This is a genomic window from Streptomyces sp. HSS9-12, from assembly GCF_054963655.1.
This window is the reverse complement of sequence record NZ_JBUEGC010000014.1, coordinates 1-57671: the sequence shown is the minus strand read 5'-3', so window position 1 is coordinate 57671 and position 57671 is coordinate 1. Positions and strand designations below refer to the sequence as shown.

Below are 57671 nucleotides of genomic sequence, written 5' to 3'. Positions count from 1 at the left end.
CGACGTCCTGTCGGCCTGGACCGGATGCGGAACGCCGCCGAGGAGGAATGCGATGGTGGTGGTCAGTGGCCGCGCGGGGCGTACATGATCACAGCCATGCCGGCCAGACAGACCAGCGCACCGACGACGTCCCACCGGTCCGGCCGGTAGCCGTCGGCGACCATGCCCCAGGCGATGGAACCGGCCACGAAGATGCCGCCGTACGCGGCGAGGATCCGGCCGAAGTTCTCGTCACTCTGGAAGGTCGCGACCACACCGTACAGTCCCAGGGCGATGACACCGGCGCCGATCGAAAGCCAGCCCTTGTGCTCGCGGACGCCCTGCCAGACCAGCCAAGCCCCACCGATCTCGAACAGGGCGGCGACGACGAACAGGGCGACCGAGCGGGCGATGGTCATGGTCGTGACGCTACCGGCAGGCCGGGCCGGTGATCTCCACGGGGCCGGCTGCCGCCTGGCACCCGCATCCGCCGTCCCGGGCGTCCGGGGAGCGCGAGCAGGACCGGCGGCGCCGCAGGTACCACCAGGTGCCGGTACCTCAGCGTTCGGTCTGGGCGTCGATCTGCAGCGACTGGAGACGCTCGGCGTCGGCGTACTGGGCTTCGGCGAGTACGGCGGGCGGCCGCGGAGCGCGAGCAGGACCGGCGGCGCCGCAGGTGCCACCAGGTGCCGGCGGCGAGTACGGCCAGGGCCACGGCGAGTGCGGGCAGCCAGCTCACGACGGCGGATACTCCGGTGCCGACGACGCCCGCGGCGATCAGGACCGGCAGCAGGCAGCACGCCAGGCAGGCCAGCCCGGCCAACCCCGCCAAAGCCTTCGGGGCCCGCGGGGAACGGGCGTCAGCAGCAGGGTCCGGCATGGCGGTTCTCCTCGGCGAGATCAGTGAAGGCGGATGGGGCAGCAGGCGCTGCCGGCGCAGACGGTCAGGTCATCACAGCCCGCCTCGACGGCCGCGACCAGCGCGGTGCGGATGGTGGTCAGGTCCGCGATCTTCGCCTCCACCTCGGCGAGCTTCGCGGCCGCGCGCTGTTGCAGACCGGCCACGCGCCGGCCGTGGCGGTGGCGGCCGGCCTCCAGCAGCTCGGCGACCTCCTCCAGCGTGAAGCCCAACCGCTGAGCAGCTTTGATCACCCGCAGGACGGTGGCCCGGGGCGAGATCCTGGTCGGCGGTCGGGGCACCCGGCCGGCCGCCGAGCGGGCATGGCGACGGCGGGCGTGCGCGTCGACGTTCAGGGAGCGACTTGACTACGAGAGTCAATGGCCGACCCGACAAAGGCCGAACGGATCGACCAGTTCGCCGGGTGGCTCGAAGCTGCCCTCACCGCAAGTGGATACGACGTGTCATCCCCCCGGCTACGGAAACGCATGCGGTTCGCCATCGACGTCGGCGTGGCGCTCGAGACTGGGAGAGGGCTACCGACTGTTCCACAGGACGCAACGGGGGTGGGGTGGCGTCGACATGGTCAGGGTTCCGGCGATGCGCCGGAACATGTGTGGAGTGGGGCGCAGGCAGGGCCTGTGGACCAAGGTTCGGCAGGACGTGGCGGGTGACCGGCAGGTCGGCGGTCTCCGGCAGCAGTTCCGGACTCCCAGTGCCACCTCCCGTGGGCTTGGCGAGTTCCCTATACTTAGGCTTGCCTAAGTTCCGCCTCGCCGTCGAATGGATGCGATGTCAGCCGCCCCAATACGCAGTCCCAGACGCGCTCTGATCGTTCGCCGCACCGGCTGGACGGTTGCGGCCGTCATCGTTCTCTTTCTCGCCGTACTGCTGAGCCTGGGCGTCGGCAGCCGTCCGATACCTCCGGCGGATGTCATCGACGTTCTGCTGTACGGCGGGTCCAGTGACAATGCGCAGGTCATACGTTCTTTGCGGGTGCCTCGCACTCTCATTGGCCTCATGGTCGGCGCGGCTCTGGCGCTCGCCGGCACCGTGATGCAGGGCCTGACTCGCAATCCGATCGCCGAACCAAGCGTTCTTGGGATCAGTCAAGGCGCGGCAGTGGGTGTGGTGTTGGCCATCGCTGTCGCAGAGGTGCATAGCTTGACCGGATATGTCTGGTTCGCCTTCGCGGGCGCAGCGGGCGCGGCGGTGGCCGTCTACGCCATCGCATCGAACGGCCGGGGCGGGGGCACCCCCATCAAGCTGGCACTGGCCGGTGCCGCCGTCAACGCGTTGCTCATCTCCGTGATACAGGGGATTTTGACCACCGATGCCGCGACCCACGACGAGTTCCGCTTCTGGCAGGTCGGTTCGATCGCCGGCCGCGACACAGAGGTGGTAGGCCAGATCTGGCCGTTCCTGCTCGTCGGGGCGGCTCTGGTGGTGTCGGTCGCGCGCGGGCTGGACGCACTGGCCCTCGGCGAAGACGTCGCCAAGGGCCTGGGGCAGAAGGTCGCCGCCATACGCATCGTGGGCGGGATCGGTGCGACGGTGCTCACCGGCGTCGGCGTCGCCGCCGCCGGGCCGATCGCCTTCATCGGCTTGGCCGTCCCACACATCGCACGGGTCGTCGTGGGAACCGACCACCGGTGGCTGATGCCGATGGCGGTACTGCTCGGGCCGGTGATGTTGCTGGTGTCCGATGTCATCGGGCGTATCTCCTTTCCGCCGTCCGAGGTCCCCGCAGGGGTGATGACCGCGCTGATCGGCGTCCCCTTCCTCGTCACCCTTGTCCGCAGGAAGGCCGTTGCCGTATGACCACCGTCGTCGCCAAGCCCACCCGGTCCGTGCGACCTACGGGGTACGCGCTGGTCAGGCGCCGAGGCGGTTCGCTGCTGGTGCACCGGCGCGCTGCCTTCGTCGCAGCCGCTTTCGGCGTACTACTGGGCGCGGCTGCTCTGGCATATCTGTGCGTCGGTGAAACCTTCTTCACGCCGGCCGAGGTCCTCGGTGTGCTCTCCGGGCAGCCGTCACCGGCCGGGTTCGTCGTCGGGGAACTGCGGCTCCCGCGGCTGACTCTCGGTGTGATGGTCGGCGCCGCCTTCGGTGTCGCGGGCGCGCTGATCCAGACCATCGCCCGCAATCCGCTCGCCAGCCCCGACATCATCGGTGTTTCCTACGGTGCGAGCGCGCTGACCATCGGTGCGATGACCTTCGGGGTGGGCTCGTATGTCGTCCTGCCGTACTTCTCGGTGGCAGGAGGGCTGCTTGCTGCGGTGCTCGTGTACGTCGTCGCCTGGCGCGGCGGACTCCATGCTGCCCGGTTCGTGCTCATCGGGATCGGTTTCGCGGTGGCGCTGCGCTCCATCACCCAGCTGTTCATCACCAAGGGCGACTATCTGGTGGCCCAGCAGGCGCAGGTGTGGCTGACCGGCTCGCTGAACGGGCGCGGCTGGGAGGAGGCCGTGCCGCTGGGGTGGGTGCTGCTCGCCACGCTGCCCTGTGTGGTGTGGGCAGCGTGGGCCCAGCGCAACGTCTCCCTCGACGACGACACGGCGACCGCGCTGGGCGTGCGGCTGAAGCCGGTCCGCTTCGGTCTCGGTCTGCTCGGCGTCTTCCTCGCCTCGGTCGCGACGGGCGCGGCGGGGCCGGTGGACTTCGTGGCGCTGCTCGCCCCGCAGATCGCGCGGCGCACGACGCGGACGGCGCAGATTCCGCTGCTGTGCTCGGCGTTGCTCGGCGCGTTCATCGTGGTGGCCGCCGACTTGCTGGCGCGCACCCTTTTCGCGCCCGTCGAGCTTGCGGTGGGTGTGCTGACCGCCGCCGTCGGTGCGCCCTATCTCATCTGGCTGATCATCCAAAGCCGTACGGGAGGACGAGCGTGAACGGCCCTGAGACAACGACTTCCAGCAGGCTCACCGCCTGCGATCTGACCCTCGCCTACGAGGACCGCATCGTGGTCGACGGCCTCGATCTGGACGTCCCGGACCGCAAGGTCACCGTCATCGTCGGCCCGAACGCCTGTGGCAAGTCCACGCTGCTGCGCGCCCTCGGACGGCTGCTCAGGCCGCGGCAGGGGGGCGTCCTTCTCGACGGCCGGGAGCTGAGCCGTACACCTACGCGGAAGATCGCGCAGGAGATCGGTCTGCTGCCGCAGACACCGGTCGCACCGGAAGCCATCACGGTGGCCGACCTCGTCGCACGCGGCCGGCAGCCCCACCAGCACTGGTGGCAGCAGTGGTCGGAAGAGGACGAGCAGGCCGTCATGGAAGCCATGTCCCGTACGGACGTCACGGCGTTGGCCGACCGGCCTGTTGACGAGCTGTCAGGCGGCCAGCGGCAGCGGGTGTGGATCGCCATGGCACTGGCCCAGCAAACAGGACTGCTCCTCCTCGATGAGCCGACCACGTATTTGGACATCGCGCACCAAGTGGAGGTACTGGACCTGATACGGCAGCTCAACCAGGAGCGCGGACGCACGGTCGTGGCAGTGCTCCACGACCTCAACCAGGCGGCGCGGTATGCCGACCACCTGGTGGCGATGAAGGCCGGCCGGCTCGTTGCGCAGGGGCCACCGGGCGAAATCGTCACGGCAGAGCTGGTCCGCGAGGTCTTCGGGCTCGACTCGGTCGTCGTGCCAGACCCGGTGACGGGCAGCCCGCTCGTCGTCCCCGGCAGCCCGTGGCAGGCCCACGACGGAGCCGAAGCGGTCGCGCAGGAGCGGAGCACGGCTGAGCGCACCCAGGGCCCGCACGGCAGCCGAGTTGTGACCTGACGGAGACTCAACCCACCCCAAGGGCGCCGCCGTAAACCTCGCGTGCCCCGACGCATGCCTCACCGGCAGACCCCGCACCCACACCGTACCTTCGCAGCGCTGCGCCGCGTCGGCTGAAAATCCAGCGGGGCGGATCAACCAACAGCGTCCAGTCCAGGCGGGCCGTCGGTGTAGGTGCCCGGGCGAACCACCCGGCGGCCGGGGCCGCTACAGCCGCTCGAAGCCGCGGACGCGTTCCCAGTCGGTGACGGCCGACTCGAAGGCGGCCAGCTCGGTACGGGCGGCCTGCGCATAGTGGCCGACGACCGCGTCGCCGAAGACCTTGGCCGCGATCTCGCTGGTCTCCCAGCGGTGCAGGGCTTCGGTGAGCGTAGTGGGCAGCCGGGACACCGACGGATCGGCCAGGGCGTTGGCCGTGTGCGGGGCCGGCAGCGGAAGGCGGTTGTGTATGCCGTACATCCCGGCGCCCACCGCGGCGGCGACGGCGAGGTACGGATTGGCGTCCCCGCCGGGCATCCGGTGCTCGATGCGCAAGGAGTGTCCCGAGCCTACGACGCGGACCGGGCAGGTCCGGTTGTCTCGGCCCCAGGCGATACCGGTGGGCGCGAACCCGCCGGGCCGAAGGCGCTTGTAGGAGTTGATGTTCGGCGCCATCAGCAGGGCGAAGTCAGCGAGGCAGGCGAGTTGGCCCGCCACGAAATGGCGCATCAGCTCGGACATGCCGCCTTCCGCCACCGGATCGGCCAATACCGCAGCGCCGTCCGCGCCGCGCAGCGACAGGTGAATGTGGCAGGAGTTGCCTTCGCCCTCGTCGAACTTGGGCATGAAGGTGAGCGCGACGCCTTCCTCAGCGGCGATCTGCTTGGCCCCGTTCTTGAAGAAGACGTGTTTGTCGCAGGTGGCCATCGCCTCGTCGTAGCGGAAGACGATCTCGTACTGGCCTGGGTGGCACTCGGCCCGCGCGGTCTCCATGGGGAGCCCCGCACGCACCATTTCCCGCCTGATCCGGCGCACCACCGGCTCGATCTCGGCCAGGCCTTGGAGGGAGTAGTCCACGTTGTAGGTGGTGGCGGTCTGCAGGCCGTGGTACCGGCGGTCCCACGCCTCACGGTACGACTCGCGGAAGACCAGGAACTCCAGCTCGGTGCCGGCGAAGGCGGCGAGTCCGCGTTCGGCGAGGCGGTCGAGTTGGGTGCGCAGCACCTGGCGCGGGGCGACGTCGACCGGTTCGCCGCCGGGCCAGACGGCGTCGGCGAGGACCAGCGCGGTGCCCGGGTCCCAGGGGAGGGTGCGCAGCGTGGCCGGGTCCGGGCGCAGGACGAAGTCTCCGAAACCGACGTCCCAGGCGTCGATGGCGTAGCCCGGGCCGGTACCCATCTCGGAGTCGGAGGCGAGGAGGTAGACGCAGGCCCCGAAGCCGTGCTCGGCGACCTCGCCCAGGAAGTACGGCACCGACAGGCGGCTGCCCTGGAGCCGCCCCTGAAGGTCCGGGACGCTGACGATCACTTCCTCGACGCATCCGGCGCCGGCGTCGGCGCGTAGTCGTTCGTACGGCGAAAGGTGCGGCGGCGTGCTCACATCTGTTCCCGGGAGGCGGCGGTGGCCAGGGGGTTGCTGACGCGTCCGTGGATGACGTCGAAGCCTTCGTCCTTCTCGGCGCGGTCGTGGAAGCCACCGCCGAGCAGCTGCTCGCGGTTGAGCGCCACCCGGTCGAACTCCGGCTCCAGCAGACCGAAGTCGTCGAACCGTTCGGCCAGCCCCGGAAACCGGGCGTGATAGCGCTCGGTCTCGGTGCGGGCCATGGCCCAGAACTCTCCCTCGGGTACGCCGAGGTGCTGCTCGGCCAGGGGGGCGAAGAAGCGGAAGTGGCCGGCGAAGACCGCGCTGAGCAGGGAGTGGGCCAGCTCGCGGGCGGGCCAGCGCAGCAGGAGCGCGTCGGCGCGCTCCGACAGTTCTGCGTACTCGGGGTGGTTGCCGGGCAACAGGTTGATGTCCTCGGCGAAGTCCTTCACCGCGATGCCGATGGGGACGTCGGCGGCGTCATAGAGGACCACGGTGTTCTCGCCGTGGGGGCAGTAGGCCACGCCGTACCGGTAGAGGTAGTGCAGCAGGCCGGGCAGCAGTGCGGCGAAGAAGCGGACCAGCCAGGCACGCGGGGCGAGCCCTGATCGCTCGACCAGCTCGCTGACCAGGGCGCGTCCGTCTGAGCCGACCTTGAGCAGCGCGGCCATCGTCCGTGCTCGCTCGCCGTCGTGGAGCAGCGCGGCGACCGGCTCGCGCCAGACGGCGCCGAGGAGTTCGTGGTAACGGTACGGAGCATCCGCAACAGAGTCGTACAGCGGGTGGTGCACGGCCACGCCCGCCACCTCCCCCAGCGGGTGGAAGCGCAGCTCCTCACGCAGGTACGGGTCCGCGTCGCGGATGGCGTGCAGCCAGGCGCTCACATCGGGCGCGGCCTCGGTCGGCTTCGTGGACAGGCCCCGCCACACCAGAGTGTTGCGGATGAGCAGTGGCACCTTCACATTCCGGCGGTGCGGGTGGTCGAGGTTGGCGAGGGTGCGGATGGACTGCAGGGGGCGGTAGCGGTCCGGGCCCTGGCCGAGCCGCACGATCCGGCCGTCGGCGAGATGGGGCGCGAAGAGGGTGGCGACGGCCTCGTCCCAGTGGAAGGGGTGCACGGGCAGCCAGTGGAAGTCGCCGGTGTCGTGGCCGGTCTCGGTGCACGCTTCCCGGAGTGCGGCAGCGAACTGCTTGCGGGTGTCCTCGTCCAGCTCCTCGGCAAGGAGTATGTCGGCGTCCAGGCCGGGTAGGCCGGAGTAGGACGCGAGGCTGGAGTGGACGGCGGCCCAGACAAGGTGCACTGAGCCGGCCGCTTCGGGGGCGTAGGCGGCGGCGTCGGAGGCGGAAAAGCCCAGCCGGCCCTTGTTGAGCAGCATGCAGGGGTGGCCGTCCTGGTGGGCCTCGAGGTCGAGGTGGTCCAGGTCGGCGAGGTCGGCGGCGGGCAGGGCGCGGGCGATGACCTCGGCCTCGGCCCGCCGGGTGGCGGTGAGTTCGCGCAGGACCTCGGCGGTGGTGGGACCGTCCCACCCGAGCACGGGGCGGGCGTCGAGCAGCAACTGCTCAGGTCCCAGTTCACCGTCGGCGCGGGCGGGGTGACGCTGCAGCGTGCCGGGCACCAGCCGCCAGGTGCCGAAGGTGCCGCGGTCGGCCCGGAACGTCCAGCGGACCCCGTCGGCGAGGTCCAGCCGGTAGGCGTCCGGGGCACTGGCTTCAGGGTCGGGCTCGGGGACGAGCAGCTCCTCGTAGGCGAATTCCTCGACGGCCTTGACGAGCAGCCGTCGGCCCGCCTGCTCCCAGGCGTCACGGGTGGTGCGGTTCACCGGTGGTTCTCCTCGGAGTACACGTACGCGTGGGAGCCGTGGGAGGCGGAGGCCGTCAGGGCCGGCGCCGGCGCCTGGGGTGCGCCGAAGGTGGTGAAGGCCTGCCGCTGTGGAACGGGCAGCACGGTGCGTCCCGCGGCCGCATTGAGGATTGTCGCGGCGCGCCAGGCGCCGAGCGTGAGATCCGGGGCTCCCACGCCGTGTGTGTGCATCTCGGCGTTCTGGACGTAGAGGGCGCCGGAGACCCTGGGATCGAGCGCGACTCGGTACTCGCCGTCGATCTGGTACCGGCCCTTGGCGTCCCAGTCGACCAGGTCGCCCACGGCGTCGAGGAAGGCGGGGCGGGAGGCGGCGTAGCCCGTGGCGGCGACGACGGCAGAGGTGCGGATCTCGAAGAGCGCGTCCTGCTGGCTGTGCCGGCAGGTCAGCAGCAGGCCATCGCCGTCTGCCGTGGCCGCGACGACCTCCACGGCCGGGTGCAGTGCGGCACGCGGCTCGCCGCCGCCGATGGTGCGCTCGTACAGCTCGTCGTGGATCTCCCCGAGTGTCTCCTCGCTGACTCCCTTGTAGAGCTGCCATTGCTCGTGGACCAGCCGCTCGCGCGCCGCCTCCGGCAGGGCCCGGAAGTAGCGGATGTAGTCCGGAGTGAAGTGCTCCAGGCCGATCTTGGAGTACTCCATCGGCGCGAAGGCCGGGGTACGGGCCAGCCAGCGGACGTACGGGCCGCCCTGGCCGTCGCCGTCCTGGTGGCGCAGCAGGTCGAGGACGACCTCGGCGCCGGACTGGCCCGCGCCGAGCACCGTGACGTCGTCGGCTGCCGCGAGCCGCTCCCGGTGGGTGCGGTAGTCGGCGCTGTGCAGCACGCGGCCCGTGTGGGCACCGGTCATCAGGGGGCGCAGCGGCTCGGGGACGACCGGACCGGTGCCCACACCGAGGACGACCTGGCGGGCCGGCACGCGGGTCTGCGCACCGGCGGCCGAGCGGTACACCACAGCGAAGGCCCCCGCTGTCTCGTCCCACTCCAGGGAGGTGACCTCGGCGTCGAAGCGGCAGGAGGGCAGCTTCTCGGCGACCCAGCGGCAGTAGTGGTCGTACTCGCGGCGGGGGATGTGGAACCGCTCGGAGAAGAAGAAGGGAAACATCCGCTCGTGGTGGCGGAGGTAGTTCAGGTACGACCACGGGCTGGTTGGGTCCGCCATGGTGACCAGGTCGGCGAGGAAGGGCACCTGGAGGGTGGTGCCCTCCAGCAGCAGGCCCGGATGCCAGGAGAACGCCGGCTTGGCGTCCAGGAAGAGGGTGCGCAGCTCGGGCACACTGTCGGACAGCGCGGCCAGCGACAGGTTGAACGGGCCGATTCCGACGCCGACCAGGTCGTAGTGGTTGTGCTCGCTCACCGGTGTGCCTCCGCGAGAGGGTTGGGTACGTCGATGTAGACGGACTGGGTGTGGACGTCGCCGACGAGTTCGTCGAGACCGTCCACGCACGTCAGGTAGTTGCCCTTGCAGCGCAGCACGGGCGCGTCGAGCAGCAGCTCGAGCAGGCCCTTCGCGCCCGGCTCCGTGGAGCGCAGACGCTCCAGAGCCGGCCGCAGCACCCGGAGCAGGTCGCCCTCGTCGGCGAGTCCGAGGACGCCGAATGCACCGACGAGACCGAGCAGGTTGTTGATACCGAGGTAGTAGGCGACCCGCTCGTCGACGAAGGCGTCGTCGAAGACCAGCTCGACGCCTTCGGTCGCGCCCGGCAGCAGCCGTTCCACCTCGGCCACGCGGGATGCGGCCAGGTAGTAACCCTGGCTGTCGCGGTACCAGCCCGCGCAGGGCAGCCCGTTGTCGTCGAGGGCGACGAGGGTGTTCTGATGGTGCGGCTCCAGGGCGATGCCGTAGCGGGCCTGAAGCCGGATCAGTGGTACGGCCAGCACATTCAGATATCGCGCCAGCCAGCGCGCCGATGCCCGCGCTGTCGATGTCCCGAGCGCTCGGGCGGCGCGCTCGACGGCCGCGCAGAGAAGGGCTCGGTTTCGGGGCGGTGTGCCGTCTCCGGGCCCGGTGCGCTCGGCCAGCAGGCCGGCCACGCACAGGCCCTGGGGGCCGTCGGTGCGGAAGGGGTTGTCGCGGATCGAGGTCTCCAGGCCCGTCTCCGAAATCCCGTCAGCACCGGCTGACACCCAGGCGAAGTCGCGCAGGATGGCGAACTCCGGGTGCTCGGCGCGGAGCCAGTCCGCGGGCCCGGCGGCCAGCAGCCGTGCGGCCCGTAGGCCGAGGTGCATCTCGCTGCGCAGGTTGTTGCGGCGTGAGTTGGTGATCCGCATGCCGAGGGATAGCTTCAGCATCACCTCGGCGTCCGGTCGGTGAACCGTCCGTACGGAGGAGGTTGGGTACCAGGCCGGTCCGGCCGGCCCGAGGGGCCGCAGCAGCCCGGCGTCGATGAGCGCGGCGACCTCGGGGCGGGAGGGCACCGCGCGGGCCTGCCATGGGTGGGCCGGCACGGGAATCATTCCGTCGGTCAGCTCCAGCCCCGCGGCCAGCGGACGCAGCAGCTCGGCGGGCGTACGGCCGTCGGCGCTCTCGCCCACCACAACGTCGGGGCGCGCGGCGAACCAGTGCAGCGGGAAGGAGCCGCGCAGCTCCGGCGAGTACGCCTCCAGCTCCGCGCCGGAGGCCTCCTCGCGGCTTTTGGGCGCGGGGTGGAACGGGTGGCCCAGCAGCAGTGCCTGCTCGCTGTCGAGGAACGGTGTCGGCCCCTGCGCATCCTCGCCTTCGGTACGGCGCCGGGCGAGGTGAACGGCTGTGCGGTGGGCGGAGTTCAGTACCCGGGCTGCGGCATCGCCACCGTGGTGCGGGGCGATCCCGCAGCCCAGCGTGGTCTCCCGGATCAGCGCGGCGGCGACCAGCGAGGCATCGGCCGGAAGGCCACCATCCGCGGACAGGTACGGCCTGCCGAAGCGGTGCCAGCCCGTGATCGACCTGTACCGCACGGGTACCCGCAAGGTCAGCCGGCTCTCCGTCAGATGCAGCACCAGCACCTCACCGGTCACGGGGACCTGGGTGCCGGTCTCGCGTACGTACGCGCGCAGCAGGGTTTCCATCGCCGCCGCGTCGCCCGCGCGCAGCGCATCGGCGTCGTCGAGCGGATCCGGGCCGGGGCCGGTCACAGCGCGTCCTGCTCGGCCTGGCCCGCCGCGGCGACCGCGTGCAGCAGTCGCTCGACGCCGGCAGGCGTGGCGTGCGGGTTCAGCAGGGTGAGCTTGAGCCGGACCCGCCCCGGGCCGTCGCCCGGAAGTTCGGTGCGGCCCACTACCGCCCGGCCCTCGCGCAGCAGCCGACGGCGCAGCCCGGCGTTGATCCGGTCGACGTGCGCCGGGTCGGTGCCGTCGGGCAGGTAGCGGAACAGGAAGGCCGTCAGCACGGGGTCGGCGTGCAGTTCCAGCCGCGGGTGGGCCCGTACCGCCTCCGCGCCGCAGAGCGCCAGCTCGTGGCAGGCGTCGACCAGGCGGCCCAGGCCCTCGCGGCCCAGGGTCCGCAGGGTGACGGCGATCTTGAAGGCGTCGGCGCGGCGCGTGGTGCGCAGCGACAGGCCGAGCAGGCTGGGGTATCCGGCCTCCTCGTCGTCCTGCGGGTTGAGGTACACCGCGCGCCGGGCCAGCGAGGCGTAGGTCTCCGCCTGCCGGACCAGGAAGACGCCGGCGGCCACCGGCTGCCAGCCCAGCTTGTGCCAGTCCAGTGAGACCGAATCGGCCAGAGCGATGCCGCCCACCAACGGGGCGAGTTCCTCCGACAGCAGTGCACCGCCACCGTAGGCCGCGTCCACGTGCAGCCAGGCGCCGTACTCTGCGGCCAACGCGGCACAGGTGCGCAACGGGTCGACCGCACCGGTGTCCGTGGTGCCGGCAGTGGCCACCACGGCCACCGGCAGCTCACCGCGCGCGACGCTGCCGCGCAGGGCCGCCGCCAGGGCTTCCGGTTTCATCCGCAGCTGACGGTCGACGGCCACGGGGACGACCGCGTCCTCCCCAAGGCCCAGGAGGGCCGCCGACCGCTGCACCGAGAAGTGGGAGGCGGCGGAGGTGAAGATCCGCGGACGCGGCCCGCCGCCCGCCACTCCGCTCAGCTCTACGTGACGGCCCGTCGCCTGGCCCAGCACCCGGTCGCGGGCCAGCATCAGCCCCATGAGGTTGGACTCGGTGCCGCCCGAGGTGAGCACACCGGCCGCCTCGGCGGCGTCATAGCCGACGAGCTGCGCCATCTCCCGGAGCAGCAGGGTCTCCAGGGCGGTGGCGGCGGGCGCCTGGTCCCAGGAGTCCTGCGAGGGGTTGAGTGCCGACACAGCCAGGTCGGCGGCGACGGCGACGGCCAGCGGCGGGCAGTGCAGGTGCGCGGCACACGACGGGTCGGCCGGGTCGGCGCTGCCGTGGGCGAGCAGTTCGGTCAGGCGGTGCAGCGCGCCGTCACCGTCCGCCTCGGCGAACACGCGCGCGACCTCCGTAGCCAGTTCCTCCGGCGTTCCGGCGGCGAGCGGCCCGCCGCGCCGCGCTACGCCGGCGGTGAGGGCGTCCAGCACGGTGTGGAGCAGCGGCTCCAGTGCCGCGGCTCCGCCCACCCCGCCGGACAGTGCGGCCCTTCGGCTGCCGCCCCCTGGGGAAGCGGTACCGGACAGCAGGCCGGCCACGGCCTCGCCGAGAGGGAGGGCGGCCCCGCCGGCGGTGATGCTCTGGGCGGTGGCGTACCCGCCCCGGGCCGCAGTGGGACCGGCCAGGGCGGTGCCGTATGGGCTTCCGAGCGCAGTGGACCCGTCGGCGGCCGGAAGGCGGGCCTGCGTTCCGCCGGGCATTACCGCACTCCCGCGAAGGTCCGAGCGGTCCGGGCCGAGGATTCCCGGGCGCGCTGCCGTTGGAGGATTGCATCCGCCGAGCCGGCGGTGCGATCGGTGTCGGCGAGGTCGGTGGAGTGCACAGTCACGGTGAAGGCCTTCGGAGAGGGTGTTCGTGGGTGGGGGGGCGAGCGACGGACGGGGGCCCGTACGGCTCACAGCAGCAGGCGGCCGGCGACGGGGTGGCCGAGGAAGCGGTGCATGGCGAACTCCCAGCCGTAGGAACCCGCGTACGGGAACACGATGAGGTCCCCGGCGCGCACCCGGTCGATCAGGACGTCGCGCAGCAGCGTGTCCTCCGGCGTGCACAGCTCGCCGACGACGGTGACGCGGGTGTTCTCGGCGGCGGGGCGCGGGCAGCCTTCGGGCCAGTCATCGACGGGGAGAACGGCTATGTTGTGCACGATGTCCCAGGACGTGGGCAGTTGGAAGTGGTTGATGCCGCCGCGCAGCACCGCGAACCGCTCGCCGTATGACTCCTTCACATCCGTCACCTCGGCGGCGTACCAACCGCAGTCGGCGACCAGGAACCGGCCCGGCTCCAGGACGACCTTCACGCCCGCCGGCGGCTCGACCTGCCCGGCCAGCTCACCGAATCGGGCGATGTCGAAGGGCTTCTCACCCTCGAAGGCGACACCGATGCCGCCGCCGATGTCGACGTGCCGCAGATCGATCCCGTTCTCCGGAGCGGTCCGTGTGCTCCACTCCAGGCACCAGCGCAGATATGCGGCATGGGCTTCGGCGTCGAGATTGTTCGACGCGGCGTGGATGTGGAAGCCGATCACATCCACGCCGGGCAGCCGCTTCGCCTCGCGCAGGACGCCCGGGATGTCGGGCTCCGGCACCCCGAACTGGGAGGGTGCGCCGCCCATGTGCAACGAGCCGCTGACCGGAATCCGTACCGGGTTGACGCGCAGGGCCACCTGGGCCTGTACGCCCTCCGCGACGGCGATCCGGCTGATCCGGTGGAGCTCGAGCAGGCTCTCGGCGTTGATCGCCTCAACTCCGGCCCGGACCAGGGCCGTCAGGACGGGGACCGACTTCGCCGGACCAGCCGCGACGACGGGTGCCAGCCCGTCAGCGGCCACCGGCCTGGCCTTCAAGGCGAGTTCCAGTTCCGAGCAGGAAGCCACTTCGAATCCATCGACGTGCGCAGCGAGTGCGTCCACGATTCCCGGGAAGGAGTTCGCCTTCACGGCGTAGTAGACGGCCGCCCACTCCGGAAGCGCACCGCGCAGCTCCTGCGCACGCCCGGCCGCGACTGCCCGGTCGTACAAGTAGACGGAAACGGGAACATGGGCCTGCGTCAGATCCAGCAGTCGGCGCCGCACCAATTCAGGGAGCACATCCACCGGATATGCGGACCGTGGCGCCGCGGACGGCGGTAACACTACGGACACGGCACTGCCTCAACTCGTGAATCGATCGGAAGCGGGGGATCCACCGCCTACGGGCCTGCCCGGACCCGACGACTCCTCATGTTCCGAAGAGACACAGCTGCCCCAGACGTGTGGGATGCCTGGCGAACCCTCGTCCGCCAGCTTGTTAGGTGAGCCTAACCTAATGCTCCCGGGGCTGCGTGCCAAGCAGTGCACTCGCCGAAACCTGCACGAGCAGCCAGACGCGCCCGACGGCGGCGCTCGGCGGCAAGGACGCCCATGAGAATCATGGAGTGTGCCATCTGTCACGCTCCGTGGCGATGTTCAGAGCAGGCGGAGCGGTCGGTAGGCTGGTGGTCGGCGACCGCCTGGCGGTCGCGCGGCGGTGGGGCCCGCCGTACCCGAACCGCGGCATCGGCGCCGCCAACGGTCCCTACTTGCGATCAAGCGCCCGCCATTCCGGGCGTGCCTGGCGAGTAGGAGAGGTGTATCCGTGAAGGTCCCGCAGACTCCGGCGGTCGGTGAGCCGACCGATCCCGACGTCGACCTGCATGTCCCCGCTCAGCGGTCCCGGTCGTGGCGTGCACAGGTGCCGGTGGTGGCCGTGGTCGCCCTGGGCGGGGCGATAGGCGCCTCGGCCCGTTACGGCGCCTCCCTGCTGTGGCCGACGGGCGCCGGAGCCTTCCCGTCGACGACGCTCGCGGTCAATGGGTTCGGCTGCGCTGTGATCGGTGTCTTCATGGTCGTGATCAGCGAACCGAGGGCGGCGCACCGCCTGGCGCGCCCGTTCTTCGGCACCGGCGTGCTGGGCGGCTTTACGACCTTCTCAACCTACGCGGTCGACATCCAGCAGTTGGTCGAAGACGGCCGGGCGGGCGCGGGGCTGGCGTACCTGGGACTGACGCTGCTGGTGGCGCTGGCGGCGGTGTGGAGCGCGGCGTGGGTGACACGTCGGCTGGTGGCGTGGAGGCATCGATGACGAGACTGACCGGTAGCGCGCTGCGCGTGACGATCTTCATCGGCGAGAACGACGTGTGGCACCACAGGCCGCTGTACACCGAGATCGTGCACCGGGCACATAAGGCGGGCCTGGCCGGGGCGTCAGTGTTCAGGGGGATTGAGGGATTCGGCGCCTCGTCGCTGATCCACACGCAGCGGCTGCTGTCGCTGAGCGAGGACCTGCCCGTCGCGGTGGTCATCGTCGACGACGAGAAGCGCATCCGCGCGTTCCTGCCGCAGCTGGACGAACTCGTGGCCGAGGGCCTGGTGATCCTCGACGACTGCGAGGTCATCCGCTACGTCGGCCGTACCGAGGGGAAGCGGAAGTGAACTGGCTGCTGGTGATCGCTGGTGCCGCGGTCGGCGCACCGCTGCGCTACCTGACTGACCTGGCCGTGCAGAAGCGCCACGACACCGTCTTCCCCTGGGGAACCTTCGCGGTGAACGTGGCCGGCTGCCTGGTCCTGGGCGTGCTGACCGGCGCGGTCACCTACGGGGCAGCGCCGCACTCGGTGCAACTGCTTCTCGGCACCGGGCTGTGCGGCGCTTTGACCACCTACTCGACGTTCTCCTACGAGACGATGCGGCTGGCCGAGTCCGGCGCGAAGTTCTTCGCTGCCGCCAACGTCATCGCCAGCGTGGTCGCCGGTCTGGGCGCGGTCTTCGTCGGCATCGCGGTGGCGGAGGCGGTGTGGGCCTGAGCGAGATTGACAGCCACGATCGCGCTGGTGGTCGTGGCCGCGTTCGGCGCTGCCGCGCTCTCACACAGCATCGCTCGCAGCGGCGGCACATCACGCGGGCTGAACCTGCCTGACGTACCGCCCTGCCCGGGAACGTGTCTCAGGGACGGCCGAGGGCGCGGTACTCCCAGCCGACGGCGCGCCAGGCCGCCGGGTCGAGGGCATGGCGCCCGTCGACGATGCGGCGGTGGGCGACGACCGCGCCCATGGCTTCGGGGTCGATCTGGCGGAACTCGGTCCACTCGGTGAGGAGCACGACGACCTCGGCGCCGGCGGCGGCCGAGATGGCGTCGGTGCCGTAGGAGAGCTCCGGGTGGCTGCGGCGGGCGTTCTCCGTGGCGGCCGGGTCAACGACGGTGACGTGGGCACCCAGACGGTGCAGAGTGCTCGCGACGTCCAGGGCGGGCGCGTCGCGGATGTCGTCGGAGTTGGGCTTGAAGGCGGCGCCGAGCGCGGCTACCCGGACCCCGTTGAGGTCGCCGCCGGCCAGCTCACGGACGAGGTCGACGGTACGGGCGCGGCGCCGCTTGTTGATCTCGTCCACCTCGCGGAGGAAGGCGACGGCCTGGCCGACACCGAGTTCCCCGGCCCGGTGGGCGAACGCCCGGATGTCCTTGGGCAGGCAGCCGCCGCCGAAGCCGAGGCCCGGCTTGAGGAAGCGGCCGCCGATCCGGTCGTCGTACGCCAGCGCCTCGGCGAGTCCGGTGACATCGCCGCCGGTGGCCTCGCACACCTCGGCCATGGCGTTGATGTACGAAATCTTCGTAGCCAAAAAGGAGTTGGCGGCCACCTTGACCAGTTCGGCCGTCGTCAGATCGGTGACGACGACGGGGGTGCCCCGGACGATGACGGGGGCGAAAGCGGCGCGCAGCTGCTCCTCGGCCCAGGCGGAGGCGGTGCCGAAGACCAGCCGGTCGGGGCGCAGGGTGTCGTCCACGGCGTAGCCCTCGCGCAGGAACTCGGGGTTCCAGGCAAGCTCGACCTGGTCGCCGGCCGGGGCAAGGCGCTGGACGAGCTCGGTGAGCCGGGCGGCGGTGCCGACCGGCACGGTGGACTTGCCGACCACCAGGGCGCGCCGCCGCAGGTGCTGGGCGAGCTGGGTAACGGCGCTGTCCACGTAGCGCAGGTCGGCGGCGTCCGAGCCCTGCTGCTGAGGCGTGCCGACGCAGATGAAGTGGACATCTCCGAACTCCGCGGCCTCCGCGAAGCTGGTGGTGAACTGCAGCCGCCCGGAGTCCAGGGCCTTGGCCAGCAGCTCCTGCAGTCCGGGCTCGAAGAAGGGGACTTCTCCGCTGCTGAGCCGCTCGGCCTTGACCGGGTCCACGTCCACGCCCAGGACGTCGTAGCCCAGGACGGCCATGCAGATGGCATGGGTGGCGCCGAGGTAGCCGGTGCCTATGACAGTGAGGCGGGGGACGGGGGTCGGTTCCTCGCTGCCGCCGGGTCTCGCGCCGACGGTGTCCTCCGGGATGGCGATGGCTGCCATGTTCATCTCCAGGGATGGTCTCGAGCTTTTGTGTGCTCTGTGATGTTCGTGCGGGCGTTTTCGGGTACTCCGCGCGGCGGCCTGCGTAGCGGATGGAGGGGTCCCCGCGGGCCCGGCGGTCAGGAGCCGCAGTGGATGTTGGCGAGCCCCTTGGCCGCGCCGCTCACCTTGTTGTCGCAGGTCACCGTGTTTCCGTTGACGGGGGTGAAGTTGAAGCCGTAGCCCGGGCCGTCCACGTGCGCGGTGTTGCCCTTGAAGGTGTTGTTCCTGCCCCAGCCGTCGACGAGTTCATGGGTCTGGAAGCCGTCCTCCAGGGCGTGGCTCCCGGTGTTGTACGAGATCAGCCAGCCGTTGCCCTTCACATCGACCCAGGAGTCGTTGTGCGACCCGGACAGCTTCGCGCCGTCGAAGGTGTTGCGGGTGACCACGCCGCCGGTGGTGCCCTCCTTGATGTCGACGGCCTCGGCCGTGGTGGCGCTGATGTGGTTGCCGCGCACCACGTTGTGATCGCTCTCGTCCGGCTTGCAGTTGGTGACGGTGCACCAGTTGGACTTGGCCGTACCGATGTAGACGCCCTCGCCGAACGTGTCGCGGCGCAGTCCGGTCTCGCGCACGGTGTTGTCCCGTACCACGTTCTGCGAGCTGAAGTTGCGCAGGTGGATGCCCTCGTCGCCGATGTGCTCGACGGTGAGGCCCTGGATGACCGCGTGCTGGACCTTGTCCGCCATCACGCCCTTCTGGCCGTTGCGCACGGTGAAGCCGACCAGCCGCCAGTAGCTGGCGCCGTCGAGGTGGAGGGCGTACTTCCCCTTGATGTCGCCGCCGTCGATGACCGCGCCGGGGCCTCCGCACAGGTAGACGGGCTTGGCGGCGCTACCCGGCGTCCTGGCGGTGAACTTCCCTTCGTACACGCCGTCGGCCATGCGGATGCTGTCTCCGGGCACGGCGTTGTCGAGGGCCTCCTCCAGCGAGTTGGCGTCGCTGACGGTGGCCGTGGGCGTCGGGCAGCTGACGGCTGCGGCGGAGGCGGGGGCCGAGCCGCCGGTGTCCGGGGAGTCCGGGGTGTCGGTGCGGGCCGGCCCCGTGGCGGGCGCCGATGCGGTGCCCGTCGGGCTCACCGTGGCGCCGTGGGCGGCGCTGGGCGTCGCCGTCCCGGATCCGGCCGTCATACGGGAGGGGTCCGGGCCACCGCCTGCGTTGAGGGCGACGATGAGTGCCACCACGGCGACGGCGAGCGCCGCCGCGGCCAGCCATGCCGCACGGTTTCCGGCGTTCATTCACTCATCACCGCGATCTGTTCCTGGCCCGTGAGCCGGAGCTCGCGTACGGACGACTTGGGCAGCGGTGCCTTGTCCAGGTACGGGTGGCGGCCGAGCTGCGCCAGCCGGATGCGGCGCCCGCGCTGACCGAGGGCCGCGGAGAACAGGATGAGCAGCAGGATCCCCGCCCAGAGCAGGGTCATCGGGCTGGCGTAGTGCTTGAACTTCACCCAGAACGAACTGGTGTCGTACCAGGCGAAGGTCTGGTTCTGCTTGACGGTCACGTCGCCGTGGGCGCGGGAGTTGTCGATCGCGCTCGGGCCGACGCCGGCGATGACGTTGTACGAGACCGTGGACCCGCCGATACCACCCACTAAGGAGACACCGTGGTTGCCGGCCTTCTGGACGGTGTTGCCGCGCACTTCGGCGACGGAGTCCCGGACGTAGACCGCGGTCTCGGTGTGCTCGACGATGTTGCCGGTGACCGTGGCGCCCGTCACCCCGTCGCGCACCGAGATCCCCTGGCGGGACTGGTCGATCAGGTGGTTGCCGGTGATGGCCACCTTCTCGGTGTCCCGGCGGGCCACGATGCCCATGTCGCCGCCGATCACCCGGTTGTCCTGCACGCCGACATCCGCGCCGCCGATGACCTCGATGCCGTAGTGCCCGTTGTCACGGGCAGTGCTGCTGGACACGGAGTTGGAGCCGTAGCTGCTCACGGACTCGCCGGAGGCGGAGGGGCCGTGGGCGAGCGGCCGGCCGCTGATCGTGAAGCCGTTGCCGTCGTTGCCCACCGCGCGGGAACCGGTGACGCGGACCTGCTGGGTGGCGCGGGCCAGCACGAAGCCGTCTCCCCCGTTGTCCCGGGACGTGGTGTCCTCGACGACCGCGTTGGTGACGAAGCGGTGCAGCACCATGCCGTCCTGCTGGCTCCTTTCGATCCTGGTGGAGTTGATGGTGACGCCGGTGGCGCTGGAGACGAACATCCCGTAGACGTTGCCGGAGATGGTGGAGTGCTTGATCTCCGCGGAGACGTAGGACAGCTGGGGCGTGGTGAAGCGGCTGTCGGGGGTGGTCAGGTTGCCCGAGGAGCCGGCCAGGACACCGCTGCTGCTGAGGTGGTCCAGGTCGTCCTTGGTGGGGGTGTCCGGGCCACTGACGCTGCCGGTGTTGGGCCGGTCCGTACCGGTCAGGCTCAGCCCTCCGGTGCGGCCGCTCCAGAACCCCAGGTCGGCGATCTTGGTGTAGCTCATGGTGAACTGTCCGCCGATGGCGCGCACATACGCCCGCCCGTCCCGGACGTCGGTGTCCGGCCTGTTCTTGCGGATGTCCCAGCTGCTGACGTGCACCGGTGCCTGCGCCGTACCTTCCAGGATGATCCGGCCGCCGAAGGAGACGATGGAGACGAAGCCCTGGCTGCTGCTGGCCATGTGCAGGGTCAGCCCGCCGGGGTTGGACAGCCTGAGCTTGGCACCGGAGTTCAGATAGATGTTCTCGGTCAGCAGATACGAGCCGTCCGATCTGCGTACGAACGTCTGCGGCGCCAGCTCCAGCAGATCGGAGATGGTGTAGGGCTTGCTGCGCTCGGTGAGTACGAGCGTGTAGCCGCTGCCGGTGTCCAGGCGGTACGGCCGCTGCCACTGGGGGCCCTTGAGCGGGGCGATCGCCGCCACCGCACGGACCTGGTCGAGCCGGTGGTCCTCGGCGGCCACCAGCGAGGCCTGGGTCTCCGACTCCTCGGGGGTGAACCGCGACGTCGGCTGGCGTTCGGCGGCGAAGGCGGGGGCCGGCTGGGCGAGCAGCAGCGCGGTGGCCACGGGCAGTACGGCGGCGGCACGGAGCACCGGGCCGAGGCGCCGGGGGCGCACGGGGCCGGTGGGGTCGTTCTGCTGGATCAAGTGGATCTGGTGGTTCATGACTGCAGTGCCCCCATGCCGGACGTAGCGGTGGTCGGCGTCGTACCGCCGAGCGACGCGGAGTCCTGTCCCTCGCCGCCGATGGTGCTGCTGCTGCGGGTGAGCCAGCCCTGCTTGTTCATCGTGACGAAGGCGTACAGCTTGATCGGAAGGGAGATCATGACGACCACGACGGCGAGCAGCGGCAGCAGGAGCAGCTCCTGCGGGTGCCTGCGCAGGTGCGAGTAACCACGCAAGCCGCGTCCGACGAGGAGCCATAACAGCGCCAGCGTCACGCCTCGGCCGGTCAGTTCGAGACGGCTGAACAGGAGGTATCCCAGGGCCATGCCCATCGTCACCGGGGTGAGCAGGATCTGCAGCACGGTGATCTTGGTGACCAGAGGCACCCGCCAGAGCCAGCCCTTGTAGAGGGCGGTCAGGTAGCAGCGGTAGGAGTTGCGGCTCCAGCGCACGCGCTGCTTGACGAAGGCCCGGAAGGAGGACGGGAACATCGACACCGCGCGGGCGGAGGACTGGTGCACCGTCTTGTATCCGGAGGCCAGCACCAGCCAGGTCAGCCGGCCGTCGTCGCCCGCGACGCAGCGGCGGCCGAGGAAGAACTCGTCCTCCAGGTTGGTCAGTACGGGCATGATCGCGGCCCGTCGGTACGCCGCGGTACGGCCGGAGAGGCAGGCGACGGCACCCGCGCGCCCCATGGCCGGGACGTAGTCGTAGTAGCGGAGGTTGACCAGCCAGTCGGCGATGCGCCGCCAGACGCTGGAGCGGCGCCGGTAGACGTTCTGCTGGGTGCCGACCCCGCCGACCATGGGATCGGCGAACGGCATCTGGACCGCGTCCAGCAGCCCCGGCTCCCAGCGGGTGTCGGAGTCCACCAGCACGACGACCTCACTCGCCGCGGCCCGGATGCCCACCCCCAGCGCGGAGCGCTTGCCGCGGTGCTCGAACGCCAGCACGCGCACACGGGAGTCGGTCACCTGCGACAGACGGCGCAGCACCTCGTGGTCTTCCAGGTCCGGGACGATGATCACCTCCGTGGGGTTCTGCGCCAGCCAGGTCTCCAGGCAGTCCAGCAGGATGCCGGGATCCTCCCGGTAGGCCGGGACCACCACGGAAGTGGTCGTCCGGAAGTTGTTCACCACGGGCCGGGCGAACCGGGACAGCACCGCCCGGTAGAGCCACAGTCCCCAGACGAAGACGCCGGCGATGCCCAGTGGCATGACATCCCGCCAGGATGTCTCACCGACCGCTTCCACCAGCCATGACCAAAAAACGTCGAAGAAGCTCGACATGAACGGGGCCCCCCACGAACCTGATCACACAGAGTTGCCTGCCAGACGCCATGAGCGACGCAGACAGCGAGGAATGTAGGGCATCGACACAACCCCTTCACTCGAGATCCACAAACTTCACTTGGTGCGCCGAGGGCCCTCCGGCCACGGGCACGCCGCGAAGGGTGAGAATCAGCCATTGAATGGGGGATGGTTGACCATTCCATGACAGGTCACCCAACCTGCGGAAATCCCGGCCCCAGCAGCCCGGCGTACGCGCGCCGGTCCCAACCCACCATCGGCGCCACGCCACCGAGCGCACCGCGAGGTTCCCTGACGCGGTGGCACTTCTGTGACGCAAGTCACACAACCCGACCATCTTAAGTGAACTTGCGGTGAACGCGTTTCCGGCGTACGGGAGTAGGCCCCGTCCGCCATACGAGGGAGGAATCCTCCGCGTCACGAGGGAGGAATCCTCCGCGTCGTGCCGGCACCGACGTCATCTGTGTGGGCTTCGTCCACAGGAGGTGCGCGGCCATGAACCCTGCCCGCCGACCGCCTCCGACGCCGTCCGCCATGATGTGCGGATGATTGACAAGGAGCCCGCCCTTCGCCTGATCGAGGCGTTGGTGGAGCAGCTCAACCAGCAGGCCCGGTCCATCGAACCCGCTATGCCGGAGACGGCGGTCGCAGGGGTGACGGAGCATCCGTTGTGCTGGGCGGTGAGCGTGGACAGCGCCGAGTTCGTGCGCACCGGCGACCGCAGCCACCAGCTGATCCCTGGGAGCCTGTACCTGGTGGACCGGCTGGACGGCAGCATCCACCGGATCAGCAGCACCGCCTTCGCCGTCTGGGACTGGGAGCCCGGCTATCGGCAGTTGGTCAGGGGCGAACGTCCGGAGGGCGGCTGGCTTCGGCGGCTGATGGGCCGAACGACCGCCGGCGTCGCACAGTACGTCACACCGGTAACCGGCCCGAACTCCGCTCCCTGAGGGCCAGGGCCCTGCCGTGAGGCCCTGACCAAGAGCCCCAGCGGGCCTTTCGGAGCCGTATGCGGCGCAGCTCGCAGAGGCGGAACCGGCTCCGCGACCATACGGTGGTCTGAGAGCGTCGTCGAGCGGAGCATTCGGTCGAGTGGAGGCCACGATGGAGGAGCACTTCGTCTGGATGACAACGCGCCGCATCAAGCCGGGCATGTTGGAGGACTTCCAGAGGGCCTGGCGGCCGGCTCCCTATCCCCAGGGCCTGCGCCATGCCTACGCGTACTGGTCCGAGGACGGGCAGGAAATCATCGGGGTGTCGTTCTGGGATTCCAAGGAGGCCTGCGATGCCTGGCGGAACTCCGAGGGTGAGGCGCGGCGGCGTGAGGCCATGGCTCCATACATCGTCGAGGAGCGGGAAGCGTTCTACCGCGGCCGTGAACTCGCCGTCCCCACGCTTTAGCGCAGCCGTCCTGCACCTCGGCGTACCGCGTACAACGCCCCAAGGCCACTCATGACCAGCTGATCAGACCTCAGCGGCCGTCCCGCCAGTCGTTCGCGAACCCCCCGATAATCCAAGGCAGTTGAGCAACAACGCTCAGGGGCCGGCCGAGCGGGCCTTCACCCGCCTGAAGAGCCGGACGAAGACGAACAGCGCCGGCTGTCGTTATTCCATCTCGCCGGTCTGGTGGCTGGGGGTGTGATCGGTTCCGGCTGGCTATGCAGATCGTGTGCTTCGCCCTTCTGACCGTGTACACCTTCGTTCACCGCACCTGGGCCGCCCGCCGCGGCGCAGCGCGGAGGGCCGTGCCGCAGCAGGTCTGAACTGGGCACGTATCCAGCACAGTCGCAGGGCGGCATCCCGCCGAGGGCATCAGCGAGGACGCCCGGGCCGATCAAGGTCCCGGGCGTTCCGCGTACCGGCTCGGTACGAGGCCCGCGGCGAGAGTGAATGCCCTCGGCAGGATGGGTCAACGAAAGTGGGCACGCCCGGGGGCGCGGTCAAGACTCTTGGACAGTCAATCGCCGCGCTCCGGGTTCTTCCCTTCGCGCGTGAATTCCGGACGTACGGCACCGCAAACGGATCACATGGATCAGGCACGGTCGTCAGGTCCCTGTCTGGCAATGACATTGCCCCACACACGTTAGGACGGGAATCCGAATGTCACGTTCGGCGCGCTCAACGCTGCTTCGCGCCCATCCGGGCATCGCTTCACTCACCGCCATCGCCGCTCTGCTCGCCCCCGGCCTGGTCGAGGGGACGCCGGCGACCGCGGCATCCGCCACCCCCACCTCCCGGGCCACCGCGAACGCCCGGCCCGTTCCCCGCGCTGTCGACGGCGGAGTGCCGTCCAGCGTCGGGACGCTCACCACGGCTCTGACGTCGCCGTGGACCTTCAGCTTCCTGCCGGACGGCAAGTCCGCACTGGTGACCGAGGCCAACACGTCCAAGGTCTGGAGCGTCGCCCTCAACGGCTCCAAGAAGCTGGTCGGCGCGGTGCCGTTCACAGTGAAGCCCGCGGAGGACGGCGGGCTGCTGGGTATCGCCCCCTCCCCGACGTGGAACGGCACGACCGACAAGGCCGTGTTCGTCATGCACACCACGTCCGCTGACACCCGTGTCGCCAAGCTGAGCTACGACGGCCGTACGCTCACCGGGTACCAGACCGTTCTCAGCGGAATCCGCAAGGGCATCAGGCACAACGCGGGAAAGATCGCCTTCGGCCCCGACGGATATCTGTACGTCTCCACCGGCGACTCCTCCCAGGCCAACCTCGCGCAGGACAAGAACTCGCTCAATGGGAAAATCCTGCGGATCACCAAAACCGGCGCCCCGGCCCCCGGCAATCCCTTCGGCACCCGGGTCTACAGCTACGGCCACCGCAATCCCCAGGGCCTTGCCTGGGACCGCAATGGACGGCTGTGGTCAGCAGAGATCGGGCAGAGCAAGGCCGACGAACTCAACCTGATCAAGCCCGGGAACAATTACGGCTGGCCGACCTGTGAAGGCACCTGCGGAGTCGCGGGCATGACCAATCCCAAGATGAGTTGGGCTCCGGTGAATGCGACTCCCAGCCAGATCGCCATCGTTCGCAACGTCATCTACATGTCGGCGCTGCGCGGACAACGACTGTGGCGTATTCCGATCGCCGGCAACAGCGAGGCCGTCGGTTCGGCGACCTCGTACTTCAACGGAACCTATGGCCGATTGCGAGGCGTCGCCAAGGTCCCGGGTGCGGATCAGCTCTGGGTGGGCACCAATGGGCACGGGTCCGGCGGAGAAAAGATCATCAGGGTAACGATCAGCTGAACCTGCCTGCGGCGGGCCGATTCACATCAGGTGACGCACGCTTGACCAGCTTTTGACTCGGGAGTGGCATGCGGCGTGGCAATGCGGCGTGCAACCGGGATAACCGGTGGTTCGCTACTGATATCTGACGTCGCGTCATCAGACACGGTGAATGGCATGGTCATGCGGGCCGTGGGAAGTGCTCCACCTCCAATGGACTAGCTCCGGTCGGCGCACCTGTTCCACATGGTCAAGACTCGGTTCAGAAAGCAGTTGCGGTGCTCCAGCCGTTCTGTTCCTGTTCAGCGAACTCCCGGATCGCGCAGCACCCCAACAGCTGACCCGTTTCGTGGCCCGCTTTTGCAGACCTCTTCCTGGCATTCGTGGGGCCACGCCGAGAAAACGAAAGGTGTCGGCATGGCACGTTCAGTGCGTTCGGCGCTGCGTTCAGCACGCCCCGGTGTAGCTTCGCTGACCACCCTGGCCGCGATATTGGCGGCCAGCGTCCTCCAATTGCCGTCGGCAGCCGCGGCGCCGAGCACCAAGGCCCAGGAGGCACCGTCCGGGCCCGGCGCGGCGCCGTCGCCGGTCTGCTACCAGCCCGTCGGCAGCTTCCCGGGCATCCAGTTGCTCTTCAGCTTCCCTTGGCTGAAGAGCACTCCCTGCCCGGAGGTGCCGCAGGGCCGGCCGGCAGCGGCCATGGAGGGTACGCAGGCCACGCAGATCACTCAGCCGGCGGCCCCGGAGGGTACGCAGGCCACGCAGGTCACTCGGCCGGCGGCCATGACAGCCACCGAACAGCTCGCGGGCGCCCCGGTCACCACCACGTTCTCCACCAACTGGACGAGTCCCTGGGGCATCTCTTTCCTCCCGGGCGGGCAGTCGGCGCTGACGACGGAACGCCACACATACCGGGTGCACCGCCTCGGGCGTGACGGCTCCAAGAAGCTGATCGGCAAGGTGCCGTACACGGTCGCCGGTCCCGCCAAGCCGGCCGGCACCGGCGGGCTGCTGGGTGTTGCGCCCTCGCCGACCTGGAACGGCACGACCGACAAGGACGTGTTCTTCGTACACACCGTCGCCAACGGCACCCGCGTCGCGAAGATGAGCTTCGACGGCAACAAGCTCAGCAATTACACCGTCGTGCTCGGCGGAATCGCGAGGGGCGGAGACCACAACGGCGGCAGAATCGCCTTCGGTCCCGACGGATACCTCTACGTCTCCACCGGTGATGCCCACCTCAGCAATGCGCCGCAGGACAAGAACTCGCTCAACGGAAAGATCCTGCGGATCACCAAGACCGGTGCTCCGGCCCCCGGCAACCCCTTCGGCAACCGTGTCTACAGCCTCGGCCACCGCAACCCCCAGGGTTTCGCCTGGGATGCGCAGGGACGGTTGTGGGAAACCGAAATTGGTGAGAGCACCTATGACGAGCTCAACCTGATCAAGCCCGGCGCCAACTACGGCTGGCCGAAGTGCGAAGGCGCCTGCAGCGTCGCGGGCATGACCAACCCCAAGAAGGTATGGGCTCCCGAAGTCGGCGTACCGGCGCAGCTCGCGATCGTGCGCAACGTCATCTACGTGTCGACGCTGCGCGGACAGCGGCTGTGGCGGATGCCGATCGGCAGTGACGGACAGAGTGTCGGTACGGCGACGTCTTACTACAACGGCGCCTACGGACGGCTGCGCGCCATTGCCAAGGTCCCCGGCGCGGATGAACTCTGGCTCAGCACCAACGGACGCGGGGCGGGCCAGGACCTCATCCTCAAGGTGACCATCAAGTAATTCCCAACCCGAAAGGCAGGTAGCAGCCATGACCGAATCCATGGAGCACACCGAGCAGCTCACCCAGAGCACCACGGAGGACAACTCCTGGCAGACCCCTGAGTACTCGGTCGTCGAGACCGCGCTCGAGGTCACGGCCTACTCGCTCAACGCCCGATAGTCCGCCGCCATGCTGCTGCAGGTGCTCGGCACCGCGGCCGGCGGCGGAATTCCCCAGTGGAACTGCGCGTGCCCCGGATGCTCCGGGGCACGCGCCCATCCGCAGTGGCGCCGCCGTCACGCCTCGCTCGCCGTCCAAGCGGGCGAGGGCCGCTGGTACCTCGTTAATGCGACCCCCGACATCGGCGACCAGATCGAGACCCACCCGAACCTTCACCCGGGCCCGGGGCCCCGGCAGACACCCCTGGCCGGACTGGTCCTCACTGACGCCGAGCTCGACCACACCCTGGGCATCGCCCGGCTGCGCGAGGCGGACGGCCTGGAAGTCCTTGCCACGCCCCCGGTCCGCCAGGCCCTCCGGACCCGCCTGCACCTGGGCGAGGTGCTGACCCCGTACACCACCATGACCTGGCGGGAGCTGCCGTGCCGCGGCGCGGAACCGCTCACCGGAGCCTCCGGGTCGCCGAGTGACCGGGCGTCCGCCGTGCAGATCAGCGGCATCCCGGTGTCCGGCAAGCGCCCGCGGTACGCGGCCGACGCGCCGGACGACGAGGCGTGGGTCATCGCACTGAGGCTGTACGACCCGGCGACCGGAGCGTCCGTCATCTACGCCCCCGCGCTGGCCGCCTGGCCCGACTGCCTCCACCAGGCCGTCACCGAAGCCGACTGCGTCATCGTCGACGGCACCTTCTGGGACGACGAGGAGCCCCGCCGCACCGGCATCTCCTCGCGCACCGCCACAGGCATGGGACATCTGCCCATCGACGGGCCCGGCGGCACCGCCGGACTGCTCGCGCCGCTGTCCGCCCGCTGTCTCTACACCCACCTCAACAACACCAACCCCCTCGTCGACCCGGCCGCACCGCAGCACAAGCGGCTCGCCCGGCTGGGCCTCGAGGTGGCGCACGACGGGATGGTGATCGAACTGTGACCACGGCCCTTGCCACAGAAGCGGAGCCCTGGAGCCCCGCCGAATTCGAGGCACGACTGCGCGCGGTGGGGGAGGAGCGGTACCACGACCGCCACCCCTTCAACCTGCGCATGCACAACGGCGATCTGACCCCGGCGGAACTTCGCCGCTGGATCGCCAATCGCTTCCACTACCAGCGCCACATCCCCGTGAAGGACGCGCTGATCACTGCCAAGTTCGACTCCGCACGGCTGCGGCGCCTGTGGCTGCGCCGTATCCAGGACCACGACGGACAGGAGGAGGGCGACGGCGGCATCGAGCGGTGGCTGCGGCTCGGCGAGGCGGCGGGGCTGGGCCGCGAGACCCTGCTCTCCGCCGAGACCGTCCTGCCGGGCGTACGGCTGGCGGTTGAGGGTTACGTCAACTTCTGCCGGCTGCGCTCACCCCTCGAAGCGGTCGCGGCCTCACTCACCGAACTGTCCGCGCCGGACCTGATGCGCACCCGTATCGAGGCCTTCGAGCGCCACTACCCATGGATCGAGGCAGACGGGCTCGCCTACTTCCGCACCCGGGTCTCCCAGGGCCGGCGGGACAGCGCCGAGGCGCTCGACCTGGTCCTGGAGTGGGCCCGCACCCGGGCCGAACAGGAACAGGCCGTGGCCGCGCTCTCCTTCAAGTGCGATGTGCTGTGGTCGCTCCTCGACGCTGTGGACCAGGCCGGCCGCCAGGAGTCGGCCTGATGGCGGCGCCTGAGGCGGACTGGTGCCCCGAACTGGCACCCGCGATCGTGCTGCGGCGTGACGCCGTACGCGGGGCTGACCTTCTGGTCCTGCCCGAACGCGTCGTTGTCCTGGAGGGCCGGGCCGGCACCGTCGTCGGCCTGTGCGACGGCACGCGCAGCGTCAGCGGGATCCTGGAGGAACTGGCCGAACGCTTCCCCGGCGCGCCCGTGACCACCGACGTACCCCTGTTCCTCGACCGTCTGCGCCGGGAGGGCTGGCTGCGATGAGCCACGTAGCTCCGACGACCGCACCCGCCCGCCCCTGGGCCCTGCTGGCCGAACTCACCCACGCCTGCCCACTGCAGTGCCCGTACTGCTCCAACCCGCTGGAGCTGACGCGGCGCTCGCGTGAGCTGACCACCGCGCAGTGGACGGATGTGATGCGCCAGGCCGGCGAACTCGGCGTCATCCACACCCATCTGTCGGGCGGGGAGCCGTTGTTGCGCCGCGATCTGGAACAGATCGTCACCGCCGCCGAAGCCGCCGGGATCTACACCCAGCTGGTCACCAGCGGCACCGGCCTGGACGAGGACCGGCTGGCCGCGCTGGCGGGCGCCGGGCTGCGCAGCGTGCAGCTGTCGGTGCAGCACGCCGACCCGGGCGCCTCCGACCGCATCGCCGGGCGCCCGTCCTCGTTCGCCGCCAAGGAGCGGGCCGCCGCCCTCGTACGCAAAGCCGGATTCCCCCTCGGCCTCAACGTCGTGCTGCACCGGGACAATCTCGACGCCATCGACGACATCGTGGAACTGGGCCTGGCCTGGGGCGTCGACCGCATCGAGCTGGCCAACACCCAGTTCTACGGCTGGGGCCTGCTCAACCGCGACGCGCTGCTTCCCTCGCGGGACCAGCTCGCCCGGGCGCGGGACGCCATCGAGCGCTGGCGCGAGCGGCTCGACGGCCGGCCGGACCTGGTCTGGGTCGTGCCCGACTACTTCGACGGTGTCGCCAAGCCGTGCATGGGCGGGTGGGGGGCCGTTTCCCTCACCGTCGCCCCGGACGGCACCGTCCTGCCCTGCCCGGCGGCTGCCTCGCTGCCGGAGCTGAACGCCCCGAACGTCCGCGATCATCCGCTGGCATGGATCTGGGACCACTCCACGACCTTCACCCTCTACCGGGGCACCGAGTGGATGGCCGAGCCCTGCCGCAGCTGTGCCAGCCGCGAGGAGGACTTCGGCGGCTGCCGCTGTCAGGCCTACGCCCTCACCGGCGACGCCACCCGTACGGACCCGGCGTGCCGGCTGTCCCCCGACCATGGCCTCGTCCGGGCGCTGGCCGATGACAGCCCGGAGGAGGTGCCGGCCTACGTGTACCGCAGGATCGGCGGGCTGCGGGCGGCGGCGCGGGCCACCCAGGGATGAGCGAAGCCGTCCGCGCCCCCGCGGACACCCAGGCGGTCCAGGTGGTACGGGCCGCGCGCACGCCCGTGCTCGCGGCCAAGCGCATAGTGCCGACCAGCTCGCCTGCCGTTCCCGGTGTGGCAGGCCTGACGGCCCGCGGCGACCGGCCGGACCGGGTCCACGTACCCGGCCTTCGGCCGCCGGCCCGCGGGCGCGGCCGGCCGTGCGGCGGCTCGTGCCGTTCCGGCATGACGCGGCGGGTTACGGCTCCGCTGCGGCCCGCCCCCGGAGCCAGGCCCCCTGTCCGGACGGTCTTCTCGGGCCCGCGACGCCGGCTACGGCACTCCCCCAGCTACCGCTGGGAGGGGCTCCCACGCTGCGTTGCCGGAGTCGCCCGAGTACGCCCAGCACAAGGGCGATCTCCCCCAGACTCGGTCCGGGGGAGCCCCCGGCATCCGACGCCGCGGGCTGGTCCTCAAAGATCGCCCGGACAGACCTAGTGCCGCGTCAGCCAGGGTTTGCCCGGCAGCGAGGTGACCTGGTGCGGTCAGCTGCAAGGCGCCGGATCGGCCTCGTAGTGGGCCTGCTCGGTCGATCGGGCAACGCAGCAGACGGCCGTGCCAGGGCGGCGAGCGGGGCAAACCCTGGCTGACGCGGCACTAGGCCTCGACCAGCTGCTTGAGGTGCTGCAGGTCGTCCCAGACCATCCGCTGAATCGCACTGGACTGGGCGAATCCCTTCGGCCCGCCGAAGGTGTCCTTGACGTTCGCCGGGTCGTACTCCACCCGTACCTGGACCCGGGTGTGCTGGTCGTCGATCGGCAGCACCGAGAAGGTGCCTGACAGATCCGCGCCCTTCACCGTGTGCCACATCATCAGCCGGCCCTGGCCACGGTCGGCATACTCGCAATCGATGCCTCGCACGCGGCCGCCGGCCTCGACGTCCAGGTGAGCCCGGTTCCGGCCCTCCGACCGGGCCTCGCGGACGCCGTCGACGAACTGCGGGTAGGTGTCCATACGGTGGAGGAAGTCCCACACCACATTGGCCGGGACACTGACGTCGATCTGCTCTTCGAGAGCGCTCATTGGAAGCTCACCTGCCCAGTTCGCGCGCCTCGGCCGGCCGGCATCCGTACCGGATCCGCAGGGAGCAGCCGGCCGGCTCTCATTTCCAGGGTGCGCCGACCGGGCGCCGGGTGCGAATCGGCGGCGCGCGGCCCGTACCGAGCCGGCCCCGCCCGCAGCCGGCACTCGGCCGCCCGGCAGACCTCACCAGTCCGAGCTGCCGCCCCCCGGCTGCCGCCCGCCGGTCCCGCCCACCAGCTCGGGGCCGTCGCCCCAGTGCGGCTTCAGCTCCACCTGGATCCGGTGCGTGGTGTCCTTCGCCACGCTGCCGCCCGCATCGGCGGTGACCACACCGATCCGCAGCCCCGCCCGGCCGGACCCCTCTTTGCGGACCTGAACCGCGATCTCGAGGCTCACCTTCTCGACCGTGAAGCGCAGCTGCTCCTCCGCCCCCTCGGCCTGGGCCTGCCGCAGGTCCTCGCGCACCGTGCGAATGACCTCGGCCAGGCCCACGACCTCCGGCTGATCGTTGGACATGCCCCTCCCCCAAACCCGCGGTCACTTTCCGTCGTCATCAGTCTACGGATCCTTACCATGCACCCCTATGCTCGTGACGCATGGGGGACGGGACTCGGCGGAACGTCAACTACCGGGCATACCGCATGACTTGGCTGGTGCGTATCCGCGCGGAGGGTACGGACCGGATCCTGGGCACGGGGGTGCTGCTCGGCGGCCGTACGGTTCTCACCTGCGCTCATGTGCTGCCCGGCGAGCACACTCCGGTCACGGTCGACTTCCTGGAGATCGAGGGCAGCCCGTCGGCCCGGGCCCGGGTGATCCACGGCTGCTGGAAGCCGGAGCTGCGCACCGACCGGGCCGACGTCGCGCTGCTGGAGGTCGACACCCCGCAGAGCGCGGAGCACTCCGCCCCGCTGGTCGGGGTCGCCACCCCGCCCGGGGAACTGGTCGATCTGTGCGGCTACCCGGAGCAGCGCCCGCTCGGTGCGGCCTTCCGGGCCACCGTCAGCCGGCAGTTCGGAGAGCGCACCCAGCTCAACCCCGAGCAGGCCTCGCACGCCGCCCGGCGCGGCTTCAGCGGCGGGCCCGTCCTTCCCATGGACTCTGTCACCAGCGTCCTGGGCCTCACCGTCAGCCGCTGGCGGGACCACCAGGACAACCAGCGGCTGGACCTCACCTACATGATCCCGATCGAGACGGTCATCCGGCATCTGCCGCAGGTGGCGCAGTGGGCGACCGGCGATCCGGGCGTGGACCCGCCGCTCGCCTCGCACCGCTACACGCCCGTGCCGGACACCGGCCACGCCGAGCGGCTCGCCGACTGGTTCCGCGGCGAGGGCGCGCCCGCCGTCTATCTGACGGTCGTCGAGCAGGGTTCGGAGCGCGAAGGGACCCTGCAGCGCGCGATCACGCTCGCCGACCGTGTGCTGTCCGCCGGGCAGGCCCGCGCCGCCGCGCAGGATCCGCCGTCGACCATCCCGCCGGTCGGCAGTCTCGACCTGGCCATGGATGTCACCGGCCGCACCCTGGGCGAGGTCGCGGAGCGCGTCGCCAAGCGCATGAACATCCCGCTGCCGGATCCCGCGCTGGCCATCGAGCGGCTGCGGCAGAGGCCGGTGCGGCTGACCGTTGTCGTGGTCGGGGTGGACCGCGCGGCCGCCCCCGCCGAGCTCGTCGAATTCCTGGCTCTGCTCGCCGAGCGCGGCTGCCGGCTGCTGCTGGTCTTCCGGGACGCCGGTTCGGCGGCCCTGCGTACCGCCCGGGCGCAGATCCCGATCCGCCACCGGATGGCCCGGCTCGGCGAGCAACTGGACGAACTCGCCCGGCGGGAAGCCGCTCTGGGCGAGCTGGCCCTGCGCTTTCGGGGGGTGCCCGAGCCGGGCAACGAGGCGACGAAGCTGCGGGAGCGGCTGGCCGAACTGCGGCATGTGCACCGCACCGACCCCGAGGTGCCGGCGGCGCGGCTCGAAGCCACCATCGCGGCAGCCGAACGCGAGTCGGAGAGCGCGCTGTTACGGACCCAGGCGGCGCTGGAGGACGGCCCCGCCCTGCTGGCGCGGCGCAAACAGCTCCGCGATGAGCTGGAGTCCGGACGCCAGCTGTCACTGCGCCACGGCCGGATCGAGGACGTCGACCTCGCGCCGTACTACCGGCCCGCGTACGACGCCCTCCACATCGCCCCGTGCGACCTGGCCCACGCCGAGGAGGCGGTCGCCCGGTACATCGAGGGGCTGCGCCGCGTGCTCGGCTGGCCGGGCGAGGAGGGGGAGGCATGACGTCCCAGACAGCCGCCATGCGGGCGGCACCGGCACCGGAGCTGGACACCGAGCGGCAACGGCAACAGGAGCAGGAACGAGACCTGCTGGCCCTGCCCGCCCTGCCCGTCCCCGACCCGCAAGCCCTCGTCGTGGACGATCCGCCCTTGCCCACCGGCGGCCGTACCTGCGCCAACTGCGGCACCCGCGTGGGGCTGCCGATCGGGGGGCGCCCGGTCCTGGCCGACGGCTACTGCACCCACTGCGGCACGCCGTACACCCTGCGCCCCCAGCTGCGCCCGCGCGACCTGCTCGACGGCGGCCGCTACGAGGTGACCGGCTGCCTCACACACGGCGGACAGGGCTGGATCTATCTGGGCGTCGACACCCGGCTCGACCGCAGGCCGCTTGTCCTCAAATGCCAGATCGACCCGCACGACGAGCGGGCCCGGCGCATCGCGCTGGAGGAGCGCAACCACCTCATCACCCTCGACGACGCCAACATCGTCCGCATCCACGACTACATCACCCACCACTCGGGCGGCGACCAGACCGACTACCTGGTGATGGAGTTCGTCGGCGGCAAGTCGCTGCAGCAGATCGTCCGCGAGGCGAAGCGGCTCCAGCGGCCGCTCGGGCCGGACGAACCACTGACCCTGGAGCACGCCGTCCGCTACGGCTGCAAGATCCTCGAAGCCCTGGCCTATCTGCACGGCAAGCGCCTGGTGTACTCCGACATGAAGCCGGACAACGTCATCCACCACGGCGACCGGGTCAAGGTCATCGACCTGGGCGGGGTGCGCCGGGACGACGACACCACCACGGCCCCCGTCTACACCAAGCTCTACGCGCCGCCCGAAACCCTGGCGGGCGGCCTGCCCACCGTCGCCCACGACCTGTACACGGTCGGCAGAACTCTGCGCGTCCTGGCCGACGCGCGCGAGGCGAACGCCGCCCGGCCGGGCCTCGGCATCGAGTCCTTGGACCGGCTCGTCGCCCGGGCCACCCACTCCGAACCGCGCCGGCGCTTCGCGTCCGCCGCCGAGATGTACCGCCAACTGCACGGAGTGCTCCGTGAGATGGCGTCTCTGCGGACCGGACGGCAGCACACCGAGCCCTCCGCTCTGTTCGAGCCGACAACCGCGTTGCTCGACGCCGGCCTCGGCACGGTGCCCACCGTCGACCACTGGCTGACCGGCGCGGCGAAGGACACGTACGCACCCCCGCTGGACACCGGACGCCCCACCCCGTGCGCGGTGGCAGCCGGCCTGCCCGTACCGGTGGCCCGCCCCGACGACGCCAACATCGTGCAGCTGCGGCTGTCCGCCTCGCACGACCCGCGCGGTGTCATCCGGCAGCTGGAAGGCCTGCCGAACCCCAGCGTCGAGGTAAAACTCCGGCTGCTGCGCGCCCAGTTGGCACTGGAGGACCTGGAGAGCGCCGAGGAGCTGCTGACGGCGGCCACGTCGCTGCTCGGCGCCGAAACCCCGGACGCCGACTGGCAGTTCGACTGGCGGATCGACTGGCACAGCGGGCTGCTGTCCCTGGCCCGCAAGGACGTCGCGACCGCCGAGGGCCACTTCGAAGCGGTCTACGACGCACTGCCGGGGGAGCACGCGCCCAAGCTGGCCCTCGGCTACTGCGCAGAGTTCCGTCGCGACCTGGACCGCGCCGAGCTGCTCTACAACGCCGTCTGGCAGCGCAACCGGCAGCAGGGCAGCGCCGCCTTCGGCCTGGCACGCATTCATCTCGCCCGCGCGGACCGGCGCACCGCAGCCGACCTGCTCGGCCTCGTACCGCCCGCATCCCGGCACCACGACGCCGCGCAGATCGCCGCGACCCGCATCCGGGCCGCCCGGCTGCCGATGACTGGTAAAGGGCAGCCGGCCGCAGGTCTGCCCGACTGGTACGACGTGCTGGACGTCATCTCCGGCTTCCCCCGGCTCCACCTGGACGGCGGTGCGAAGGAGGGAGACGAACGCACCCGGCTGGCCGCCGAGATACGGGGCTGGGCGCTCGCCTGGATCCGCGGCGCCGGCCACGAGGCGAACGCCAGGCTCGAGGACATGCGCGGCGAGCTGCTGGGCGATCCTCCCAGCGCCGACGGGCTGCGCGCCCTTCTGTCGCGTTCCCTGGTGGCCCTCGCCTGGCTGCCGGGCACCAGGCGGCGGAAACGGGAGGAGCTCATCGACCGGGCCAACCGGCTGCGGCCCTGGACCTGGTGGTGAATGGATCGCGATCCAAGGATCTGAGCGGGTTGAACGGGGATAGGGGGCTGAGGAGATGCCGAACGACAGACCGGGCCGTATCGACTGGACCGTCAGCTACCAGGATCTGCAGTACGCGGCCGGCGACGGCAACGAGGTGCATGTCTTTGTGAAGGTGGGGGCGACCGGGCTGGGCGCCGCGGTCGATCACAGCCCCGAGCGCGCCGAGATCATCATCATCGACTGCTCGGGCACCATGGCGGTCCCCTTCATCAAGATCGCGGAAGCCCGCAAGGCCGCGGCCGCCGCCATCAGCCTGCTGCCCGACGGCACGCACTTCGCGCTCATCGAGGGCACCGAGCGGGCACGCGTGGCCTATCCCTGGGTGGAGACCAGATCCCCCGGCACGGCTGTCGCCGATCCCAGGACCCGCGCGTCCGCCACCTTCACCGCCAAGCGGATGAACGCCTTCGGCGGCACCGCCATCGCCTCCTGGCTCGACCTCGCCCGCCGGCTCCTGGACGGCCAGAAGGCCTCGATGCGGCACGTCCTGCTGCTCACCGACGGCAGGGACGAGCACGACAAGGAGGGCGAGCTGGACCGCGTACTCGACGCGTGCGCCGAGCAGTTCACCTGCGACACCGTGGGCATCGGCGACGAGTACGACGCCGCGCAGCTCACCCGTATCTCGTCACGGCTGCGCGGGACGGCCAGCGCGGTCGTCGACGAGAGCACGCTGTCGGAGCAGTTCAGCTCGGTCGTCCTCACCTCGACGAGCCGCCGGCTGCCGGAGCTCACGCTACGGGTGGGCAGCCGGCGCGGCGTCGCCGTCACCCTGTTCCGGCAGCTCTACCCGACGATGCTGGATCTGACCGGCACCGCGCGGGAGGAGGGGGACGGGGCCCTGCTCTTCCCCACCGGCGCATGGGGCGACGAGACCCGCTGGTACGAACTGCGGCTGCGGGCCGAGCCGGACACCCCCTCCTTCCTCGCCTCCATCACCCAGCCGTCCGCCCCGCACGACGACGAGCCGGCTCGTATCGCCGACCTGGAGCTGCGCGCCGAGGGCGTGAACCTGCCCCCGCAGCGTTCGGTCGATGTGCGCTGGACCGAGGAACGGCCACCGCCCACCCACATCGCCGCCGCCGAGCACTTCGCCCGCTGCCAGGAGCTCAACACCGCGGCGCAACTCGGCTGCGCAGCCCACCAGGAGGGCGACTTCGGGCAGGCCGCGCGATGGCTCGGCACCGCCGTGCGGCTCGCCCACGAGCTCGGTGACACCCTGCACCTGGAACGGCTGGCTCCACTGGTGGTGATCGAGGACGCGGCCGCCGGGCGGGTGGCGGTGCGGCAGCAGGTCGACCGGCGGCACATCCAGGCTTTGCTGGTCAGCACCAGCCACACCACAGCGCCGGATCAGTCGGGGCCGCCGGGGCCGCCGAAGAAGTGCCCGACGCCGACCTGTGAGGAACTCTCCCCCGCGGATGCCAACTTCTGCCCGGGCTGCCGTTACGAGTTCGCGTCATGAGCGGTCGACAGGCCGTATCCCGCATCAGCACCCGACGGCTCATCGAGTGGCAGTGCGGGGCCCTGCTGGCCGTGGCCGCCGTCACCGTCGTCGCGCTGTTCGCCGCCTACCACGGCGTTCACCGCAATCCCGGGACGGTACGCGACACGACCTCTCCGGCGATACGCGAGGTGGCCGCGGCCCGGACCGCGCTGCAGAGCGCGCACCGGGCGGCGCGCGAGAACCTCACCAGCGGCCTCGCCGACGTACGCGGCAAGGGCGAGCAGTACGAGACGCAGATCTCGGCCGCCGACCAGAGCCTGGCCCGGGTCGGCGAGCTGCAGGTGGCCGGCGCCGCCGGCCGGCAGATCCTCCAGCCCGTACCAGGCCTGCTCAAGGCCTACACCGAGTCGATCGACGAGGCCGCCCGGGCCGAGGGCAACAAGCTGCTGCGCGACGCGTATCTGACCTCCGCCCGCTCCATCCTCTACCGCGACGAGACCGGCATCCTCGACCGGCTGGACAAGCTGCAGGACAAGCAGCGGCTGGTGCTGCTCCGGCAGACCTCCTTCGGCACGCTGCTGTGGACGGCCTGGACCACCGCGTGGACGGGGCTGGCGACGCTCGCCGTGCTGCTCGTGGTGGCCCAACTGACCCTGCGCCGGCGCTTCCGGCGGCGGCTGGCCCCGTTCCTGGCGGCGGCCACCGTCATCATCTTCGCCGCGCTCTGGCCCACCATGTGGGCGGCTCAGACGCAGAACCGGCTCAACTCCGCCCGGAGCGCTCTGAATTCACTGATCGCGTCGCAGAAGGCGATGGGTGTCGCCACGGACAAAGGGGAAGAGCCCACCGAGCAGACGCTGACCACGATGCGCCGTAACATCACGTTCACCGCTGAAGAGGTGCGCAAGGGCATGGACGCAACCGAGGGGCGGGCCGCCGCCATCGACTGGATACCCGCGGGCGGGGCGAGCGTGGGGGTACTGGTCCTCATCGGCATGGGTCCGCGCATCGCCGAGTACCGGATCCAGCCGCGATGAGCCGCCCCACCCGGAACCCTGCCCGGCTGCTGGCCCGCCTCCTGCCGGCGCTGTGCCTGGTGCTGCTCGCCGCCTGCACGGGCCAGGCCGACTTACCCCGCCAGGTCACGATCCTGGGACCCTGGACCGGCGATGAGGAAACCGCCTTCCGCCGGATCCTGGACCGGTTCACCGCCAAGGAAGGGATCGAGGTCGAGTACCAGGGCACCACCGCGCAGCGCGAGGTACTGCTGGCGGAGGTCCAGGCCGGCACCCCGCCGGATGTGGCGGTGCTGCCCGGCCCCGGCGAACTCGCCGACTACGTCCGCAACGGCGCCCTGGTCAAGCTGGACGCCGCCATCGACGTGAGTGCGTACAAGGACCCGTGGCTGACTCACCCGGGCGGCAAGCCGGGCACGTACTGGATCCCCGTCAAGGCGGACCTGAAGAGCATCGTCTGGCACCGCAAGGGCGTGGACCCCACCAGACTCCGCTCCGGCATCCGCAACTGGTGTGTGGGCATGGGCTCCGACGCGACATCGGGCTGGCCCGGCAGCGACTGGATCGAGGACATCCTGCTCCAGCGCTGGGGGCCCCAGGTGTACGAGCAGTGGGCCACCGGCGAGCTGCGCTGGACGGACAAGCGGGTGAAGGACGCCTGGAAGACCTGGGGCGACTTCATGCACGGCGGGGAGAAGCAGGCGCTGATCACCGATCACCGGGGCAAGCCGCAATCCAACGGGCTGCTCTTCGACAACAGCCGCGGGTGCTCCCTCGAGCACACGGGGTCGTTCGCCCGCGCGCTGTACGGCGACCAGGCGAAGGACGCGGACTTCACCCTGTCCTCCGCGCTCCTGCCCGGGGCCCGCCGGCTGGGGCGCAACCTGGAGGTCTCGGGAGACTTCGCGGGGATGTTCAAGAAGACCGACGAGGCCCGGAAGCTGATGGCCTACCTGGCCGACCCCGATACCCAGCGCACCTGGGCGGACATCACCAACCCGGCCGTGTTCTCCGCGAGCGACAAGGTGGGCCAGGGACCGTATGGGAACGCCGTCGACGAACGGATCGCGAAGGAGCTGAGCGGGGCCGGCACCCTGTGCCTGGACGCGTCCGACGCGATGCCGCCGGAGCTGCGCAACGTCTTCCACGAGAAGGTCCTGCAGTTCCTCAGCAGACCGGAAGACTTGGCGACGATCCTGGGGGACCTGGAACGCCTCCAGGAGGACATCCGCAAGCGGCACGTCGGCCGGCTCTCCGGCGTCTGCGGTTCGCGGATGTGATCAGCACTGCCCCGGGCGTGCGTACACCGTGATCTCCGCTCCCCTGACCCGTCTGCTGCCGCATTCCTGGAAGTAGGCGCGCAGCGTCGACCGTTTCACGATCTCCTGGGCGGTCTCGTCCAGCGGTTCTCCTTCCGGGTCGTGGACCGCGATGATGCGCCGGGCGGCCAGCATCCGGGCGGCTATCCGGTCGGCGGGTATCTCGGTGCCGTACAAGGTGTGGGAGGGCACGGGGCCCTGGTCGAGGGCGAGGTCGGTCAGGCCGCGGTAGTCCTGGGGCCGCACCAGCGTCCATACCCGGCGCCGGGAAGGCATGAAGAGCAGGCCGTCACCGGGCTGGCCCACCTCCCGTACGGTGTGCGCCACGGCCGTGACATTGTCGAGGCGGCTTTGTGGGTTACGCAGATAGGCTCCCACGCCCAGCAGCACGGTCAGCGTGGCCGCCAGCACCAGCACCGTGCGCCGCAGCTTTCGCGCAGGCGGTGGACCGTCGCGGCCGGCCAAGCGGAGCGGGCCGAGGACCCGGTCCAGCTCCGCGCCCGCCAGCAGGGCGAAACCGACGGCGTAGTACAGGACGTAGCGGTCGGCGTACAGCGGTTTGAAGACCGACACCAGCAGCAGCACGGCCGTCGGGAGCACCAGGATCGGCACGGCGAGCGACGGGAGCTCGAACGGTTTTCTCGCGGGGGGCGGAGTGCGCGTACAGGCGATCCCCAGCACAGCGAGCACGATAAAGCCCAGCAGCTCGACGGGGTTGGGCGCCCCTATCCAACTGACCTGCGCCGACTGCCGCATGCTGAAGACGGCGAGCGGGGTCAGGCCGGCGACCACCCAGCCGGCCGCCATACCCCATGCCTTCGCGACCGCTCGCGGAAGGCCGGACCGGAGCAGGGTCGTGCCGTGCGCCAGGAGGACCAGCACCGCGAACTCATGGAGCAGACAGGCGGTCAGCATCATGGCGGCGTAGCCGGTCCACATCCGGGCGCTGGGCCGGGATGCGGCTCGTACCAGCAGGCAGGTCGCCCAGGTGACCATGGCGCACACCAGCGCGTAGGAGCGGCCCTCCTGCGCGTACTGCTGCACCACGGGGATCAGCGGGAAGACCAGCCCGGCCAGCAGTCCGGCCCGCGGTCCCGCGAGGCGGTGTCCAAGCAGCCCGACGCCCGCGGCCGCCGCCGACATCGCCAGCACGGACGGCAGCCGCAGGGTCATGTGCGCGCCGCCGAAGGTGGCGAACAGGGCATGCATGAACAGGTAGTACAGACCGTGGACGACATCGACGTGTTCCAACGTGCGCCACAGATCGTGCAGGCCGCGATGCGCCATCGCGTACGTGACGGCCTCATCGCGCCAGATGCTGCCCTGGCGGCGGATCCCCCACAGTCCCAGCACGAGCGACAGTGCCGCGGGCGACAAAGCGGCCGCGAACCGCGGGATGTGCGTGGACCGTGCCGGAGCAGGAGCCGGGGCCGTGTCCACCCTCTGCGCAATATCGATGGCCGACTCCGGTTCATCAACGAACAGATGCGTCCCGTCACGGAGTTCAGCAGCCATCACGCTGGTGGGCAGCCACCTCCCACGTCACACTATCGCCCGAATGGGGGACACCAGAGGCGCGGCGCGACCCGAGAAGCCCCTGCCCGGCTCAGGTGCCGGGCTTGCGGCCGTAGACGAAGACGTCGTCACCGTTCCTGAGCATGTTCCAGTACTTCTGGGCGTCGCCCTTGCGCATGTTCACGCAGCCGTGCGAGCCGGGAGGCGACCAGACGCTGCCGCTGATGGAGTGGAACGCCTGCCCACCGTCGAAGAACTGGCTGTACGGCATGGGGACGTTGTAGAGCGTCGACCAGTGGTCGATGTTGCGCCAGTAGATCTTCTTCGCGCCCGTGCGGGTCTCGAAGCCGTTCCGGCCCGTCCGCACCGGCACCGGGCCGTAGGCGAGCCTCGCGCCGTCCTGGATCCAACTGAGCTGCCGGGTCAGGTCGACACAGGCGATGCGGCCCTTGTTGGTCGGGCACTTCCCGGCCTTGTTCGGATTGCTGCCGGCAGCCTTCTGCTGGTTCATCAGGTCCATCACTCCCCAGGTGATGGGCCCGGCGTAGCCGATGTTCGGGCTGATGCCGTGCTTGGTCTGGAACGCGCGAATCGCGGTGCAGTCGCCGGGCGACTGCCTGCCGTCAACCGGCAGGCCAAGGAACTTCTCGGCCTGCTTCTGATACGGCCCGGTGCTCGTGGTACACGACGCCGCCTGTGCGGGCGTGCCGCTCAGGACGGACAGCGGCAGCACCACCCCGGCGATCCCGAGTGCCGCGGCCGCCCGACGGCGTATGTCTCCTGCTGCTCCCATGGCTTCCTACCCCCTGCTCCCCCGACAACCAGTCCTGCCCAGATGGACTCATCACACCGGCCGACGGTTGCGGTGGGATCGCATGGGTCTGCGGACCCAAGCGGCCCGCCCGCACCAGGGCATGCAGCGTTGCGTAGGCGTCCACGACCTTCTTCACCGTTCGCACAGCCGTCTGACGCGGCCCCGGCGCTGGAGAGTGCGCCGGGGCCGCCGCGAGGCCGCTGGGGTATCAGACGATACGGGTCAGCTTGCTGCCGAAGCCCGGCTCCACGAGGTCCTTCTGGAGCGCCACCGGCACCTTCACCTGGCCCGGACCACTGCCCACGGTCAGCGTGCCGACCTTGGTACCGGCCTTCGCCTCGTGCGGGATCGGCTTCCCGCTGTCGGTCAGGGCGAGATCCACGGTCAGACCGGACCAGCCGACCGCCGACACATCCCGGGTCGCGACGACCGGAGTCCGGCCGCCGAGACCGTCGTCGACCACGCCGACGACATCGCCCTTCTTCACGACGGTCCGGGAGACGAGCACGTCCTGCGCCGTGTCGATGAGCTTCTTGCTCTGCGCGAGCACGGTGTCGATGATCGGCGCCTGGTGCTGGCCCAGCACCGCACCGATGATCAACTGCGTGGTGCCGCCGACCGGTTTCTCGGCCGCGAACAGCAGATTGCCGCCGGCCTTGGAGGTCGTACCGGTCTTGATGCCGACCACACCGTCCAGCGGGACCAGACCGTTCCAGTTGCGGTGCTTGGCCCCCTTGCGGTCGATGTACTCCGGCATCCGCACGACCTCCCGGAACAGCGGGTCGTCCATCGCCTTCTTGCCCAGCTTCACCTGATCCGCGGCGGTGCTCACGGTCTGCTCGCGCAGGCCGCTGGGGTCGGTGTACGTGGTGTTCTTCATCCCGAGCTTCTTGGCGGTGTCGTTCATCTTCTTGACGAACGCCTCCTCGGAGCCCGCGTCCCAACGGGCGAGCAGCCGCGCGATGTTGTTCGCAGAAGCGATCATGATGGCCTCGATCGCCTCCTTCTCGGTGATCTTCTCGCCCTTTGCCACCTCCACGACCGACTCACCGTCGGCACCGAGCTTGGCGTCGTCGGCGGCCTGCCCGTCGACGTCGATCATCGCGCCGTCGGTGCCCGTCTTGACCGGGTGGTCGCGCAGGATGACGTACGCCGTCATCACCTTCGCCACGCTCGCGATCGGCACGGGCTTCTGCTCACCGTACGAGCCGAGGCTGCCGAGCCCGTCGACCTCGAGGACGGCCTGGCCCTCGGTGGGCCACGGGACGCTCGGCTTGGAGCCGTCGAACGCGTAGGTCGCGGGCGCGGTGAGGTCGAGCGCCGGGTCCGGCAGCGACCGCACTGCCTGCACCACCGAGAAGATGATCGCGAGGAGCACGGCGAGCGGCGTCCAGATCTTGATCCGGCGCACGATCGTCCGCAGCGGGGTCTCGGGCGGCGGCGGGGTGTTGGTCAGCTGCGCGAGCAGGTCGAGCGGCTCGGGCTCTCCCGGCGGCGGCACGGGGGGCAGCGGCTGCTGCTTGGTGCGCTCGGTCTCGGGGGGCAGGGTCTCCTGCCCCTGGTCCTGCTTGGGGCGTTCGGTCTCGGGCGGCAGTGGGGCCTTGCGCGGGGCGTCGTCGAGGGACTTCAGCGGGACGAACTGGCTGGTGCGCTCGGAGTCCTCCTCCGCGGGGGCGGGCGGAGCGGTCGGCGGGCGCACGGCCTTGAGCGCCGTGGTCGCCTGGTCCACGGCTTTCTCGGACTTGGCCTCCTTGGCCGCGGCTTCCTCGGCACTCGCTTCGGACTTGACGGCCTTGACGACGGCCGTCGCCTGGTCCACGGGCTTCCCGGGCTCGGCCGCGTCGGACGTGGCCGTCTCCTTTCCGGACTCTGCCTTCCCGGACTCGGCCTCCTTGGCCCCGGTTTCCTCAGGGCTCGCCTCGGACGGCTTCACCGCCTTGAAGACGGCAGTCGCCTGGTCCACGGCCGTCTCGCGCTCGGCCTTCGCAGGCTCGGCCTCTTGGGGCTCGGCCTCCTCCGGCTTGGCCTTCTCGCGCCCGGCTTCCTCAGCGCTCGCCTCAGACGGCTTCACCGCCTGGAAGACGGCCGTCGCCTGGTCCACGGCCGTCTCGTCAGCCGAGCGCGACGGCTTGACGGTCTTGAAGACGGCGGTGGGCTGGTCCACCGCCTTCACGGCGGCCTCGGACTCGCTCTTGTCCTCAGACTGCCCCGCCTCCGACGCCTGCGCGCCGTCTCCCTCCGCGCCGGACACCGGCTGCTTCGGCAGATCGCCTCCGGACGACGGCGATGACTCGTCATCGTCAGCAGTCGGCTTCGCGGCTTCCGCCTCGGGCTTGTCCGAGGACGGCTTGCCAGCGGACGGCTCGTCAGCCGACGGCTTGTCCTCGGCCGGCTCCGCCCTCTCCGCAGACGGCTTGTCCTCGGCAGGCTCCGCCCCCTCCGCAGACGGCTCGCCCTCGGCAGGCTCCGCCCCCTCCGCAGACGGCTCGCCCTCAACCGACTTCGGATCGTCCTCGGACGGGCCTTCCGATGCCTCGGCCTTGTCCGCCGGGGCGTCTTCGCCGGACGAGTCCTCGCCCGCCACCCATGCGGCAACTGCCGCGCGCAGCCGGGCGTCACCCTTGGCCTCGTCGGACTCATCCTCGTCGGACTTGGCCGCGCGGGCCCCGTCCTGCTCGGACTCGCCTTCGTCAGACTCGCCCTTGTCCGACTCGCCTTCGTCAGACTCGCCCTTGTCCGACTCGCCTTCGTCAGACTCGCCTTCGTCAGACTCGCCTTCCTCGGACTCGCCTTCCTCGGACTCGGCGGAGCCGCCATCGTCATCCGACGCCGGACGGCTCAACGCCTCGTCCTGCCCGGCCTCCTGGCCCTCCTCGGCCTCCGCCGGCTCTTCCGCCGGGGCCTCCCGAACAACCGCGAGTCGCGGGTCGCGCTCGCCCGGAGTCGCCTCCCCCGACGACTCCCGCTGCTCCGAACTGTCGGGGGACTCACCCGCCACCGGTGCCTCCTCACGCACATTGCGCGGGACGCGCGCCACCCTTCGTGGCATCACGTCCCGCTGCCCATCGCTATACCAGTTTCCCGGCCCACCACGGGTCCCCCTCACCGCCACGCTGCGGCATCGGTTCCCCGCGTCCCCCGCCGGGCCTCCTTCATCAGCAAGACGAGAACGACATACCTACTGGTTCCCGTACAAACCCCCCAGGCACTCTCGACAGACAACTGTGAGAGGGGTCACCCTGTCATTCATCCACGCGGGGAGGCATGGATGGGCAGGAGCCGCAGAACAATTCCGGAGGAGCTTCTGCTGCTCGCCTTGGACCCGGCCACGGGAACCACGGCGCAGCCGCAGTCGCTCGACCTCGGTCTCGCCGGGGCACAGCTCGTCGAGCTGGCCCTGGCCGGACGGATAGCCCCAGACGGGGATCGTATCGCCGTGGTACTGCCACGGCCGACAGGAGATCCAACACTGGACTCCGCGCTCGAACTGCTGCGCCGGCGCGGCAGTCCGGTGCGGGCGGTGCACTGGATCGGCGGGCCCCGGCTGGGGCTGCGCCAGACCTACCTCACGCATCTGGAGCGGTGCGGCATGGTGCACGCCGTGCCCGGCCAGATGTGCGGGGTGCTGCCGACAACTCGCTACCAGGCGACGGACACGGCCATCAGCCGGGAAATCAGGACCCGGCTGGACAGCGCGATCCGCACCGGCGTGCCGCCGGACCCGCGGACCGCGGCGCTGGCCGCCCTGGCCCACGCGGTGGGGCTCGGCAAGCACCTGTATCCCGGCAACGAGGGGCGGTCCAGCCGCTCCCGGCTCCGGGATCTGATCAGGCACGACCCGATGGGCGGACTGGTCGCGCACGCCGTCATGGACGTGCAGAACGGCGTCGCCGCCCAGCCGCGGCGCGCTCCCGCGCCCGGCCGGGGAAGCCACGAGCCCAGCGGCGTCCCCGTACAGTCCCGGCGTGCGGGCATGGCCCGCGCCGTGGCTCACTGATCAGCCGCACCAGGCAACACCAGCACCACCGCACCGCAGCAGTACCTACGCACCACACCGCACTTCACCGGACGCACCGCGGTCCCCAGACCCGGTTCGGGAGCCGCACATGCGCGCGGGGTGGCGGGCCGGCCGCCGGACGGGCCGCGCCCGCCACCCCGCTCACACTCCCGCGCACGTCTTGTGCTCGGGCCGGGACCCTCTGTGGTGATTTCCCAGCGCGCGCCGGGCCTGGGGTGGCAGGCTGCTGGACAAACAGCGGTACAAGTCGGAGGTGCACTCCCGTGGCGTCCAACGTCAATCCCACCGTCAGGCGACGCCGGTTGGGCCAGGAGCTGCGCAGGCTCCGTGAGCTCAAGGGCATGACCGCGGAGGAGGTGGCGGAGCGGCTGCTGGTCTCCCAGTCGAAGATCAGCCGCCTGGAGAACGGCCGCCGCAGCATCAGCCAGCGCGATGTCCGCGACCTCTGCGGGGTGTACGAGGTCGAGGATCCGCGGATCGTCGACTCGCTGATGCAGATGGCCAAGGACTCCCGCCAGCAGGGCTGGTGGCACGCCTTCGGCGACATCCCGTACAGCGTCTACATCGGCCTGGAGACCGACGCGGCGTCGCTGCGCGTGTACGAGCCGCAGATCATGCCCGGACTGCTGCAGACCCGGTCGTACGCGGAGGCGGTCATCGGCGGCGCGCTGCCCGAGGCCGCGCCCACCGACATCGAAAAGCGCGTCCAGGTCAGGCTGCGCCGCCAGGAGCGGATCAACTCCGGCGAAAACCCGCTGCGGCTGTGGGTGGTCATCGACGAGGCGGCGCTGCGCCGGGTCGTGGGCAGCCGCCAGATCATGCGCGAGCAGCTGGAGTACCTCGCCGAGGCGTCCCGACTGCCGCATGTCACCGTCCAGGTGATGCCGTTCGAGATGGGCGCGCACCCTGGGGTGAACGGCCAGTACGCGATCCTGGAGTTCCCCGACGCCGCCGACTCCAGCGTGGTCTATCTGGAGGGCGTCACCAGCGACCTGTACCTGGAGAAGGCGAACGACGTCCAGAGCTACACCGTGATGTACGAGCACCTCAGAGCGCAGGCGCTCAACGCCGACCAGACCCGGGAGTACATCGGGCAGATCGCCAAGGAGTACGTCCTTCCGCCGAGCACCTGACGGGAGCGGCCGCGGAGAGCGGCACAAGGTACACCTCCCCCAGGCCGGTAGGGAAGAGGCACATGGAATATGCCATCCGGTCGAGTGAACGTCCCCTTCGCAAAGCGATGTTGGCGAGTAGCGTCGATCACGCCTTGAAAACGAGGCACGCTCTCACTCTTCGTACAGACCGGAGCAGACATGGCGATTCAGCAAGGCGCTACGGACACCTGGACCAAGTCCTCGTACTCCGGTGGCAATGGCGCATGCGTAGAGGTGAAGTCCCCGACCGTGCAGACTGTCGCGGTGCGTGACTCCAAGGACCCGGACGGCCCCTCCCTGAGCTTCCGCCCCGAGGCCTGGACGGCGTTCGTGGCGGAGGCGAGCCGAGGCGCTTTCGACCTCGGCTGAAACGATGCCGCTCCTCCCTGCGGCACTCACACTCGCTCCTCCTGAGCCCCCTCGGCTGGTTCCCCGTCCCAGCCGAGGGGGCTCGACCCGTGCGACGCGCACCGAGGAGGACCACATGCCCCGTATCTCACTCGACCCGCCCCGTACCCCCCCGCTGGTGCGGCTCACCGACTGGTACTTCCGGCGCAGGTACGGCAAGGCGCTCGACCCGGCACGGGCCTACGGGCACAACCCCCGGGTGCTGCACGGCTAAGCCCGTTTCGAGCAGCGGGTCGCCGCCTGGGACCGCCTCGGCGCCGGGCTCAAACACCTTGCCGTCATGGCCGCCTCCGCGCGGATCGGCTGCTCATGGTGCCTGGACTTCGGCCACCGGAGGTCCCCGCTACGCCCTCGGGTAGCGGAGCAGCCAGCCCGGCGAGGACATACCGGGGCCGTGCAGGGCCGGGCCCTGCGTCATCTCCATCGCGAAGTCGTCCGCGAGCTCCAGAATCGTCCCGCGCCCCTCCAGCTCGGCCAGCCACCCCGGCGGCAGAGCGGTCTCGCCGTGCAGCGCGCCGAGCAGATTGCCGCAGATGGAGCCGGTGGAGTCGGAATCGCCGCTGTGGTTGACGGCGAGGAGGAGGCCGTGGCGTACGTCCTCGGCGACCAGGGCGCAGTACACGCCGATCGCCAGCGCCTCCTCCGCCGTCCAGCCCTCACCCAGCGACTCGACACGGCTCGCTGTCGGCAGGCCCTGCCGTACGGCGCCGAGGGCCTGCTTGAGGGCCTCGGTCGTCTCCTCGTGACCCGGCCGGGTGGCCAGCAGGACGAGGGCCTGCTGGACCGCGCTGTCGAGGCTGTCGCCGCGTGCGACGGCGTGGACGATGACGGCGAAGGCGCCGGCGGCCAGGTAGCCGGTCGGGTGGCCATGGGTCTGCGCGGCGCACTCCACCGCCAGCTGGAAGACCAGCTGCGGCTCCCAGCCGACGAGCAGGCCGAAGGGCGCGGAGCGCATGACCGCGCCACACCCCTTGGAGTCGGGGTTCTTGGGCCGGTCGAGGGTGCCCATCGTCTCGTCGCCGAGGCCGCTCAGGCAGGCGCGGCCGGGGGCGCGCTGGGAGTACAGCCACTCCTCACGGGCGAGCCAGCCGTCGTCCTTGCGCCGCTCGTCCGGGCCCCAGTCGCGCTGGGTGGCCGCCCAGCGCAGATACGCGCGGTGGAGGTCGGTGGGCGGGTGCCAGGCGCCAGTGTCGCGGCGGACCTGCGCCCGTATGAGGCCGTCCACGGTGAAGAGCGTCATCTGGGTGTCGTCGGTGACGGCGCCGCGGCGCCCGTACGCAGGTGCGTAGTCGGTGATGCCCTCGGCGCCGTGCTCCGCACGGATCTGCTCCAGCGACTGGAATTCGACGGCGGCACCCAGCGCATCACCGATCGCGCCGCCGAGCAGACAGCCGCGGACCCGGCTGCGGAAGTCCTGCTGCTCGGCGCGGCCCCAGACAGGCGTACCCGCTGCGCTCACTGCGTCCCTCCCGAACCCGTACGGTCACTCCGACATCCGCCGCAGCACTGTAATCGACCGGGATCGGTCGGATCTGAGAAGAGGACGAAATGTAAACAGTCGCCCATGAGGTCGCATTCGGAGAAAGGCATCACCACGGCGGCGAACTGCCGCCCTGCCGCGTTCACGCCCGGTTTGCCGCGCCCCGTGGCATCCACGCCGGCGAGCGCGGCTCCCGGCGAGCCCACGGCGCCCCGGCGAACCACAGTGCGCGTGTGGGTGGGGCATGTCACGGCGCATACGGGCGCACCGCCGCATACAGCTGCCCCGTACCAGGCCAGGCCCGCTCTACAGCGCTTCGCGGGCGCCGTCCCCGCCGGCCTCCTCCAGCACCGGCAGCAGCTCCGGAAGGTGGCCGTCGGAGGCCAGGGCCGCCCGCTGCCGGTCGGCGGGCACCTCTCCGTACGTGGTCGTCCGCGGCCGGGCGGGGCGGCCCGCGGCCTCGGCGATGGCGACCAGGTCCTGGATCGAGCGGTACGAGCCGTAACGGGAGCCCGCCATCCGGGAGATCGTCTCCTCCATCAGCGTGCCGCCGAGGTCGTTGGCGCCTGAGCGCAGCATCTCCGCGGCCCCTTCTGCGCCCAATTTGACCCAACTGGTCTGGATATTGGTGATATGGGGGTGCAGGAGGAGCCGGGCCATGGCCGTGACAGCGCGGTTGTCCCGGGTCGTCGGGCCCGGCCGGGCGATCCCGGCGAGGTAGACGGGCGCGTTGGTGTGGATGAAGGGCAGCGTCACGAATTCGGTGAAGCCACCGGTCTCCTGCTGGATCTCCGCCAGCAGGCGAAGGTGGCCCAGCCAGTGCCGCGGCTGGTCCACATGGCCGTACATCATCGTGGAGCTGGAGCGGATCCCCAGCTCATGGGCGGTCTTGATGACCTCCACCCAGGTGGCGGCGGGCAGCTTGCCCTTGGTGAGGATCCAGCGGACCTCGTCGTCGAGGATCTCCGCGGCGGTGCCGGGGATGGTGTCCAGGCCCGCTGCCTTGGCCTCCGTCAGCCACTCGCGGATCGACATCCCCGTCCGCGTGGCGCCGTTGACGACCTCCATCGGGGAGAAAGCGTGCACATGCATGCCGGGAACGCGCTCCTTCACGGCGCGGGCGATGTCGAAGTAGGCCGTCCCGGGCAGGTCGGGATGGATGCCGCCCTGCATGCAGACCTCGACCGCGCCCACGTCCCAGGCCTGCTGGGCGCGGTCGGCGACCTGGCTGAGCGAGAGGGTGTAGGCGTCCGCGTCGGTGCGGCGCTGGGCGAAGGCGCAGAAGCGGCAGCCGGTGTAGCAGACGTTGGTGAAGTTGATGTTGCGGGTGACGATGTACGTCACCTCCTCGCCGACGACCGCGCGGCGCAGGTCGTCCGCGATCCGGCACAGCGCGTCCAGGGCCGGACCGTCGGCGTGCAGCAGGGCCAGGGCCTCGGCGTCCGTCAGCTTCGTCGGGTCGTCGGCGGCGACGGAGAGCGCGGTCCGTACGTCGGTGTCGATCCTCTCGGGGGCGATCCCGGGGGCGGCCGCCTCCCGCAGCACCTCCCAGTCCCCGTAGACCTCGTCGAAGTCCTCCCGGCGGTCGCCGGTACGGCCCTCGGTGTCGATGGCGCGGTGCAGATCCGTACGGCCTGACGATACGAACCCCTCGTCGGGCTCCTGCCAGGGGCGGCCCTCCACCACGGCGTCCTCGCGCGCCAGGCCGGTCTCCGGGTCGGCCAGGGCGCGGACGTGCGGCAGCAGGCGGGGGTCGAGCCAGGGCTCGCCGCGCTGGACGAACTCCGGGTAGACGGCGAGCCGTTCCCGCAGCCGGAAGCCCGCGGCGGCCGAGTGCTTTGCCAACTCGTCGATCTGCGGCCAGGGGCGCTCGGGGTTGACGTGGTCCGGGGTGAGCGGGGAGATACCGCCCCAGTCGTCGATTCCGGCGTCGATGAGCCGGACGTACTCGGCGTCCACCAGGTTCGGCGGCGCCTGCAGGCAGGCGGACGGGCCCATGATGTGGCGGGCGACCGCGACGGTGGCGACCAGCTCGTCCAGCTCCGCGTCCGGCATACCGCGCATCGCCGTGTCCGGCTTGGCGCGGAAGTTCTGCATGATGAGTTCCTGAATGCCGTGGTAGGCGCGGGAGACGCGGCGCAGCGCGAACAGCGACTCCGCCCGCTCCTCGTACGTCTCCCCGATCCCGATCAGCAACCCGCTGGTGAAGGGGACGTTCGACCGGCCGGCGTCCTCCAGGACCCGCAGCCGCACGGCCGGCTCCTTGTCCGGAGAGCCGTAATGCGGCCCACCGGGCTCGCTCCACAGCCGCTCGGCCGTGGTCTCCAGCATCATGCCCATCGACGGGGCGACCGGCTTGAGCCGCTGGATGTCCGTCCAGGTCATGACGCCGGGATTGAGGTGCGGCAGCAGCCCGGTCTCCTCCAGGATGCGGATCGCCATCGCCCGTACGTACGCGATGGTGTCGTCGTATCCCTCGGCCTCGAGCCACTCGCGCGCCTCGGGCCAGCGGTCCTCGGGGCGGTCCCCCAGGGTGATGAGCGCTTCCTTGCAGCCCAGTTCGGCGCCGCGCCGGGCGATGCTCAGGACCTCGTCCGGGGACATGAACATCCCATGACCCCCGCGGCGGAGCTTGCCGGGGACGGTGGCGAACGTGCAGTAGTGGCACCTGTCGCGGCACAGACGAGTGAGCGGGATGAAGACGCTGCGGGAGTAGGTGATGACGCCGGGGCGGCCGGCCGCTTCCAGCCCGGCGTCCCGTACGCGCGCGGCCGACGCACACAAGTCGGTCAGGTCGTCCCCGCGCGCCTGCAGTAGCACCGCCGCCTCGGCGACGTCCAGCGCCACACCGTCGCGGGCGCGGCGCAGCGCTCGTCGCATGGCGGTCGCCGTCGGTCCGGCCGGCACGGACGGTCCCGGCCCCTGCTCGCTCAAAGTCATCCCCCGAGGATACGAGCGGCCTTTGACACCGGTACCCGCCGGTTTGCTACTTGTCACAGGGGTAACGAGGGGGCTTCCGTGCCCGCGTCAGATAGCAGCATGGGGTAGTCCCTGGCGGTTCCGGACCGCGGACCCCATGGCACATGCCCGCCATTTTCCCCTAGGGTGCAGCGGTTATGGCGCGGCACCCGGTCGGGCCTTTGCATCAGGGGGAACTGACCATGCGTTTGGCAACCGTGATACTGCTGCTCGCCGCCCTGTTCGGGGCGCCTGCTACCGCATACGCCGAAGCGCCGAAGACCGTCTCCATCGTGCAGGCGCGCGGCGGCGGCCACGGAGGACACGGGGGCAGCCACGGCGGCGGCATCAGCAAGTCCGGCGGCGGCTCCAGGAGCGGCTACCGGCACCACGGCCCGTACGGCTCCAGCAGGGGCTCCGGCTGGAGCCTCATGGATACCCTCATCGCGATCTTCGCCGTCCTGGTCGGCGTCTTCATCTGGATGCACAAGAAGAAGAGGAGCCTCCGCCACGACGGCTGACGGAAACTCCCCCGACCGGGGCCATTCCGTTGCCCGTCACACACGGGTTGGACCCTGTCGCCGGCATGGTCCCGACCCTAGGAGGCCTGGTGGACAGGCGCGACGTACTGAGGCTTTCGGCGGTCGCGGGTGCCGCGGGTGTGTTCACACCCGGCACCGTGACGTTCGCCCAGGCAGCCGGCCAGAGCCAAGTCGGCGAGGCGACCCGGAAGGTCACCGGCCAAGTGCCGACCGGTGCCCCGGACTTCGTGTACGTGCCGGTCGAGGTCCCCAGCGGTGCCCGTGAGATCGCCGTGTCGTACACGTACGACAAGCCGGCCGTCCCGCCGGGCACGCAGGGCAACGCCCTGGACATCGGAATCTTCGACGAGCGCGGTACGGACCTGGGCGGCCGCGGCTTCCGAGGCTGGTCGGGCGGGGCCCGTACGGAGTTCGCGATCAGCGCGGAGCAGGCGACGCCCGGGTACCTCCGCGGCCCGGTCAACCCCGGTACCTGGCATGTCGTGCTGGGCCCGTACACCGTCGCCCCGCAGGGCCTGAACTACGAGCTCACGGTGACCCTGCGCTACGGGCAGCAGGGGCAGACCCCGAAGCCCGTCCACCCGCCGGAGCGCGCGAGGGGGCGCGGCCGGGCCTGGTACCGCGGGGACTGCCATCTGCACACGGTGTACTCGGACGGCAAGCGGACTCCCGCCGAGGTCGCGGCCGCCGCCCGCGCCGCCAAGCTGGACTTCATCACCACGACCGAGCACAACACCACCTCCGGGCACGCCGCGTGGGACGGCCTCTGGGGGGATGACCTGCTCATCCTCACCGGCGAAGAGATCACCACGCGCAATGGGCACGTCGTGGCCCTCGGCACGGACCCGGGCGTCTTCGTCGACTGGCGCTACCGGGCGTGCGAGGGCCGATTCCCCCGGTTCGCACGCATGATCCGGGAAGCGGGCGGCCTGGTGGTCCCGGCGCACCCCCACGCCCCCTGCATCGGCTGCGGCTGGAAGTTCGGCCTGAGCCAAGCCGACGCGGTCGAGGTCTGGAACGGGCCCTACACGCCGGACGACGAGGTGACGATCGCCGAGTGGGACAACACCCTGGTGGCGGCCGTCCGTAGCGGCGGTGGCTGGCTGCCGGCGATGGGCAACAGCGACGCGCACCGCGAGCCGCAGGTCGTCGGTCTGCCGCAGACGGTCGTCCTGGCCGACGATCTGTCGCGGACGGCGATCCTGGACGGCATCCGGGCCGGCCGCAGCTGGATCGCCGAGTCCTCGTCGGTGGACCTGTCGTTCTCCGCGGCGGGCGGACGCGGGACGCACGCGGGCATCGGCGAGAGGCTGCCCGTCGACAGCACCGATGACGTGACGGTCACGCTGGAGGTGTCCGGCGCTCCGGGCTGCACCGTCCGCTTCGTCACCGACCAGGGCCGGCTCTTCGCCACACCGCTGCCCTCCGCCGGCACCGGCACGGTCCGGTGGCAGACGACGCCCTCGTACGCCGCATACGTCCGGGCCGAGGTACGGCGCGTCCCGGCGGACGGCGGGGCATCCGGCCTGCCGGGTGCGATGGTCGCGATGACCAATCCCATCTTCCTCGGGCGGGCTTGAGCGCTCAGACGAGTGGAAGTGGGGGGGCCGCACCGCCGGGCGTCGGCTTGGCCCCCACGCTGTGGTGGCCCGGCTGAACACGGTAGCGCCGACCTGACGTTGCGTCAGCCGTCGTTTGGAGCGAGCCAAGGTGTTCCGGCCTTCAGCGACCGGGAAGTGCCGCGGCGTCGTGTTGTACACAGCTTGTGGAGACCAAGTGCCCCTGCTGACGCGGCCCTTGTCCACAGGGCAGACTGGCTGCGGGCACGCCCCGGCCGTCGGCGGGGGGACCCCCACCCGGACGGAGTCCGGGGGAGCGACAGGACTGACCACAGCAGGGGGCAGCGATGGGACAGGAACCGGCGCACGGGCCGCGCCTGCGCTTCGCCGTACTCGGCCCGGTACGGGCCTGGCGCGGCGAGCAGCCGCTCCCGACCGGCTCCCCGCAGCAACGCGCCCTGCTCGCCGCCCTGTTGCTGCGCGGCGGCCGCACCGCCACCGCGCCCGAACTGGTCGCCGCCCTGTGGGGCGAGGAGCCGCCGGACGCCGCGGTGGCCGCTCTGCGCACGTACGCCTCCAGGCTGCGCAAGGCGTTCGGCCCGGATGCGGATGCCCTGGTGAGCGAGTCCGGCGGCTACGCGCTGCGGATCGACGACGGCGGCCTCGACTGCGCACTGGCCGAGCGGTACGCCACCGAGGCCGAGAAGGCGCTCGGCGCCGGCGACAGCCGCCGCGCGCGGGAACTGATCAACGCGGCCCTGGATCAGTGGGACGGCGAGCCACTGGCCGGCGTGCCCGGCCCGTACGCCGAGACCCAGCGCACACGCCTGGAGGAGTGGCGGCTCCAGCTCATCGAGACCCGGCTGGAGCTGGACCTGGACTCCGGCTGCCACGCGGAGGCCGTCTCCGAGCTGACCGCCCTGACCGCGGCGCATCCGCTGCGCGAGCGGCTGCGGGCGCTGCTGATGCTGGCGCTGTACCGCAGCGGGCGGCAGGCCGAGGCCCTCGCCGTCTATGCGGACACCCGCCGGCTGCTGGCGGAGGAGCTGGGCGTCGATCCGTGCGCGGAGCTGGTCGAGCTGCACCAGGGCATCCTCCAGGCCGACTCCGGGCTGGCGGCGCCGACCGCCGCGCCGAACGGGCAGTCGGCCGTATCGTTCGTACGGCCCGCGCAACTGCCCGCCACCGTCGCGGACTTCACCGGCCGCTCCGCCTTCGTCGAGGAGCTGAGCCATCAGCTCTCCACTGCCGAGGGCCGGGTGATGGCGGTCTCGGCGGTGGCGGGCATCGGCGGCGTCGGCAAGACCACGCTGGCGGTGCACGTGGCGCACGCGGCGCGCGACCGCTTCCCCGACGGGCAGCTGTACGTCGACCTGCAGGGCGCGGGGCCGCGGGCCGCGGAACCGGAGGCGGTGCTCGGTGCCTTCCTGCGGGCGCTCGGCACGCCCGACACCTCCATCCCGGACTCGCTTCAGGAGCGGGCGGCCCTGTTCCGGTCGGTGCTCGCCGGCCGCCGGCTGCTCGTACTGCTGGACAACGCGCGGGACGCGGCCCAGGTTCGGCCGCTGCTGCCGGGGACGGAGGGCTGCGCGGCGCTGATCACCAGCCGGGCGCGGATGGTGGACCTCGCGGGCGCGCACCTGGTCGACCTGGATGTGATGAGCCCGGAGGAGGCGCTTCAGCTCTTCACCAAGATCGTCGGAACGGAGCGGGTGGCGGCCGAGCGCGACGCCGCTTTGGACGTCGTCGCCGCCTGCGGGTTCCTGCCCCTGGCGATCCGCATCGCCGCCTCCCGCCTCGCCGCCCGCCGTACCTGGACCGTCTCCGTCCTGGCCGCGAAGCTCGGCGACGAGCGCCGCAGACTGGACGAACTCCAGGCGGGCGACCTGGCGGTGGCGGCCACCTTCGAGCTGGGCTACGGCCAGCTGGAGCCCCAGCAGGCCCGCGCCTTCCGCCTGCTGGGCCTGGCCGACGGCCCGGACATCTCCCTCGCCGCGGCGGCCGCGCTGCTCGACCTGGACGTGTACGAGACAGAAGAGCTGCTGGAGTCCCTGGTCGACACCTCCCTGCTGGAGTCGGCGGCCCCGGGCCGCTACCGCTACCACGACCTGGTCCGCCTCTACGCGCGCGCCTGCGCGGACCGCGACGAGCAGCCCCCGGCGGAGCGGACGGCCGCGATGTCGCGGCTGCTGGACTTCTACCTGGCGACGGCGGCGGGGGTGTACGCGCTGGAGCGGCCGGGCGACCGCGTCATCGACCACCTGGCCCCAACCCAGCGCCCCGGCCTGCGCTTCCCGGACCGAGCGGCGGCGCTCGAGTGGCTCTTCCAAGAGGCCCGGTGCCTGCTCGCCTGCGCCCAACAGTCAGCCCGCCCCAGCACACTGAGACGCGCGGTCGACCTGGCCTTCGTCACCAAGGACCTGGCCGAATCTGGTGCCGATTCCCGCCAGTGGGGGCACGTGAACATGACGCTCGCGGACGCCGCCCGAGCAGCGGACGACCCGCTGGCTGAGGGGCGGGCGCGCGCGTCGCTGGCGCATTTGCACAGCCTGACGGGCCGGTTCGATGAGGCCGACAAGCAAGCGCAGTCCGCCACGCTGCTGGGACGCTCCGCCGAGGACCCCATTTCCACCGGTTTTGGACCCAACGACCGCGGCATCGTTGCGACCTACCAGGGTCGCCACAAAGACGCCGAGACTCATCTGACCCGGGCGCTCAGCGCCTTTCAAGACGACGGCAACCGACAGTGCGAGGCGAGCGCACTCTGCAACCTCTCTCGCGTTCACCTCAACACCGGGCGCACCAGCAGCGCCGTGCTGTTGGCGGAGCAGGCGATTGGCATTTACCGGCAGTTGAGCGTCGTCATGCGACTCGCCAACGGGATGTACACACTGGGCCTCGCACTGACCGGAGCCGGCCGCTTGGACGAAGCACTGCACCAGCTCACCCAGGCGCTGGATATCTTCCGCGAGAGCAGACAACGGCTGTGGGAGGGCATGACGTACCTCCGGCTCGCCGAGGTCCACCTCGCTGCGGGCCGTCCGGCCCCTGCCGCCAGTAATGCGGAGCAGTCGCTGTCCGTACTCCGCGGCATCGGAGGCGAGTGGCGACGCGCTCACGCACTGACGGTGCTGGGTCGGGCCCTGAACGGGGTCGGTCACTCGGACCGCGCACGGGCATGTTGGCGGGAAGCCTTGGCCGCGTACGAACAGTTGGGCTCGGCCGAGGCTGACGACGTACGGCGCCTGCTCGCCCCGGTCGCCGCCGCCTGAGCTGAGACAAACGGCCGTTCAGTGGAGCGTTTATCAATCGTTCATCGCTGCGCGCCATTCTCATGAGTGTCGTTCCGTCGCCTCGGGGGGCAGTCGGGTCGACGACATGGCCCCACCACTATGGTGAGCGGCTCCTATAAGCCCCGCCCGGCGACCCACGGGGGAGTCGCCGGGCGGGGCCGTTCGATGGACAGTCAGGACCGCAGGAGTTAATCGACATGACCACTGAGAAGAAGTCGAAGCCAGTTGAGTCCGGCATCGTGGGGCCGCTCGACAACCACACCACCGATGAAGACATCACCACCCTGGACAACCACACCACCGGCGGAGACATCACCACTCTCGACAACCACACCACCGGCGGAGACATCA

The 57671-nt window shown here is 70.7% G+C and carries 46 protein-coding genes; 27 read left to right on the top strand and 19 right to left on the bottom strand.

Annotated features, from left to right (window positions below; genetic code table 11):
* Nucleotides 1-62: 62 nt before the first annotated feature.
* Nucleotides 63-398 (bottom strand): YnfA family protein, encoded by a 336-nt coding sequence (locus ACY34J_RS10045; protein WP_462726135.1) that lies wholly within the window; start codon nt 396-398, stop codon nt 63-65.
* A 481-nt stretch (nt 399-879) separates the two neighbouring features.
* Nucleotides 880-1131, bottom strand: a complete 252-nt coding sequence (locus ACY34J_RS10040; RefSeq protein WP_462726136.1) for a MerR family DNA-binding protein — start codon at nt 1129-1131, stop codon at nt 880-882.
* A 538-nt stretch (nt 1132-1669) separates the two neighbouring features.
* Between ACY34J_RS10040 and ACY34J_RS10035 the strand changes: the two genes are divergently transcribed.
* Genes ACY34J_RS10035 through ACY34J_RS10025 form a run of 3 tightly spaced genes read left to right on the top strand, consistent with a single transcriptional unit; the run spans nt 1670 to nt 4655 of the window.
* Nucleotides 1670-2698 carry a FecCD family ABC transporter permease gene (locus ACY34J_RS10035; RefSeq protein WP_462726137.1) on the top strand — a complete coding sequence of 343 codons (1029 nt, stop codon included), beginning with the start codon at nt 1670-1672 and terminating at the stop codon, nt 2696-2698.
* A complete protein-coding gene (locus ACY34J_RS10030) occupies nt 2695-3765 on the top strand; it encodes a FecCD family ABC transporter permease (RefSeq protein WP_462726138.1) in 1071 nt (356 codons plus the stop codon). The genes ACY34J_RS10035 and ACY34J_RS10030 overlap by 4 nt, the downstream gene beginning before the upstream one ends.
* Nucleotides 3762-4655, top strand: a complete 894-nt coding sequence (locus ACY34J_RS10025) for an ABC transporter ATP-binding protein (RefSeq protein WP_462726139.1) — start codon at nt 3762-3764, stop codon at nt 4653-4655. Before ACY34J_RS10030 ends, ACY34J_RS10025 begins: the two co-directional genes overlap by 4 nt.
* Before the next feature lie 207 nt (nt 4656-4862).
* On the opposite strand, the gene ACY34J_RS10020 is transcribed toward ACY34J_RS10025, so the two are convergent.
* From ACY34J_RS10020 to ACY34J_RS09995, 6 genes are all read right to left on the bottom strand, one after another.
* Nucleotides 4863-6233 (bottom strand): glutamine synthetase family protein, encoded by a 1371-nt coding sequence (locus ACY34J_RS10020; RefSeq protein ID WP_462726140.1) that lies wholly within the window; start codon nt 6231-6233, stop codon nt 4863-4865.
* A complete protein-coding gene (locus tag ACY34J_RS10015; RefSeq protein ID WP_462726141.1) occupies nt 6230-8035 on the bottom strand; it encodes an IucA/IucC family protein in 1806 nt (601 codons plus the stop codon). The genes ACY34J_RS10020 and ACY34J_RS10015 overlap by 4 nt, the downstream gene beginning before the upstream one ends.
* Nucleotides 8032-9429 (bottom strand): lysine N(6)-hydroxylase/L-ornithine N(5)-oxygenase family protein, encoded by a 1398-nt coding sequence (locus ACY34J_RS10010; protein ID WP_462726142.1) that lies wholly within the window; start codon nt 9427-9429, stop codon nt 8032-8034. Before ACY34J_RS10010 ends, ACY34J_RS10015 begins: the two co-directional genes overlap by 4 nt.
* Nucleotides 9426-11186, bottom strand: coding sequence for an IucA/IucC family protein (locus ACY34J_RS10005; RefSeq protein WP_462726143.1), 1761 nt, complete (start codon nt 11184-11186; stop codon nt 9426-9428). Before ACY34J_RS10005 ends, ACY34J_RS10010 begins: the two co-directional genes overlap by 4 nt.
* Nucleotides 11183-12862 (bottom strand): pyridoxal phosphate-dependent decarboxylase family protein, encoded by a 1680-nt coding sequence (locus ACY34J_RS10000; RefSeq protein ID WP_462726144.1) that lies wholly within the window; start codon nt 12860-12862, stop codon nt 11183-11185. Before ACY34J_RS10000 ends, ACY34J_RS10005 begins: the two co-directional genes overlap by 4 nt.
* A gap of 194 nt (nt 12863-13056) precedes the next feature.
* Nucleotides 13057-14253, bottom strand: a complete 1197-nt coding sequence (locus tag ACY34J_RS09995; protein ID WP_462761948.1) for an alanine racemase — start codon at nt 14251-14253, stop codon at nt 13057-13059.
* A 574-nt stretch (nt 14254-14827) separates the two neighbouring features.
* Between ACY34J_RS09995 and crcB (ACY34J_RS09990) the strand changes: the two genes are divergently transcribed.
* The 3 genes from crcB (ACY34J_RS09990) to crcB (ACY34J_RS09980) are packed head-to-tail and all read left to right on the top strand — an operon-like array spanning nt 14828 to nt 15980.
* Nucleotides 14828-15259 (top strand): fluoride efflux transporter CrcB, encoded by a 432-nt coding sequence (gene crcB, locus ACY34J_RS09990; RefSeq protein ID WP_462726188.1) that lies wholly within the window; start codon nt 14828-14830, stop codon nt 15257-15259.
* Nucleotides 15256-15609, top strand: coding sequence for a DUF190 domain-containing protein (locus ACY34J_RS09985; protein ID WP_462726146.1), 354 nt, complete (start codon nt 15256-15258; stop codon nt 15607-15609). Before crcB (ACY34J_RS09990) ends, ACY34J_RS09985 begins: the two co-directional genes overlap by 4 nt.
* Nucleotides 15606-15980 carry a fluoride efflux transporter CrcB gene (crcB, locus tag ACY34J_RS09980; RefSeq protein WP_462726147.1) on the top strand — a complete coding sequence of 125 codons (375 nt, stop codon included), beginning with the start codon at nt 15606-15608 and terminating at the stop codon, nt 15978-15980. The genes ACY34J_RS09985 and crcB (ACY34J_RS09980) overlap by 4 nt, the downstream gene beginning before the upstream one ends.
* Nucleotides 15981-16119: 139 nt before the next feature.
* Here the strand turns inward: crcB (ACY34J_RS09980) and ACY34J_RS09975 are convergent, their stop codons facing one another.
* The 4 genes from ACY34J_RS09975 to ACY34J_RS09960 form a co-directional block, all read right to left on the bottom strand.
* The gene (locus ACY34J_RS09975) at nt 16120-17505 is read right to left on the bottom strand and encodes a UDP-glucose dehydrogenase family protein (RefSeq protein WP_462726148.1); all 1386 of its coding nucleotides are present in this window, start codon (nt 17503-17505) and stop codon (nt 16120-16122) included.
* Nucleotides 17506-17624: 119 nt separating this feature from the next.
* Nucleotides 17625-18782, bottom strand: coding sequence for a right-handed parallel beta-helix repeat-containing protein (locus tag ACY34J_RS09970; RefSeq protein ID WP_462726149.1), 1158 nt, complete (start codon nt 18780-18782; stop codon nt 17625-17627).
* Nucleotides 18779-20680, bottom strand: coding sequence for a right-handed parallel beta-helix repeat-containing protein (locus ACY34J_RS09965; protein ID WP_462726150.1), 1902 nt, complete (start codon nt 20678-20680; stop codon nt 18779-18781). Before ACY34J_RS09965 ends, ACY34J_RS09970 begins: the two co-directional genes overlap by 4 nt.
* Nucleotides 20677-21969: a glycosyltransferase family 2 protein gene (locus tag ACY34J_RS09960; protein WP_462726151.1), complete on the bottom strand. Its 1293-nt coding sequence runs from the start codon at nt 21967-21969 to the stop codon at nt 20677-20679. Before ACY34J_RS09960 ends, ACY34J_RS09965 begins: the two co-directional genes overlap by 4 nt.
* Nucleotides 21970-22535: 566 nt before the next feature.
* Between ACY34J_RS09960 and ACY34J_RS09955 the strand changes: the two genes are divergently transcribed.
* The 9 genes from ACY34J_RS09955 (at nt 22536) to pqqE (ending at nt 30211) form a co-directional block, all read left to right on the top strand.
* A complete protein-coding gene (locus ACY34J_RS09955; protein WP_462726152.1) occupies nt 22536-22940 on the top strand; it encodes a YrhB domain-containing protein in 405 nt (134 codons plus the stop codon).
* Between the two features lie 154 nt (nt 22941-23094).
* Nucleotides 23095-23391 carry an antibiotic biosynthesis monooxygenase gene (locus tag ACY34J_RS09950; protein ID WP_462726153.1) on the top strand — a complete coding sequence of 99 codons (297 nt, stop codon included), beginning with the start codon at nt 23095-23097 and terminating at the stop codon, nt 23389-23391.
* A gap of 699 nt (nt 23392-24090) precedes the next feature.
* Complete coding sequence (locus ACY34J_RS09945) at nt 24091-25239, top strand: PQQ-dependent sugar dehydrogenase (RefSeq protein WP_462726154.1); 1149 nt, start codon at nt 24091-24093, stop codon at nt 25237-25239.
* Between the two features lie 396 nt (nt 25240-25635).
* Entirely contained in the window at nt 25636-27003 is a 1368-nt protein-coding gene (locus ACY34J_RS09940; RefSeq protein ID WP_462726155.1) for a PQQ-dependent sugar dehydrogenase, read from the top strand.
* A gap of 28 nt (nt 27004-27031) precedes the next feature.
* Nucleotides 27032-27163, top strand: coding sequence for a pyrroloquinoline quinone precursor peptide PqqA (pqqA, locus tag ACY34J_RS09935; protein WP_462726156.1), 132 nt, complete (start codon nt 27032-27034; stop codon nt 27161-27163).
* A gap of 9 nt (nt 27164-27172) precedes the next feature.
* A complete protein-coding gene (pqqB, locus tag ACY34J_RS09930; protein ID WP_462726157.1) occupies nt 27173-28093 on the top strand; it encodes a pyrroloquinoline quinone biosynthesis protein PqqB in 921 nt (306 codons plus the stop codon).
* Nucleotides 28090-28812 (top strand): pyrroloquinoline-quinone synthase PqqC, encoded by a 723-nt coding sequence (gene pqqC, locus ACY34J_RS09925; protein ID WP_462726158.1) that lies wholly within the window; start codon nt 28090-28092, stop codon nt 28810-28812. Before pqqB ends, pqqC begins: the two co-directional genes overlap by 4 nt.
* Nucleotides 28812-29081, top strand: coding sequence for a pyrroloquinoline quinone biosynthesis peptide chaperone PqqD (gene pqqD, locus ACY34J_RS09920; RefSeq protein ID WP_462726159.1), 270 nt, complete (start codon nt 28812-28814; stop codon nt 29079-29081). The genes pqqC and pqqD overlap by 1 nt, the downstream gene beginning before the upstream one ends.
* Nucleotides 29078-30211, top strand: coding sequence for a pyrroloquinoline quinone biosynthesis protein PqqE (pqqE, locus tag ACY34J_RS09915; protein WP_462726160.1), 1134 nt, complete (start codon nt 29078-29080; stop codon nt 30209-30211). The genes pqqD and pqqE overlap by 4 nt, the downstream gene beginning before the upstream one ends.
* 638 nt (nt 30212-30849) lie before the next feature.
* Here pqqE and ACY34J_RS09910 read toward each other — a convergent pair.
* Together ACY34J_RS09910 and ACY34J_RS09905 are read right to left on the bottom strand one after the other, a co-directional pair.
* Nucleotides 30850-31275, bottom strand: coding sequence for an SRPBCC family protein (locus tag ACY34J_RS09910; protein WP_462726161.1), 426 nt, complete (start codon nt 31273-31275; stop codon nt 30850-30852).
* A 183-nt stretch (nt 31276-31458) separates the two neighbouring features.
* A complete protein-coding gene (locus tag ACY34J_RS09905; RefSeq protein WP_462726162.1) occupies nt 31459-31791 on the bottom strand; it encodes a trypco2 family protein in 333 nt (110 codons plus the stop codon).
* 80 nt (nt 31792-31871) lie between these two features.
* Here ACY34J_RS09905 and ACY34J_RS09900 point away from each other — a divergent pair, with 80 nt between their 5' ends.
* The 5 genes from ACY34J_RS09900 to ACY34J_RS09880 are packed head-to-tail and all read left to right on the top strand — an operon-like array spanning nt 31872 to nt 39540.
* The gene (locus ACY34J_RS09900; RefSeq protein ID WP_462726163.1) at nt 31872-33548 is read left to right on the top strand and encodes a S1 family peptidase; all 1677 of its coding nucleotides are present in this window, start codon (nt 31872-31874) and stop codon (nt 33546-33548) included.
* The gene (locus ACY34J_RS09895) at nt 33545-35755 is read left to right on the top strand and encodes a serine/threonine-protein kinase (RefSeq protein WP_462726164.1); all 2211 of its coding nucleotides are present in this window, start codon (nt 33545-33547) and stop codon (nt 35753-35755) included. The genes ACY34J_RS09900 and ACY34J_RS09895 overlap by 4 nt, the downstream gene beginning before the upstream one ends.
* Nucleotides 35756-35810: 55 nt before the next feature.
* A complete protein-coding gene (locus ACY34J_RS09890) occupies nt 35811-37262 on the top strand; it encodes a vWA domain-containing protein (protein WP_462726165.1) in 1452 nt (483 codons plus the stop codon).
* Entirely contained in the window at nt 37259-38281 is a 1023-nt protein-coding gene (locus ACY34J_RS09885) for a hypothetical protein (protein ID WP_462726166.1), read from the top strand. Before ACY34J_RS09890 ends, ACY34J_RS09885 begins: the two co-directional genes overlap by 4 nt.
* Nucleotides 38278-39540, top strand: coding sequence for an ABC transporter substrate-binding protein (locus ACY34J_RS09880; protein WP_462726167.1), 1263 nt, complete (start codon nt 38278-38280; stop codon nt 39538-39540). Before ACY34J_RS09885 ends, ACY34J_RS09880 begins: the two co-directional genes overlap by 4 nt.
* Here ACY34J_RS09880 and ACY34J_RS09875 read toward each other — a convergent pair whose 3' ends face one another.
* From ACY34J_RS09875 to ACY34J_RS09865, 3 genes are all read right to left on the bottom strand, one after another.
* Nucleotides 39541-41094: a glycosyltransferase family 39 protein gene (locus ACY34J_RS09875; RefSeq protein ID WP_462726168.1), complete on the bottom strand. Its 1554-nt coding sequence runs from the start codon at nt 41092-41094 to the stop codon at nt 39541-39543.
* Between the two features lie 91 nt (nt 41095-41185).
* Entirely contained in the window at nt 41186-41887 is a 702-nt protein-coding gene (locus ACY34J_RS09870; RefSeq protein ID WP_462726169.1) for a L,D-transpeptidase family protein, read from the bottom strand.
* A 229-nt stretch (nt 41888-42116) separates the two neighbouring features.
* Nucleotides 42117-44906: a D-alanyl-D-alanine carboxypeptidase gene (locus ACY34J_RS09865; protein WP_462726170.1), complete on the bottom strand. Its 2790-nt coding sequence runs from the start codon at nt 44904-44906 to the stop codon at nt 42117-42119.
* Between the two features lie 270 nt (nt 44907-45176).
* Between ACY34J_RS09865 and ACY34J_RS09860 the strand changes: the two genes are divergently transcribed.
* The 4 genes from ACY34J_RS09860 to ACY34J_RS09845 all read left to right on the top strand — a co-directional run bounded on the left by ACY34J_RS09860 (nt 45177) and on the right by ACY34J_RS09845 (nt 47702).
* Complete coding sequence (locus ACY34J_RS09860; RefSeq protein ID WP_462726171.1) at nt 45177-45905, top strand: GOLPH3/VPS74 family protein; 729 nt, start codon at nt 45177-45179, stop codon at nt 45903-45905.
* A gap of 284 nt (nt 45906-46189) precedes the next feature.
* Nucleotides 46190-47059 carry a helix-turn-helix domain-containing protein gene (locus ACY34J_RS09855; RefSeq protein ID WP_462726172.1) on the top strand — a complete coding sequence of 290 codons (870 nt, stop codon included), beginning with the start codon at nt 46190-46192 and terminating at the stop codon, nt 47057-47059.
* Nucleotides 47060-47239: 180 nt separating this feature from the next.
* On the top strand, nt 47240-47449 hold the full coding sequence (locus tag ACY34J_RS09850; protein WP_462726173.1) for a DUF397 domain-containing protein: 210 nt from the start codon (nt 47240-47242) through the stop codon (nt 47447-47449).
* 115 nt (nt 47450-47564) lie between these two features.
* Nucleotides 47565-47702, top strand: coding sequence for a hypothetical protein (locus ACY34J_RS09845; protein ID WP_462726174.1), 138 nt, complete (start codon nt 47565-47567; stop codon nt 47700-47702).
* Between the two features lie 129 nt (nt 47703-47831).
* Here the strand turns inward: ACY34J_RS09845 and ACY34J_RS09840 are convergent, their stop codons facing one another.
* Both ACY34J_RS09840 and ACY34J_RS09835 read right to left on the bottom strand, forming a co-directional pair.
* Complete coding sequence (locus ACY34J_RS09840) at nt 47832-48947, bottom strand: ADP-ribosylglycohydrolase family protein (RefSeq protein WP_462726175.1); 1116 nt, start codon at nt 48945-48947, stop codon at nt 47832-47834.
* Nucleotides 48948-49274: 327 nt separating this feature from the next.
* Entirely contained in the window at nt 49275-51908 is a 2634-nt protein-coding gene (locus tag ACY34J_RS09835; RefSeq protein WP_462726176.1) for a bifunctional FO biosynthesis protein CofGH, read from the bottom strand.
* Nucleotides 51909-52129: 221 nt separating this feature from the next.
* Here ACY34J_RS09835 and ACY34J_RS09830 point away from each other — a divergent pair, with 221 nt between their 5' ends.
* From ACY34J_RS09830 to ACY34J_RS09820, 3 genes are all read left to right on the top strand, one after another.
* Complete coding sequence (locus ACY34J_RS09830) at nt 52130-52447, top strand: hypothetical protein (protein ID WP_462726177.1); 318 nt, start codon at nt 52130-52132, stop codon at nt 52445-52447.
* A gap of 65 nt (nt 52448-52512) precedes the next feature.
* Nucleotides 52513-54048 carry a CehA/McbA family metallohydrolase gene (locus ACY34J_RS09825; RefSeq protein WP_462726178.1) on the top strand — a complete coding sequence of 512 codons (1536 nt, stop codon included), beginning with the start codon at nt 52513-52515 and terminating at the stop codon, nt 54046-54048.
* 326 nt (nt 54049-54374) lie between these two features.
* Complete coding sequence (locus tag ACY34J_RS09820) at nt 54375-57299, top strand: AfsR/SARP family transcriptional regulator (RefSeq protein WP_462726179.1); 2925 nt, start codon at nt 54375-54377, stop codon at nt 57297-57299.
* The last annotated feature ends 372 nt before the right edge of the window (nt 57300-57671 follow it).

Coding starts and splice junctions, on each gene's coding strand:
- ACY34J_RS10045 (WP_462726135.1), bottom strand. CDS start 398: ATGACCATCGCCCGCTCGGTCGCCCTGTTCGTCGTCGCCGCCCTGTTC.
- ACY34J_RS10035 (WP_462726137.1), top strand. CDS start 1,670: ATGTCAGCCGCCCCAATACGCAGTCCCAGACGCGCTCTGATCGTTCGC.
- ACY34J_RS10030 (WP_462726138.1), top strand. CDS start 2,695: ATGACCACCGTCGTCGCCAAGCCCACCCGGTCCGTGCGACCTACGGGG.
- ACY34J_RS10000 (WP_462726144.1), bottom strand. CDS start 12,862: ATGCCCGGCGGAACGCAGGCCCGCCTTCCGGCCGCCGACGGGTCCACT.
- ACY34J_RS09985 (WP_462726146.1), top strand. CDS start 15,256: ATGACGAGACTGACCGGTAGCGCGCTGCGCGTGACGATCTTCATCGGC.
- ACY34J_RS09975 (WP_462726148.1), bottom strand. CDS start 17,505: ATGGCAGCCATCGCCATCCCGGAGGACACCGTCGGCGCGAGACCCGGC.
- ACY34J_RS09970 (WP_462726149.1), bottom strand. CDS start 18,782: ATGAACGCCGGAAACCGTGCGGCATGGCTGGCCGCGGCGGCGCTCGCC.
- ACY34J_RS09965 (WP_462726150.1), bottom strand. CDS start 20,680: ATGAACCACCAGATCCACTTGATCCAGCAGAACGACCCCACCGGCCCC.
- ACY34J_RS09960 (WP_462726151.1), bottom strand. CDS start 21,969: ATGTCGAGCTTCTTCGACGTTTTTTGGTCATGGCTGGTGGAAGCGGTC.
- ACY34J_RS09955 (WP_462726152.1), top strand. CDS start 22,536: ATGATTGACAAGGAGCCCGCCCTTCGCCTGATCGAGGCGTTGGTGGAG.
- ACY34J_RS09950 (WP_462726153.1), top strand. CDS start 23,095: ATGGAGGAGCACTTCGTCTGGATGACAACGCGCCGCATCAAGCCGGGC.
- ACY34J_RS09945 (WP_462726154.1), top strand. CDS start 24,091: ATGTCACGTTCGGCGCGCTCAACGCTGCTTCGCGCCCATCCGGGCATC.
- ACY34J_RS09940 (WP_462726155.1), top strand. CDS start 25,636: ATGGCACGTTCAGTGCGTTCGGCGCTGCGTTCAGCACGCCCCGGTGTA.
- pqqA (WP_462726156.1), top strand. CDS start 27,032: ATGACCGAATCCATGGAGCACACCGAGCAGCTCACCCAGAGCACCACG.
- pqqB (WP_462726157.1), top strand. CDS start 27,173: ATGCTGCTGCAGGTGCTCGGCACCGCGGCCGGCGGCGGAATTCCCCAG.
- pqqD (WP_462726159.1), top strand. CDS start 28,812: ATGGCGGCGCCTGAGGCGGACTGGTGCCCCGAACTGGCACCCGCGATC.
- pqqE (WP_462726160.1), top strand. CDS start 29,078: ATGAGCCACGTAGCTCCGACGACCGCACCCGCCCGCCCCTGGGCCCTG.
- ACY34J_RS09910 (WP_462726161.1), bottom strand. CDS start 31,275: ATGAGCGCTCTCGAAGAGCAGATCGACGTCAGTGTCCCGGCCAATGTG.
- ACY34J_RS09905 (WP_462726162.1), bottom strand. CDS start 31,791: ATGTCCAACGATCAGCCGGAGGTCGTGGGCCTGGCCGAGGTCATTCGC.
- ACY34J_RS09900 (WP_462726163.1), top strand. CDS start 31,872: ATGGGGGACGGGACTCGGCGGAACGTCAACTACCGGGCATACCGCATG.
- ACY34J_RS09895 (WP_462726164.1), top strand. CDS start 33,545: ATGACGTCCCAGACAGCCGCCATGCGGGCGGCACCGGCACCGGAGCTG.
- ACY34J_RS09890 (WP_462726165.1), top strand. CDS start 35,811: ATGCCGAACGACAGACCGGGCCGTATCGACTGGACCGTCAGCTACCAG.
- ACY34J_RS09885 (WP_462726166.1), top strand. CDS start 37,259: ATGAGCGGTCGACAGGCCGTATCCCGCATCAGCACCCGACGGCTCATC.
- ACY34J_RS09880 (WP_462726167.1), top strand. CDS start 38,278: ATGAGCCGCCCCACCCGGAACCCTGCCCGGCTGCTGGCCCGCCTCCTG.
- ACY34J_RS09875 (WP_462726168.1), bottom strand. CDS start 41,094: ATGGCTGCTGAACTCCGTGACGGGACGCATCTGTTCGTTGATGAACCG.
- ACY34J_RS09870 (WP_462726169.1), bottom strand. CDS start 41,887: ATGGGAGCAGCAGGAGACATACGCCGTCGGGCGGCCGCGGCACTCGGG.
- ACY34J_RS09860 (WP_462726171.1), top strand. CDS start 45,177: ATGGGCAGGAGCCGCAGAACAATTCCGGAGGAGCTTCTGCTGCTCGCC.
- ACY34J_RS09850 (WP_462726173.1), top strand. CDS start 47,240: ATGGCGATTCAGCAAGGCGCTACGGACACCTGGACCAAGTCCTCGTAC.
- ACY34J_RS09845 (WP_462726174.1), top strand. CDS start 47,565: ATGCCCCGTATCTCACTCGACCCGCCCCGTACCCCCCCGCTGGTGCGG.
- ACY34J_RS09835 (WP_462726176.1), bottom strand. CDS start 51,908: ATGACTTTGAGCGAGCAGGGGCCGGGACCGTCCGTGCCGGCCGGACCG.
- ACY34J_RS09830 (WP_462726177.1), top strand. CDS start 52,130: ATGCGTTTGGCAACCGTGATACTGCTGCTCGCCGCCCTGTTCGGGGCG.
- ACY34J_RS09825 (WP_462726178.1), top strand. CDS start 52,513: ATGGTCCCGACCCTAGGAGGCCTGGTGGACAGGCGCGACGTACTGAGG.
- ACY34J_RS09820 (WP_462726179.1), top strand. CDS start 54,375: ATGGGACAGGAACCGGCGCACGGGCCGCGCCTGCGCTTCGCCGTACTC.